General features: G+C 72.0%; 55 protein-coding genes (2 of these 55 cut by a window edge). 28 read left to right on the forward strand and 27 right to left on the reverse strand.

Features of this window, described 5'->3' with window-relative positions; genetic code table 11:
- Positions 1-663, reverse strand: the 5' portion of a protein-coding gene (locus JI751_RS08205) for a tyrosine-type recombinase/integrase (protein ID WP_201935382.1). It extends 438 nt beyond the left edge of the window; the window shows 663 of its 1101 coding nt (coding positions 1-663); its start codon is at positions 661-663; its stop codon lies beyond the left edge, outside the window.
- 315 nt (positions 664-978) lie between these two features.
- Between JI751_RS08205 and JI751_RS08210 the strand changes: the two genes are divergently transcribed.
- Both JI751_RS08210 and JI751_RS08215 read left to right on the forward strand, forming a co-directional pair.
- Positions 979-2088, forward strand: coding sequence for a glycerophosphodiester phosphodiesterase (locus JI751_RS08210; RefSeq protein ID WP_201935383.1), 1110 nt, complete (start codon positions 979-981; stop codon positions 2086-2088).
- 94 nt (positions 2089-2182) lie between these two features.
- A complete protein-coding gene (locus JI751_RS08215) occupies positions 2183-3889 on the forward strand; it encodes a choice-of-anchor I family protein (RefSeq protein WP_201935384.1) in 1707 nt (568 codons plus the stop codon).
- Here the strand turns inward: JI751_RS08215 and JI751_RS08220 are convergent.
- The 17 genes from JI751_RS08220 to JI751_RS08300 all read right to left on the reverse strand — a co-directional run bounded on the left by JI751_RS08220 (position 3873) and on the right by JI751_RS08300 (position 19983).
- Positions 3873-4214, reverse strand: a complete 342-nt coding sequence (locus JI751_RS08220) for a hypothetical protein (RefSeq protein ID WP_201935385.1) — start codon at positions 4212-4214, stop codon at positions 3873-3875. The two genes, JI751_RS08215 and JI751_RS08220, sit on opposite strands and share 17 nt — an antisense overlap.
- Before the next feature lie 101 nt (positions 4215-4315).
- Positions 4316-6451 (reverse strand): SpoIIE family protein phosphatase, encoded by a 2136-nt coding sequence (locus JI751_RS08225; RefSeq protein WP_201935386.1) that lies wholly within the window; start codon positions 6449-6451, stop codon positions 4316-4318.
- A gap of 119 nt (positions 6452-6570) precedes the next feature.
- The gene (gene idi / locus JI751_RS08230; RefSeq protein WP_201935387.1) at positions 6571-7161 is read right to left on the reverse strand and encodes an isopentenyl-diphosphate Delta-isomerase; all 591 of its coding nucleotides are present in this window, start codon (positions 7159-7161) and stop codon (positions 6571-6573) included.
- A complete protein-coding gene (locus JI751_RS08235; protein ID WP_201935389.1) occupies positions 7158-8204 on the reverse strand; it encodes an NAD(P)/FAD-dependent oxidoreductase in 1047 nt (348 codons plus the stop codon). Before JI751_RS08235 ends, idi begins: the two co-directional genes overlap by 4 nt.
- A complete protein-coding gene (locus JI751_RS08240; RefSeq protein WP_201935391.1) occupies positions 8197-8736 on the reverse strand; it encodes an isoprenylcysteine carboxyl methyltransferase family protein in 540 nt (179 codons plus the stop codon). Before JI751_RS08240 ends, JI751_RS08235 begins: the two co-directional genes overlap by 8 nt.
- Positions 8733-9788 (reverse strand): type III polyketide synthase, encoded by a 1056-nt coding sequence (locus JI751_RS08245; RefSeq protein ID WP_201935392.1) that lies wholly within the window; start codon positions 9786-9788, stop codon positions 8733-8735. Before JI751_RS08245 ends, JI751_RS08240 begins: the two co-directional genes overlap by 4 nt.
- Positions 9785-10975 carry a geranylgeranyl reductase family protein gene (locus JI751_RS08250; RefSeq protein WP_201935393.1) on the reverse strand — a complete coding sequence of 397 codons (1191 nt, stop codon included), beginning with the start codon at positions 10973-10975 and terminating at the stop codon, positions 9785-9787. Before JI751_RS08250 ends, JI751_RS08245 begins: the two co-directional genes overlap by 4 nt.
- Positions 10972-11799, reverse strand: coding sequence for a UbiA family prenyltransferase (locus JI751_RS08255; protein WP_201935394.1), 828 nt, complete (start codon positions 11797-11799; stop codon positions 10972-10974). The genes JI751_RS08250 and JI751_RS08255 overlap by 4 nt, the downstream gene beginning before the upstream one ends.
- Entirely contained in the window at positions 11796-12662 is an 867-nt protein-coding gene (locus JI751_RS08260; protein ID WP_201935395.1) for a phosphatase PAP2 family protein, read from the reverse strand. The genes JI751_RS08255 and JI751_RS08260 overlap by 4 nt, the downstream gene beginning before the upstream one ends.
- Entirely contained in the window at positions 12659-13156 is a 498-nt protein-coding gene (locus JI751_RS08265) for a glycosyl-4,4'-diaponeurosporenoate acyltransferase CrtO family protein (protein ID WP_201935396.1), read from the reverse strand. Before JI751_RS08265 ends, JI751_RS08260 begins: the two co-directional genes overlap by 4 nt.
- Positions 13156-14292 (reverse strand): glycosyltransferase family 2 protein, encoded by a 1137-nt coding sequence (locus JI751_RS08270; RefSeq protein WP_201935397.1) that lies wholly within the window; start codon positions 14290-14292, stop codon positions 13156-13158. The genes JI751_RS08265 and JI751_RS08270 overlap by 1 nt, the downstream gene beginning before the upstream one ends.
- Positions 14285-15688: a cytochrome P450 gene (locus JI751_RS08275; RefSeq protein ID WP_201935399.1), complete on the reverse strand. Its 1404-nt coding sequence runs from the start codon at positions 15686-15688 to the stop codon at positions 14285-14287. The genes JI751_RS08270 and JI751_RS08275 overlap by 8 nt, the downstream gene beginning before the upstream one ends.
- The gene (locus tag JI751_RS08280; protein WP_201935400.1) at positions 15685-16041 is read right to left on the reverse strand and encodes a lycopene cyclase domain-containing protein; all 357 of its coding nucleotides are present in this window, start codon (positions 16039-16041) and stop codon (positions 15685-15687) included. The genes JI751_RS08275 and JI751_RS08280 overlap by 4 nt, the downstream gene beginning before the upstream one ends.
- Entirely contained in the window at positions 16038-16364 is a 327-nt protein-coding gene (locus tag JI751_RS08285) for a lycopene cyclase domain-containing protein (protein WP_201935402.1), read from the reverse strand. Before JI751_RS08285 ends, JI751_RS08280 begins: the two co-directional genes overlap by 4 nt.
- A 70-nt stretch (positions 16365-16434) precedes the next feature.
- Positions 16435-18000: a phytoene desaturase family protein gene (gene crtI / locus JI751_RS08290; protein WP_201935403.1), complete on the reverse strand. Its 1566-nt coding sequence runs from the start codon at positions 17998-18000 to the stop codon at positions 16435-16437.
- On the reverse strand, positions 17997-18881 hold the full coding sequence (locus tag JI751_RS08295) for a phytoene/squalene synthase family protein (RefSeq protein WP_201935405.1): 885 nt from the start codon (positions 18879-18881) through the stop codon (positions 17997-17999). Before JI751_RS08295 ends, crtI begins: the two co-directional genes overlap by 4 nt.
- 61 nt (positions 18882-18942) lie before the next feature.
- On the reverse strand, positions 18943-19983 hold the full coding sequence (locus tag JI751_RS08300) for a polyprenyl synthetase family protein (protein WP_201935407.1): 1041 nt from the start codon (positions 19981-19983) through the stop codon (positions 18943-18945).
- Positions 19984-20069: 86 nt separating this feature from the next.
- Here JI751_RS08300 and JI751_RS08305 point away from each other — a divergent pair, with 86 nt between their 5' ends.
- Both JI751_RS08305 and JI751_RS08310 read left to right on the forward strand, forming a co-directional pair.
- The gene (locus JI751_RS08305; RefSeq protein ID WP_201935408.1) at positions 20070-20915 is read left to right on the forward strand and encodes a DICT sensory domain-containing protein; all 846 of its coding nucleotides are present in this window, start codon (positions 20070-20072) and stop codon (positions 20913-20915) included.
- Between the two features lie 35 nt (positions 20916-20950).
- Positions 20951-22744: an ABC transporter ATP-binding protein gene (locus JI751_RS08310; protein ID WP_307814011.1), complete on the forward strand. Its 1794-nt coding sequence runs from the start codon at positions 20951-20953 to the stop codon at positions 22742-22744.
- A gap of 50 nt (positions 22745-22794) precedes the next feature.
- Here JI751_RS08310 and JI751_RS08315 read toward each other — a convergent pair whose 3' ends face one another.
- Genes JI751_RS08315 through JI751_RS08330 form a run of 4 tightly spaced genes read right to left on the reverse strand, consistent with a single transcriptional unit; the run spans position 22795 to position 26781 of the window.
- Entirely contained in the window at positions 22795-23598 is an 804-nt protein-coding gene (locus tag JI751_RS08315; protein WP_201935410.1) for a glycosyltransferase family 2 protein, read from the reverse strand.
- Positions 23595-24593: a glycosyltransferase gene (locus JI751_RS21765; RefSeq protein WP_201935413.1), complete on the reverse strand. Its 999-nt coding sequence runs from the start codon at positions 24591-24593 to the stop codon at positions 23595-23597. Before JI751_RS21765 ends, JI751_RS08315 begins: the two co-directional genes overlap by 4 nt.
- Positions 24590-25681, reverse strand: coding sequence for a glycosyltransferase (locus JI751_RS08325; RefSeq protein ID WP_201935415.1), 1092 nt, complete (start codon positions 25679-25681; stop codon positions 24590-24592). Before JI751_RS08325 ends, JI751_RS21765 begins: the two co-directional genes overlap by 4 nt.
- Positions 25678-26781 carry a glycosyltransferase family protein gene (locus JI751_RS08330; protein WP_201935418.1) on the reverse strand — a complete coding sequence of 368 codons (1104 nt, stop codon included), beginning with the start codon at positions 26779-26781 and terminating at the stop codon, positions 25678-25680. The genes JI751_RS08325 and JI751_RS08330 overlap by 4 nt, the downstream gene beginning before the upstream one ends.
- Before the next feature lie 148 nt (positions 26782-26929).
- Between JI751_RS08330 and thrS the strand changes: the two genes are divergently transcribed.
- Entirely contained in the window at positions 26930-28915 is a 1986-nt protein-coding gene (gene thrS, locus JI751_RS08335; RefSeq protein ID WP_201935420.1) for a threonine--tRNA ligase, read from the forward strand.
- Positions 28916-28922: 7 nt separating this feature from the next.
- Positions 28923-30080, forward strand: a complete 1158-nt coding sequence (locus tag JI751_RS08340; RefSeq protein WP_201935422.1) for a MalY/PatB family protein — start codon at positions 28923-28925, stop codon at positions 30078-30080.
- Positions 30081-30342: 262 nt separating this feature from the next.
- On the opposite strand, the gene JI751_RS08345 is transcribed toward JI751_RS08340, so the two are convergent.
- Positions 30343-30822, reverse strand: a complete 480-nt coding sequence (locus JI751_RS08345; RefSeq protein ID WP_201935424.1) for a GNAT family N-acetyltransferase — start codon at positions 30820-30822, stop codon at positions 30343-30345.
- A gap of 23 nt (positions 30823-30845) precedes the next feature.
- Between JI751_RS08345 and JI751_RS08350 the strand changes: the two genes are divergently transcribed.
- A complete protein-coding gene (locus tag JI751_RS08350; RefSeq protein WP_201935426.1) occupies positions 30846-31367 on the forward strand; it encodes an HIT family protein in 522 nt (173 codons plus the stop codon).
- Here JI751_RS08350 and JI751_RS21770 read toward each other — a convergent pair.
- Positions 31352-32491, reverse strand: a complete 1140-nt coding sequence (locus JI751_RS21770; RefSeq protein ID WP_201935428.1) for a N(5)-(carboxyethyl)ornithine synthase — start codon at positions 32489-32491, stop codon at positions 31352-31354. The two genes, JI751_RS08350 and JI751_RS21770, sit on opposite strands and share 16 nt — an antisense overlap.
- Positions 32488-32625, reverse strand: coding sequence for a hypothetical protein (locus tag JI751_RS08360; RefSeq protein ID WP_165354226.1), 138 nt, complete (start codon positions 32623-32625; stop codon positions 32488-32490). Before JI751_RS08360 ends, JI751_RS21770 begins: the two co-directional genes overlap by 4 nt.
- 70 nt (positions 32626-32695) lie before the next feature.
- Here JI751_RS08360 and JI751_RS08365 point away from each other — a divergent pair, with 70 nt between their 5' ends.
- From JI751_RS08365 to pdxS, 3 genes are read left to right on the forward strand one after another with little or no spacing between them, the layout of a single operon-like run.
- Positions 32696-33469: an inositol monophosphatase family protein gene (locus JI751_RS08365; protein ID WP_307814014.1), complete on the forward strand. Its 774-nt coding sequence runs from the start codon at positions 32696-32698 to the stop codon at positions 33467-33469.
- A 10-nt stretch (positions 33470-33479) separates the two neighbouring features.
- Complete coding sequence (pgsA, locus tag JI751_RS08370; RefSeq protein WP_201935430.1) at positions 33480-34103, forward strand: phosphatidylinositol phosphate synthase; 624 nt, start codon at positions 33480-33482, stop codon at positions 34101-34103.
- A 54-nt stretch (positions 34104-34157) separates the two neighbouring features.
- The gene (pdxS, locus tag JI751_RS08375; protein WP_201935432.1) at positions 34158-35090 is read left to right on the forward strand and encodes a pyridoxal 5'-phosphate synthase lyase subunit PdxS; all 933 of its coding nucleotides are present in this window, start codon (positions 34158-34160) and stop codon (positions 35088-35090) included.
- Here the strand turns inward: pdxS and JI751_RS08380 are convergent, their stop codons facing one another.
- Positions 35091-36206: a serine hydrolase domain-containing protein gene (locus tag JI751_RS08380; RefSeq protein WP_201935433.1), complete on the reverse strand. Its 1116-nt coding sequence runs from the start codon at positions 36204-36206 to the stop codon at positions 35091-35093.
- Positions 36207-36377: 171 nt separating this feature from the next.
- Between JI751_RS08380 and JI751_RS08385 the strand changes: the two genes are divergently transcribed.
- The 11 genes from JI751_RS08385 to JI751_RS08435 all read left to right on the forward strand — a co-directional run bounded on the left by JI751_RS08385 (position 36378) and on the right by JI751_RS08435 (position 46148).
- The gene (locus JI751_RS08385) at positions 36378-36995 is read left to right on the forward strand and encodes a hypothetical protein (RefSeq protein ID WP_201935435.1); all 618 of its coding nucleotides are present in this window, start codon (positions 36378-36380) and stop codon (positions 36993-36995) included.
- A 7-nt stretch (positions 36996-37002) separates the two neighbouring features.
- Positions 37003-37827, forward strand: a complete 825-nt coding sequence (locus tag JI751_RS08390; RefSeq protein WP_201935437.1) for a S26 family signal peptidase — start codon at positions 37003-37005, stop codon at positions 37825-37827.
- Positions 37828-37861: 34 nt separating this feature from the next.
- Positions 37862-38464, forward strand: coding sequence for a pyridoxal 5'-phosphate synthase glutaminase subunit PdxT (pdxT, locus tag JI751_RS08395; protein WP_201935438.1), 603 nt, complete (start codon positions 37862-37864; stop codon positions 38462-38464).
- A gap of 37 nt (positions 38465-38501) precedes the next feature.
- The gene (locus tag JI751_RS08400; RefSeq protein WP_201935439.1) at positions 38502-39287 is read left to right on the forward strand and encodes a YebC/PmpR family DNA-binding transcriptional regulator; all 786 of its coding nucleotides are present in this window, start codon (positions 38502-38504) and stop codon (positions 39285-39287) included.
- Positions 39288-39488: 201 nt separating this feature from the next.
- Positions 39489-40484: a type IV toxin-antitoxin system AbiEi family antitoxin domain-containing protein gene (locus JI751_RS08405; RefSeq protein ID WP_201935440.1), complete on the forward strand. Its 996-nt coding sequence runs from the start codon at positions 39489-39491 to the stop codon at positions 40482-40484.
- A 238-nt stretch (positions 40485-40722) separates the two neighbouring features.
- The gene (gene ruvC, locus JI751_RS08410) at positions 40723-41262 is read left to right on the forward strand and encodes a crossover junction endodeoxyribonuclease RuvC (protein ID WP_201935441.1); all 540 of its coding nucleotides are present in this window, start codon (positions 40723-40725) and stop codon (positions 41260-41262) included.
- Positions 41259-41858: a Holliday junction branch migration protein RuvA gene (gene ruvA / locus JI751_RS08415; RefSeq protein ID WP_201935442.1), complete on the forward strand. Its 600-nt coding sequence runs from the start codon at positions 41259-41261 to the stop codon at positions 41856-41858. The genes ruvC and ruvA overlap by 4 nt, the downstream gene beginning before the upstream one ends.
- Before the next feature lie 6 nt (positions 41859-41864).
- Complete coding sequence (gene ruvB, locus JI751_RS08420; RefSeq protein WP_201935443.1) at positions 41865-42953, forward strand: Holliday junction branch migration DNA helicase RuvB; 1089 nt, start codon at positions 41865-41867, stop codon at positions 42951-42953.
- 48 nt (positions 42954-43001) lie between these two features.
- Positions 43002-43295: a preprotein translocase subunit YajC gene (yajC, locus tag JI751_RS08425; protein ID WP_201935445.1), complete on the forward strand. Its 294-nt coding sequence runs from the start codon at positions 43002-43004 to the stop codon at positions 43293-43295.
- A complete protein-coding gene (locus JI751_RS08430; protein WP_201935447.1) occupies positions 43288-43836 on the forward strand; it encodes an adenine phosphoribosyltransferase in 549 nt (182 codons plus the stop codon). The genes yajC and JI751_RS08430 overlap by 8 nt, the downstream gene beginning before the upstream one ends.
- Positions 43837-43865: 29 nt before the next feature.
- Complete coding sequence (locus JI751_RS08435; protein WP_236665840.1) at positions 43866-46148, forward strand: RelA/SpoT family protein; 2283 nt, start codon at positions 43866-43868, stop codon at positions 46146-46148.
- Positions 46149-46363: 215 nt separating this feature from the next.
- On the opposite strand, the gene JI751_RS08440 is transcribed toward JI751_RS08435, so the two are convergent.
- Positions 46364-47614: a DUF349 domain-containing protein gene (locus JI751_RS08440; protein WP_201935449.1), complete on the reverse strand. Its 1251-nt coding sequence runs from the start codon at positions 47612-47614 to the stop codon at positions 46364-46366.
- 116 nt (positions 47615-47730) lie between these two features.
- Here JI751_RS08440 and JI751_RS08445 point away from each other — a divergent pair, with 116 nt between their 5' ends.
- The 7 genes from JI751_RS08445 to JI751_RS08475 all read left to right on the forward strand — a co-directional run.
- Positions 47731-48411, forward strand: coding sequence for an MBL fold metallo-hydrolase (locus JI751_RS08445; RefSeq protein WP_201935451.1), 681 nt, complete (start codon positions 47731-47733; stop codon positions 48409-48411).
- Complete coding sequence (gene hisS, locus JI751_RS08450; protein ID WP_201935454.1) at positions 48408-49760, forward strand: histidine--tRNA ligase; 1353 nt, start codon at positions 48408-48410, stop codon at positions 49758-49760. The genes JI751_RS08445 and hisS overlap by 4 nt, the downstream gene beginning before the upstream one ends.
- On the forward strand, positions 49757-51562 hold the full coding sequence (gene aspS / locus JI751_RS08455; protein ID WP_201935457.1) for an aspartate--tRNA ligase: 1806 nt from the start codon (positions 49757-49759) through the stop codon (positions 51560-51562). Before hisS ends, aspS begins: the two co-directional genes overlap by 4 nt.
- Before the next feature lie 201 nt (positions 51563-51763).
- A complete protein-coding gene (locus JI751_RS08460) occupies positions 51764-52798 on the forward strand; it encodes an ABC transporter permease (protein ID WP_201935458.1) in 1035 nt (344 codons plus the stop codon).
- Positions 52799-52878: 80 nt separating this feature from the next.
- Entirely contained in the window at positions 52879-54657 is a 1779-nt protein-coding gene (locus JI751_RS08465) for an ABC transporter substrate-binding protein (protein WP_201935459.1), read from the forward strand.
- Positions 54658-54829: 172 nt separating this feature from the next.
- On the forward strand, positions 54830-55840 hold the full coding sequence (locus tag JI751_RS08470; protein ID WP_201935460.1) for an ABC transporter permease: 1011 nt from the start codon (positions 54830-54832) through the stop codon (positions 55838-55840).
- Positions 55841-55851: 11 nt separating this feature from the next.
- Positions 55852-56491 carry the 5' portion of an ABC transporter ATP-binding protein gene (locus tag JI751_RS08475; protein WP_201935461.1) on the forward strand. It continues 458 nt past the right edge of the window, so the window shows 640 of its 1098 coding nt (coding positions 1-640); it begins with the start codon at positions 55852-55854; its stop codon lies off the right edge, out of view.

Genomic DNA, 56491 nt, shown 5'->3' on the forward strand with positions numbered 1-56491 from the left:
CTTCACGACACCTCGGGTGAGGTCTACGTCGTGTCGACGTAGCTCGGTGAGTTCCCCAAACCGGAGGCCGCACCAAGCGGCGAGCAGCACCATCAGCTGGTAGCGCTCCGGCATGGCCTTTGCGAGTGCCTCGATCTCCGGCAGGGTGGCGGGCTCGATCTGTTTGGCGCGTTTGACGTTGCCCGCACCGCGGATATGGCACGGATTGTGGGTGATCAGGCGACGCTGTACGGCGTCGCCGAGGATGGTGCGTAGGAGGCCGTAGGCGTGAGCTCGCGACGTAGGGGCCGCATCGCCGAGTCGGTAGTACCAGTCATCGATGAGGTCGGCGGTGATGTGCTTGAGCGCGATGTTCTCGAACGTAGGCAGCAGCTTGGCGTCGAGCATCTTGCGGTAGTGGTACCGGCTGCGCGGCTTCAGGGTTCGATTCGTCAGCCAGCGTTCTGCGTGCTCACCGAAGGTGATCGGCGGCCTGGTGGTCGGCGGGGTCCAGTCGTCCCTGCTGATCTCGCGGCGCCTGTCGGTGAGCCAACCCTCGGCGTCCTCGGCAGCCTCGAACGTGACGGGTGCCTTGTGCCGCATCGTGTCGGGACCCAGGTATGAGGCTTGCCAGCGGCCCGATGGAAGCTTGCGGATGGTCCCGAAACCGCGTCTGCGCGTCATGCCTCATGTCCCCTCGCGTGCAACAACGTGCAACAAGGATGGCAGGAAGTGTCCGATTCCGTCCACACCGAGAGGCGATACAAGATTACGTTTCCGCAGGTCAGGGGCACAATCGTCCACCTACGTCCAGTATCGCCTCGAGTGCGGCAATAAAATTCGAACCCAGTATCGCCCACCCGAGACACCCAGAGCCGCGCTACACGTAGCGCGGAGCGAGCCCGGACGGCTCCGGCGTCCTCCAGTGGCCCCGGAGACGTCACGCGGCGTTCATCGCGCCGTCGGCGCACCGCCGCCCCGGCGCGGTGGGCTCTCGACATGACCTCTCGGACCTCGTTCGTCGCCTCGAGCGCAACCCTCGCCCTCACCACCGTCCTCACCACCGTCCTCGCCAGCGTCCTCAACACGGCACCGGCCAGCGCCGCTCCTGCGGCCGACACCGTGCCGTCGCTGGTCGAGCCGGTCCTGATCGGCCACCGCGGCGCTTCCGGCTACCGGCCGGAGCACACCCTGGCGGCCTACGAGCTCGCCATCGAGCAGGGGGCCGACTACATCGAGCCCGACCTCGTCTCGACCAGGGACGGCGTGCTGGTCGCCCGCCACGAGAACGAGATCGGCGGCACCACGGACGTCGCCGAGCACCCCGAGTTCGCCGACCGACGCACCACCAGGACCATCGACGGCAGGTCCGTCACCGGCTGGTTCACCGAGGACTTCACCTACCGGGAGCTGCGCACGCTCCGCGCGAACGAGCGGCTGCCGCTGGTGCGCCCGGACAACACGGCGTACGACGGCCAGGAGCGCATCCCCACCCTCGACGAGGTCATCAAGCTGGCCCGCCGCGAGGGCGTGGGCATCTACCCGGAGACCAAGCACCCGACCTACTTCGACTCCATCGGCCTCTCGCTCGAGGAGCCACTGGTCGCCGCACTCGAGAAGCGGCAGTGGGACGACGCGGACGACCCGGTGATCATCCAGTCCTTCGAGACCGCCAACCTCCGCGACCTCGACACCATGGTCGACGTCCCGCTCGCGCAGCTCGTCGACGCGAGCGGAGCGCCGTACGACCTCGTCGCCGCCGGCGACCCGCGCACCTACACCGACCTGCTCACGCCGGCCGGTCTGGCCGCCATCGCGTCCTACGCCGACGGCGTCGGGGTGAACAAGGACCGGGTGCTGCCGCGCACCGGCGGCGCCACGACCGTGCCCAGCGCCGTCGTGCCGGACGCCCACGCCGCGGGCCTGGTCGTGCATGTCTGGACGCTGCGCCGGGAGAACCAGTTCATGGCGACCAACTTCCGGATCGGCACCGACCCGAACGCCCCCGGCGACCTCGCGGCCGAGGCACGCGCGTTCCTCGACGCAGGCGTCGACGGGATCTTCAGCGACAACCCCGACCTCGTGGCCGGGGTGCTCGACGCGCGCTGACCCGCGCCGCCCGGGGACGATCGTCACGCGGGTCCGCGCTGGCGTTCACCGCGACGTCGCCGGTGCGTCACCGCCGCTTCCTAGCGTGCGGCCCATGACATCCACCCCCCGTTCCCGGCGCCTCGCGGCGCTCGCCACCACGACCGCCCTCTGCGCGGCGCTGCCCCTCGGGACCGCCACGGCGGCCCTCGTCACCGACCCCGTGCAGACCTCCGCGCCCGGCGCGGCGATCGCGCTGGCCCCGGTCGGCACCTACGAGACGGGGGTGTTCGACGAGTCGGCAGCGGAGATCGTCGAGTACTACGCGGCCGGCGAGCGACTCCTGGTCGTCAACGCCGCCCAGGCCAAGGTCGAGGTGCTGGACGCCTCGGACGCCACCGCGCCCACGAAGCTGTTCGACCTCCAGACCACCGGCGTCGCAGCGTCCGACGGCACCACGGTCGACGCCGGGGCGGTGGCCAACTCGGTGGCGGTCCGCGAGGACGGGCTCGGCGTGATCGCCGTCGAGGCCGACGACAAGACCGACAACGGCTGGCTCGTCTTCTTCGACGCTGCCGGTGACGGCGCCGCGCTCGGTGCGGTCCGGGTCGGCGCGCTGCCCGACATGGTCACCATCACCCCCGACGGCTCCCGCGCCGTCGTCGCCAACGAGGGCGAGCCTGCCGAGGACTACTCGGTCGACCCGGAGGGCACGGTCTCGGTCGTCGACCTTCCCGCGTCGGTCTCGGCACCCGCGCAGTCGGCGGTCCGCTCCGCGGGCTTCCACGCCTTCGAGGGCGCCGCGCTGCCCGGTGGCATCCGCGTCTACGGCGGTCGCGTCGACGCGGGCACCGGCACGCCGACGTACCCGGTCTCGGAGAACCTCGAGCCGGAGTACGTCGCGGTCGACCAGCAGTCGAGGACGGCGTACGTCACCCTCCAGGAGGCGAACGGTGTCGCCGTCGTCGACCTCCGCTCGGCCTCGGTCCGGGACGTCTGGTCGCTCGGCACGGTCGACCGCTCCAAGGTCCCCTTCGACGCGAGCGACCGGGACGGCGTGGCCATCCGCACCTACGCCAACGTGCGGACCTTCCGCCAGCCCGACGCGATCGTGGCGTACCAGGTCAGGGGCGCGACCTACCTGGTCACGGCCAACGAGGGTGACACCCGCGACTGGGACGGCTACTCCGAGGAGGTCCGGGTCGGTGACCTGGGCAAGAACGGACTCAAGCCCGCCTGCGACGCGGTCAGGGCGGGCGACGGGTTCGCGAACGTGGGCCGGCTGAAGATCACCAAGGCCGACGGCCTCAACGCCGCTGGCACCTGCTACGACACGCTCTACGGCTTCGGCGGCCGCGACATCTCGGTCTTCACCAGCGACGGCACGCTCGTGTCGGACACTGGCGACCAGCTCGAGCGCATCACCTCCGGCACTGCAGGTGTCCTGTTCAACTCCGACCACGGCACCTCGTCGGCCGACAACCGCAGCGACGACAAGGGACCCGAGCCCGAGGGCGTCGCGATCGGCAAGGTCAACGGGCGCACCTACGCCTTCGTCGGCCTCGAGCGCGTCGGCGGCGTGATGGTCCACGACGTCACCGACCCGGCCCGTCCCCAGTTCGTCACCTGGGTGAACAACCGGAGCTTCGCGGCCAACGGGTCGAGCGACCTCGCCGCGGCCGGCGACCTGGGTCCGGAGGGGATCACCTTCATCGCCGGCGACGACTCACCGACGGGGCGACCGCTCGTGGCGGTCGGCAACGAGGTCTCCGGCAGCACCACGCTGTTCGACGTCACGAAGGCCGTCAGGCGCGGCCGCTGATCCCGCGCTGTGCCGGCACGCGGGGGCGGGAGTCCGCCTCCGCGTGCACCGCGCCCGCCTCGGCGGCGGGGTCGGCGGAGAGCAGGGCGTGGGTGCGGTCGTCGTTGGCCCACGCCGCGTGCGAACGGTGGCAGCGACGGTCCGGGTGCGGGCACCGGGTGCTGCAGGCGGTCCGCCACGTCACCGTACGGCTCCCGGGGAGCGCGGCGAGCGTGCCCGGCACGTAGAGCTCCGGGTCGTGGTCGAGCGAGGCGATGACGTCGTGCGCGACCGCCGTGGCGACGGCGCTCGTTCCGACCTCGGTGTGGTGTGGTGTGCGGGGCACTGTTTCCTCTCGTGGGTGGTGGCGCCGACCCGAGTCAGCACCATGTCCACTACCCACCACCACCGCGTGGTAAACGCCTGTTCACCCAAGAAGTGAAGATTTCAAGCAGCTGTGCTGGGATCCCACCGCACGACGAGGAGCGCCACGTCGTCCTCCGGCTGGTCGCCGATCATCCGGCTGAGCAGCCGGTCGCACATCGCGTCGAGGTCGGCGGTGCGGGGATCCAGCTCGCGGAGCAGCTCCTCGAGGTCGGCGATGCCCTGCTCGACGTCTCGGCCACGCCGCTCGACCAGTCCGTCGGTGTAGAAGAGCAGCGTCGAGCCCGGCTCGAGGAACGCCGCCCGCTCGGCACGCTTCGTGTCCGGGTCGAGCCCCAGCAGGAGGTCGTTGTCCTCCACGTCGGCCAGCCTGATGACCACGCCGTCCGGGCCCACGAGCATGGCGGGCGGGTGACCCGCGTGCGCCCAGCGCAGCACGACCTCCTCGCCGGCTGCGGCACCGGGCCGCGGGTGGTGCTCGAGCCGCGCCACGACAGCGGTCGCGGTGGTCTCGAGGTGCAGGGAGTCCATCACCTGGTCGACCCCCGAGAGCACCGCCGCAGGGGAGTAGCCGCTGTGCACGGCGATGCCGCGCAGCAGTCCACGCACCTGTCCCATGGCGGCCGCGGCCTCGACGTCGTGGCCCACGACGTCGCCGACGACGACCACGACGTCGTTGTTGCCCGGGCCCCGGTTCTGCTGGAGGAACGCGTCGTACCAGTCTCCGCCGATGCGGGCCGCGTCGCTCGCGGGGGAGTAGCGGGTGACGACCTGCAGGTGCGGCGTGTGGGGCGGGTCGGTGAGCATGCTGCGCTGCAGGGCCTCGGCGACGTCACGCTGCTCCTCGTAGAGCCGCGCGTTGTCGAGGGCCAGTCCGGCGCGGGCGGCGATGTCCTCCAGCAGGGACGCGTCGTCCTCGGTGAACGCGGGGCGCTCGTCCCCGCGGAACACGGTCACGACGCCCACGGTCCGACCGCGCGCCCGCAGCGGCACGGCCACCGCGGACTCCGGCGCCAGTTCGTGCAGGCGGTCCCGGGCGGTCCCCTCGCGGAGCACGGCCGCGACCTTGTCGGTGGCGTCGGACGTCATCAGGACGGTGGCCATGTCCCGGATCGCCCGGGCGAGGTAGGACTCGTCGGTCATCGCGCGCAGCCGGAGCGAGGCGTACTCGCGCAGCGTGTCGTGCATCCTCGGGTCGGCGTGGGTCCACCCGGCGTCCGTGAGCCCGCGTCGCCAGTCCGCGGCATGGGGGTCGTCGACCAGCGTGACCAGGCACCAGTCGGCCAGGGCCGGGACCAGGAGGGTCGAGAGCAGGGTCACGCCCTCGACGGGGTCGAGGGTGCCGGTGAGCCCCTCGGAGACCGACGCGAGCAGTGCCAGGCGTTGGGCAGAGCGGGCCAGCGCGTCCTGGGCCTCGCGACGCTCGGTGATGTCGACGAAGTAGACCGCGAGGCCCTCGGGCGAGGGCCAGGCCCGCACCTCGTACCACCCGTCGAGCGGTGGTGGGTAGTAGGCCTCGAACGACACCGGCCGACCGGTGGCGACGGCCTCGCGGTAGTTGGTCTCGAAGGCGCTGCCGACCGCTGCCGGGAACTCCTCCCAGACCGATCGGCCCACCAGGTGGGTGCGACCGGCGCCGAGCAGGCGCTCGGCCTCGGAGTTGACGTAGGCGAAGCGCCACTCGTCGTCGAGCTGGTAGAACGCGGAGGACATCGACTCGAGGACCCGGCCGATGCGGGCCTCGCCCTCACGGACCTGGGTCGTGTCGTAGGCCGCGCCCACCAGGCGTACGGCGGGTCCGCCCTCGGTCTCGGCGAAGGCGCGGCCGCGGGCCGCGATCCATCGCACCGCGCCGCCGGGCATCACCACGCGGTACTCCGCGTCGTAGTCACCACAGGTCGCGATCGCGCGCTCGAGGGCAGCGCTCACGCGGGGGAGGTCGTCGGGGTGGACGCACTCGTTGAAGGCCTCGATGCTGCCGCCGAACGTCGTCTCGTCGAGGCCGAAGAGCTCGAGCAGCCGCTCGTCCCAGCGCAGGCGTCCGCTGACCAGGTCCCAGACGAAGGCGCCGACCCCCGCCGCGTCGATGGCGAGGCGCAGTGCGACGTGGTCGCTCTCCTCGTCCAGCGCGGCGCTCATCTCGACGGGCTCCCTCTGGGCGGGCACACCGATGGCGGGCGGGGCCCCGATGTCCGGCACGCGTGCTCCTCTGCACTGGTCAGGCCCGTCCGTGGTCTCCAGACGTGCCCTTGGCGGCAGGGTGTCACAGGTCGGCGCCCGGCGCTCATAGAACGCGGGTGGAACGGGGAAAGGTCCAGTCAGGTGCTCCACCCCGAGGGCTGGGCGGCCGGGGGCAGGTCCGCGACTGCTCCGTCCGGCGCGCCGAGCGGGTCCTCCGGCAGCTGGGCCACCTGCTCGCGGCACCACACCGACACGGTGCGGCTCCCGTCGAGCACACCGGTCCGGAAGTCTCTCCACGGCACCCAGGCGACCGAGTCCACCTCGGAGGGGTCCGGATCGACCGGATCCCGCACCAGACCGGCGTAGACCGGGCACATCTCGTTCTCGACGACGCCGTCCTGCTCGGCGCGGTAGCGGAACGTCGGCAGCACCAGCCGCAGGTCGGCGACGTCCACACCGAGCTCCTGCCGCACCCGGCGTCGGGCGGCGTCGCCGAGGTCCTCTCCGGGCGCGGGGTGCCCGCAGCAGCTGTTGGTCCAGACCCCCGGAAAGGTCTGCTTCGTGAGCGCGCGCCGGGTCACCAGCACCCGACCGGCTGCGTCGAAGAGGTAGGTGGAGAACGCGAGGTGCAGCGGGGTCTCCGCGTGGTGGACGCCTGACTTGTCGGCGGTGCCGACCGCCCGACCGTCCTCGTCGAGCAGCACGACGAGCTCCCGGGGCGGGTTCATGCGACACCTCCCGCGGGTCGGGCCAGCTGGTTGACGGCCGCGCCGAAGAGGCCGGGGAAGCGAGTCGCGGCCGGCACCAGCCGGCGACGGACGGCCGGGTGCGCGGTGGTCCGCACGAGGGCACGGGTGAGGAGCTCGTGGCGCATCGCCAGGCGACGCGCCCGTCGCTCGTAGAGGTCGGGTCGGTCCGAGGCCAGGCACGCAACGGCGGCCCGCGCCTGGGCGAGACCCAGCGCGATGCCCTCGCCGGTGAGTGCGTCGACGTAGCCGCCGGCATCGCCGACCAGCAGCACGCGCCCGGCCGAGCGCGACCGGGCGCGCTGGCGCAGGGGCCCGGCACCCATCACCCGGCTGCGGGGTCCGGTGAGCCGGTCGGCGAGGGCGGGGAAGTCGTCGAGCAGGTCGTCGAAGCGCGCGCCCGCGTCACCGAGGACCGCGATCCCCACGAGGTCGTCGTCGACGGGTGTCACGTAGGCCTCCGCCCGCGGCGACCAGTGCACCTCGACGTACGACGTCCAGGGTGCCTGCTCGACGTGGCAGCGCTGGCCGAACCGCCGGCGTGCCCCCTTCGCGGCCGGCACGTCGAGGCCGAGCAGGCGGCGCACCGGGGAGTGCAGGCCGTCCGCCGCGAGGAGGTGGCGCGCCGGCTCGCCGTCGACCAGCACGTGGTCCCCGGCGTCGCGTACGTCGTCGACGGCACGCCGCTCGACCGGGATGCCGGCCTCGGCGACCGCCGCCGCGAGGGCGTCGTGCAGCACCGTGCGTCGTACGCCCCGACCGGGGCCGGCCGCGAAGCGGGCAGTGGCGCCCGCGCCGGGGGCGTCGGCGGCGAGGTAGTGGATGCCGGAGAGCGGGCGTCCGTGGGGGTGCACGCCGAGGCCGGCCAGTTCGGCGACCGCGCCGGGCATCAGCCCCTCGCCGCACGCCTTGTCGATCGGACCGGTGCGCGGCTCGCGCACGACGACCGACAGGCCGGCGCGGTGTGCGTGGAGGGCCGCGGCCAGCCCGACCGGGCCGCCTCCCGCGACGACGACGTCACGCATCGGCGGACACCTCCTGGGGGAGTGTGGCGAGGGCGGCGTCCTCGGCCCGGATCCGTACGGCGAGCAGGCCGGCGTTGAGCACCGTGAAGACGACCGCGGTGATCCACGCGGCGTGCACGAGCGGGAGGGCGATGCCCTCGACGACGACCGCGACGTAGTTGGGGTGGCGCAGGAAGCGGTAGGGCCCGGAGGTCACCGGCGCCAGGCCGGGCACGACGATCACGCGGGTGTTCCACCGCCGTCCGAGGGTGCCGATGCACCACCAGCGCAGCGCCTGCGAGGCCACGACCAGCGCCAGCATCGACCAGGCGAGCAGCGACGGGACGTCGGGCCGGCGCACCCACGCCTCGACGAACGCGCCGACCAGCAGCGCGGTGTGCAGGACGACCATGAAGGGGAAGTGGCCGAGGCCGCTCTCCACGCCTCCGCGCTCGCGGCTCCACGCCGCGTTGCGGACGGACACGACCAGCTCGGCGACGCGCTCGAGCCCGACGAGCAGGACCAGGACGGTGAAGGCCAGCAGCGTGGTCATGCGTCCGCCCGCAGCAGCACGATCTCGGAGCAGAAGCCCGGTCCCATCGCGAGGAGCACGCCGTGGCTCCCGGGCTCGGGCGGGCGTTGGTCGAGGGTGTCCTCGAGCACGTGGAGGACCGACACGGACGACAGGTTGCCGACCCGGGCGAGCGACTCCCACGTCAGCTGCACCGCCTCGCGGGGCACCTCGAGAGCAGCCTGCAGCGCCTCGATCACCTTCGGCCCGCCGGGGTGGCAGACCCACCAGCCGATGTCGTCGCGGGTCAGGTCGTGGTCGGCGAGGAAGGCGTCCACGTCGTCGCGGATGAACCGCTCGACGAGGTGGGGCACCTCGGCGTCGAGCACGATCCGCAGCCCGGACCCCGCCACGTCGAAGCCCATCGTGCGCTCGCTGTCGGGGTAGAGCCGGCTCCGGGAGTCGAGCACGCGCACCGCGCCGCCGTCCCGGGCGTCGCCGACCGCCACGACCGCCGAGGCGCCGTCGCCGAAGAGACCGCTCGCCACGAGGTTGGGCACCGAGGTGTCGTCGCGCTGCACCGTCAGCGAGCACAGCTCGACCGCGACGAGCACGGCGACGTGGTCGGGGTGGCCGAGCAGGTAGTCGTGCACCCGCGCGATGCCGGCGGCACCCGCCACGCACCCGAGGCCGACCAGTGGCATCCGGCGTACGTCCTGGCGCAGCCCGACCACGCCCGCGATCCGGGCGTCCAGGGACGGCACGGCCAGCCCGGTGACCGTCGCCGTGACGACGAGGTCGACGTCGGACGGCGTGAGGTCGGCGGCCTTCAACGCGTCGACCAGCGCCTGCGCGCCGAGCTCGACGGCGTGCTCGATGAAGAGGTCGTTGGCGTGGCCGAAGTCGCCGAGGGTCGCGTAGTCCGCGAGGGGCAGCACGAGGTGCCGGCGCTCGACGCCCGCGTTGCGGTGGAACCTGCGCAGGAGGGCGTGGTCGACGCTGCGCTCGGAGATCACCTCGGCGAACGCCTCGGTGATCTCCGCCTGGGGGTAGGAGTGCGGCGGCAGTGCGCTGCGGGTGGCCAGGATCCTCATGCGGTGTTCCTTGCGGGTCGACGTCGGTTCAGGAGGTGTGCGTGGGGCAGGAGGTCGCGCGCCAGTCCGGCGGCGAGGCGGCGGTCGATTCGGCCGTCGCCGAGGCCGATCTCGACGAGCGTGTCGAAGACGTGGCGGTCCCGGGCGGCCGCGCGGATGCCGGCGTCGACGACCCGCGGCGACTGCGCCAGTCGCGAGGCGACCCAGGTGTGGCGCAGGTGGGTGCCCAGCATCGTGCGTACGACGGTGCGGTGGCGGGCCCCGGCCGCCTCCGGACGTCCGAGCGCGACCGCCCGAGCGGCGGTGCGGCCGGCGGCGATCCCGGTCGCGACGGCGTAGTAGATGCCTTCGCCGGTCATCGGGTTCACCAGGCCGGCGGCGTCGCCGACGAGGAGCACGGGGCCGTCGGGCTGGTCCCAGCGCCAGGTGCTCAGCGGGAGGTGGTGGCCGCGCCAGTCGTCGCCGGTGCTCGCGGCGCCCGGGACGAGCGCCTCCAGCTGGTCGAGCAGCAGCCGTCGGCTCGGCGGCGTGCCGGAGGCCTCACCGGGCAGCAGCTCGCCGTAGCCGACGTTGGCCAGCCCGTCGCCGCGGTCGAAGGCCCACGCGTAGGACGGCTGCCGCCGGTCGCCGTAGCGGATCACCTGGCGGCCCCGGACTGCGTCGGTGACGGGCGCGTAGCCGCGGATCGCGATGGCGCGGGGCTCGCGCCGCTTCCCGAGCAGCAGCTGCCGGACGAGCGAGTGGGCACCGTCGGCGCCGACCACGACGGAGCCGCGGACCTCGCCGGACACCAGAGGGCCGGTCCGGTCGACCTCGACGGAGGAGACGCGGTGCCGCCGGAGCACGGCGCCCGCGGCCACCGCGCGCGCGACCAGTCGGGCGTCGAAGACCTGGCGGGGGATCACGTGCACCTCGCGGCGCATCGGTCCGGACACGACCACGTCGCCGTGGGCGAGCTCGAGGTCGCGCAGGGGAGCCCACCCGTCGACGACGTCGGCCGCGCCGACCTCGGCGAGGGCGTCGACGACGTGGGGTGCGATGCCGTCGCCGCACGACTTGTCGCGCGGGAAGTCGCTGCGGTCGAGGAGCAGGACGCGCAGGCCGGGGTCGGCCGTCAGCGCGCCGAGGGCGGTGGCGGCTCCTGCCGGGCCGGCTCCGACGACGACGAGGTCCCAGGACTCGCTCATCGCGCCACCACCAGCAGCAGCGCGTCGAGCAGGGCGATGGCCACCGCGGCCGCGAACGGCAGGCGCCCGGAGCCGCGGACCACGACGCCTGCGAGGACCAGGGTCACCGCCGCGGCCACGACCACCACGGCGAGCGGGGGCGCGGCACCCACGAGCACGACCAGTGTCGCGGTGGCGAGGACCGTCGCCGCCACCGGTGCGATCCAGCGGGGACCGAGCCGGTGCGGCAGCCCGCGCACCCCGGTCGCGGCGTCGTCGTCGAGGTCGGGCAGCACGTTGAGCAGGTGCGCACCCACGCCGAGGAGCGCGGCACCGACCGGCCACCACCACGGCGGGGCCGCGGCGTCGGCGTACGACACCACGGCCGTCAGGCCGCCGAAGCTCATCGAGTAGGGGAGCCACGACCACACCGTGGCCTTGAGCCCGAGGTTGTAGGCCCACGCCGACGCGACGCAGCCGAGGTGGACGAGCCCGGGGAGCAGACCGAGGGCGAGGGAGAGGGCGACGCAGGCCACGAGGGCAGCCGCGCACGCGGCGCGGACCGTCCCGACCGACGCGTCGCCCGTCGCCAGTGGCTTGTCGTCACGGCCGGACCGTCGATCGCGGCCGACGTCGACGAGGTCGTTGCTCCAGCCGACGGACAGCTGGCCGGCGAGCACCGCGGCCACGACGAGCCCGGCGCGTGGTGCGTCGAGTCCCTGGGCCGCCGCCAGCAGCCCGGCGAGGGCGGTGACCGCGAGCGCCGGTCCGGCGTGCGCGGCAGCGACCAGTCCGCGCACGGTCGACCCGGCGGCTCCACGCCTCGACGACAGGTCGGTGCTCATGTGCCCACCTCCCGGACCGGGGCCCGGTCGAGTCCCTTCCTGCGACGGTACCGATCGGTCCGAGCCAGCGTCGCGCACAGGACCGCCAGGACCGCGACCGCCCAGCCCACGAGGACGTCGACCACGTAGTGCTCGCCGGTGTAGACGAGCGTCAGCCCCATCGCGAGGGCGTACGCCGACAGCGCGACGCGGGCCGCCCGGGAGACGGACGGCCAGAGGAAGAGCGCGACCAGGAGGGCGGCGCCGGCGTGGAGCGACGGCATCGCGGCCACCGGGTTGCTGCCCGACTGCCCGGCCTCGGTGAGGCGACCGACGACGTCGAGGTGGAGCACGTCCCACCCGACGTGGGAGATCCGCTCGACGTCGCCGATGTCGCCGCGCTCGGCGGCGAGCCACGGCGGGGCAGCGGGATAGGCGACGTAGCCCGCGATCCCGACGAGCGACATCGTCAGCGCGGCGACGACCCACTCGCGGAACCGGTCGCGCAGCGCGAACCAGACGACGGCCGTGACCAGCGGGATCGCGACGAAGTGGGTGACGTAGACGAGTGCGGCGACCGCGTCCCACCACCGCGGCGTGCCGCCCACGAGGTGCTCCTGCAGCCAGACCGTGGGCACGACCCCGAACACGGCCTCGTCGGCCCGGGCCGGACCGCGCACGTGCAGCACCGCGCCGACCCGGTTGGCGTCGTCGCCGTCGCCGGTGCCGAGGGGCGCGGTGACCCACTGGGCGAGCCAGTAGGCGACGAGGATCGCGCTCAGGGGCGACCACGCGATCAGCAGCTGGGCGACGGGGCCGTGCCGCGACCCGTCGTCGGCCGGCGCGGGCGTCGCGGCGCGGACGCGCGTGGTCTCGGTGGTCACGCGAGGCTCCCGCGCCGCTCGAGCCGCCGCAGGAGCGGCAGCGTGCGGTACCGGTTGTAGCGCTGGATGGCGATGAAGGGCACGTTGACCAGTACCCCGTAGGCGATGAGGAGTGCGGCGGCGACCGGCGGGTTCCAGAGGACGAAGAGAGGGGAGCACGCCATCGCCCACCAGTGGGCGAGCTCGGCGCGCCGCGTCTCGCGCACGAAGGTCCGCAGGCCCTCGACGTCGCGGCCCGGCAGCTCCCGCTTGCTGATCCCGCCGTCGAAGAGGGCGCCGGCCTCGGGCATCCGGTCCTTCCACCGGTGGATCCGGAGGTGGCGGCGGTACCACGCGCCTCCCGCCTCGAAGCCACGCCCGCGCAGCAGCGGGCCGTCGCGGTCCAGGCGGCGCTCGCCGAGGCGGTGCGCGGCGTAACCGGTCGCGGCGTGGAAGAAGCCCCAGGCGAGGACGTCCACGACGACGGTCAGCCACTGCGGCAGTACGTAGCCCATCAGGCCGTCTCCCGGGTCGTGCGGTCGCGCCGGAGGTCGACGGGCCGGCCGCGCCAGCGCACCGAACGTCGGACGACCGTCAGCATCGCGGAGCGCGCGAACACCAGGTCGAAGGCGAGCAGCGGCACCGGGAAGAGCGCCCAGGTCCACCACCGGAAGGACCCCGCCGTGCGCAGCACCGCGCGCAGCTGCACGGCGGCCACCGGCCACGCCGCCACCCACAGCAGCGTCGACGGCCCGGCCCCGCCGCGGAACGCGTCGATGAGGCCACCCGCAGCCCCGAGCGCCACGACGTGGTGCGCGCAGATCCACAGGACGGTCGCGAGCGAGGCGAGCGGGCTCGCGGCACCCGCGCCCGACGCGATGTTCTTGGACCAGCCCGCGACCAGCTGCCCGGGGCCGCCGGGATAGCTGCGCATGGAGACCGCGTCGCCGCCGGTGAAGGACGTGACCGGCAGCCCGGCCGCGTCGTACGCCCTGGCGAGGGACACGTCGTCGAGGATCGCGCCTCGCACCGCCCGGTGGCCGCCGGCCAGCTCGTAGTCGGCGCGCGAGGTCAGCAGGCACGGCCCGAACGCCATGGGGCGGGAGGTGCGCCGGCCGGTGAAGGCGGCGCTGGCCATCAGCGCGACGGCGTTGAAGTAGGCCGAGGCCTGCTCGTAGGCCCGGACGGTGCGGTGGTGGGGCTGCACCGAGACCAGCCCGCCGTGCAGCTCGTGCGCGGCCACCAGGCGCGCCACGGCGTCGGGCGCGAGCGCGGTGTCGGCGTCGAGGAAGAGCAGCAGGTCGCCGGTCGTGGCCTCGGCACCGGTGTGGCACGCCCAGGCCTTGCCGGTCCAGCCCTCCGGTCGCGAGCACGCGGCGACCACGACGCGCGCACCCGCAGCGGCCGCCACGGTCGACGTCCGGTCGGACGAGTCGTCGTCGACCACGACGAGCTCGTCCACCCAGGGCGAACCCTCCAGTGAGGCGAGCAGCACGGGCAGCGTCTGCTCCTCGTCGCGGGCGGGCACCACCACCGAGAGACTCGGTCGGGCGCCTCGGCCCGCGCCGGGGAGCACACGGACGTCGCGCAGCAGCCACAGCGGGACGCAGGCGGCGACGAGCAGGACCACGGCGATCCCGAGGTCAGCCACGGCGACCACCGGCCACGCCGGAGAGCGGCGTGAGCGTGAGCGGCATCCCGCCTCGCGGGTGGACGGCGACCTGGGCCTCGGGGGCGGGTCGTCTCCACCCCGACGGGCCCGACGGGAGCCCGACGTGGTGCGTGGCGAGGAGGCGGCCGAGCACGACCGCCATCTCGCCGAGCGCGAGCTCGCGCCCGATGCAGAGCCGCGGACCCTGGCCGAAGGGGAGGTACGCCGTGCGGCCGGCGCCGCTCTCCAGGAAGCGCTGCGGCCGGAACTCGTCCGGGTCCGCCCACACGTCAGGACGGCGGTGGACGAGCCACGGGCTGATGATCGCCAGCGTCCCGGCCGGCACGTCGACCCCGCCGACGACGTCGTCACGGTCCGAGCGCCGGGAGATCACCCACGCCGGTGGGAACAGGCGGAGCGCCTCGTCGATGACCGCCCGGGTCCATGGGATGCGGTCGCGGTGGTCGAGCAGGGAAACCGGTCCGGGCAGTGCGGCCAGCTCCGCGCGGAGGCGATCCTGTGCGGCCTGGTCCTCCGCGAGGAGCATGAGGGTCCAGGTGAGCGAGGCCGCGACGGTCTCGTGGCCGGCGATGACCATGGTGACGAGCTCGTCACGGATCTCGGGGTCGGTGAGACCGCTGTCGAGCAGCAGCCCGAGGAGGTCGTCGCCGTGCGGGACGTCACCGGGCGCACACGGTCGGGCGCGACGGTCCGCCATCAGCTGGGCGGTGACGGTGTCGAGGCGTCGGCGCGCCGCGCGCAGCCGGAGGTTGGTCCGGGTCGGGGCCCACTCGGCCGTCGGCAGGATCGAGCGGCCCAGCTTGACGACGATCTCGGCCGCCGCGCTGCTGGCGCGCAGCAGGTCGTCGGCGTGGCCGCCGAGGTCCGCGGAGAACAGGGCCCGCCCGACGGCGTCGAGCCCGATCCGGTGCATGAGGGACGCGACGTCGACGACGGCGGGGCCGGAGGACGTCAACGCCTCGCGCACCCCGTCGTCGGCCGCCGAGCGGACGCGGTCGCTCACCGCCGCGAGGCGCTCGTGGTGGAAGGCGGGCGCGGCCAGGCGGCGGTGCTCGATCCAGTTGGGCTCGGCGGAGGCGAGCAGTCCGGGGCCGGTCACCCGCCCAAGGGCGGCGTACTGCACCGTCTGCTTGCCCCAGTGGCGAGCCCCGGTCTGCAGGACGTGGCGCACGTCGTCGGGGTCGTTGACGAGGAGGGCCGGTGCGCCGGGCACGGGGAACGAGACCAGGTCGCCGTAGCGCTGCTGCACCTGCCCGAGGAACGTGAGCGGGTCGCGGCGCACCGACCGGAAGGCGCGGGCCATGTCGGTCGAGGTCGGACCGGGTACGCCGATCTCGGTGGGCTGCAGCGCCTGGAGCCGCTCGCTGACGGTCATGCGGCCCGCCCTGTCCCGTCCGGGGAGGGCTGGGGGCGGCGTCGGCCGAGCCACGTCCACGCGACGCACGACAGCAGGACCAGCCCGAAGCCGAAGAGGAGGTCCTCGACCGGCGCGTAAAGCAACCGCCAGCCACCGACGGCGACGACGCGGTCGTCGCCGAGGATCGTCGCGGGGTCGTACTGCACGATGCGCCGACCCGTCAGCCAGCCGTTGGTGAGCAGCTGGAAGAACACGATGATCGCGTAGGCGGACCACCAGTCGCGGGTGCTGGTGATCCGGGTGCGGGCGACCCACCGGTCCACCGCGACGGCGACCAGGACGCCCAGGACGGCGAGCGAGGTGTAGGTCATCGCTCCGCCCACCGCCGGCGGGCGACCTTGACGGCCTCGAACGTCAGCACCGACACGAGGGGGATGACCACGAAGAAGGCGACCTCCTCGAGCGGCAGCCCGGCGATGCGCGGGGGGAGCGTCTGGTCGGCGTCGAACCTCCAGTGCCCGGCATGGGTGGCGTAGAGGTCCCACAGCAGGAACGGCACCCCGGCCAGCAGGACGGTGAGGGCGAGCCGGCGCGGTTGGCGCAGCACGTCGAGCCGGAAGGCGGGCACGAGCGGGAGCGTGCCGGCCAGGCAGAACGCCAGCATCGCGACGTACGACCACTGGAGGACGCTCATGCGGGGTCCCCGCGGCGTTGTTCGGCGGAGGAGCGAAGCGGGGGAGTCGAAGAACGTCGTGGCGTGTTGCTCATGCGTGCTCGGTCTCGGCGAGGGGCAGGGTCGAGCGGTCGCCGGAGAGGCGCTTGAGCACCAGCTCGGCGCTGATCAGGCACATCGGAAGGCCGACGCCGGGGATCGTCGTCGAGCCGGCGTAGAGGAGGCCGTCGACCTTGCGCGAGGCGTTGCCGGGGCGCAGGAACGCGCTCTGCCGCAGGGTGTGCTCGAGGCCGAGCGCACCGCCGCGCCACGAGTGGTAGCGGGTGGCGAAGTCCTCGGGTCCGACGGTGTGGCGCACCCGGATCCGCTCGCGCAGGTCGGGCACGCCCGCCCAGTCGGCGACGAGGTCGATGGCCGCGTCGGCGGTGCGCTCGACCGTGTCCGAGCCACCTCCGTCGTCGCCGCCGGCGCCGATCGCGGTGTCCGCGGGGACGGGGACGAGGACGAAGAGGTTCTCGGAGCCGGCGGGTGCGACGGACGGGTCGGTCGCGGACGGCTTGCAGACGTAGATCGACGCGGGGTCCGGCACCCGGGCGTCGCGACCGAAGATGTCGCCGAAGTTCTGCTTCCAGTCCTCGGTGAAGAAGAGGGTGTGGTGCGCCAGCTGCGGCAGCTCGCCGTCGACCCCGAGCATCGCCAGCACGGCGCCGGGGCCGGGGGAGCGTCGGCGCCACGCGGACTCGGGGTGGGTCTGCAGGTGCGCGGGCAGCAGCGCGGTCTCGAGGTGGTGGAGGTCGGCGGCGCCCACCACGACGTCGGCCCGGATCGTCCCGGCGGCGCCGTGCCGGTCGACGTACGCCACCCCGGTCGCCTCGGCGCGCCGCCGCGGGCCGGGGCGGGTGGTGATGCCGCTGACCTGCGTGCCGGTGTGCAGGCGGGCCCCGTGCCGCTCGGCGAGCGAGGCGATCACGTCGATCAGCTTGGTGAAGCCACCCTGCGGGTAGAGCACGCGGTCGCCGAGGTCGAGCCGGCTCATCAGGTGGTAGATGCTCGGCGCGCGGTCGGGCGAAGAGCCCAGGAAGACCGCGGGGTAGCCGAGCACCTGCTGGATCCGCCGGTCGGAGAATGACGCGGACACGTGGCGCTCGAGGGAGCGGGTGAGCAGCCGGCCGAGGGTCGGCACCCGGCGTACGACGTCACCCGTCAGCAGTGACGTGGGGGAGTCGAAGCTGCTGTAGAGGAACCGCCGCAGCGCCATGTCGTAGGTGTCCTCCGCCGAGCTGAGGTAGGCGTCGAAGCGGTCACCGGCGCCGGGCTCGAGGGACTCGAACAGCGCCCGGTTGTGGTCGCGGTCCGGTCGCAGCTCGACGGGGTCGGGGTGGCCCTCGAAGAAGACGCGATAGCTGGGGTCGAGGACCTTCAGGTCGAGCTCGGCCGCGGCGGTGGTGCCGAGGAGGGAGAAGAAGTGCTCGAAGACCTCGGGCATGAGGTACCAGGACGCACCGGTGTCGAAGCGGAACCCGTCCCGCTCGACGCTGCCGACGCGGCCGCCGAGCTCGTCGTTCTTCTCCAGCAGGTCGACGTCGTGGCCGCGCGAGGCGAGCAGCGCGGCCGTGGCGAGGCCGGCGATGCCACCGCCGACGACGACGACCTTCACGAGCGGCCCCCGCGCAGTGCGCCGGCCGCGATCCGCAGCTTGACCGCGGTCGGCACCCGCACCCGGGTGCGCCTGATCTCGTCGGCCGGGGTCCGGCGGAGCCGGCACGAGAGCTCGGCGAACGTCGCGTGGGCGGCGTGCACCGCGCGGCGGCTGCTGGTCGGCAGCTGCGGGACGACGGCGGCCGCGGCGGCCAGGTCGGCATCGATGTCGTCGAGGACCCGGTCGCGGTCGGCGTCGCAGAACCGGTCCACGTCGAGGCCGGGGAAGTAGTCGCGGCGCAGGACGTCGTGGTCGTCGGCCAGGTCGCGCACGAAGTTGAGCTTCTGGAAGGCTGCGCCGAGCCGTCGGGCGCCGGGCGCGAGCCGGTCGTAGGCGCCCGCGCGCTCGGCCGGTCCGTCGGGAGCCGCGACGAACGCCCTGAGGCACATCAGTCCGACCACCTCGGCCGACCCGTAGACGTACGTCTCGAAGCTGGCCGGGGTGTGGACCGTCGTGTCGAGGTCGGTCCGCATGGAGGTGAAGAACGGCGCGACGATCTCGTCGGTGATGCCCACGGCCTGCGCCGTGCGGGCGAAGGCGTGGACGACCAGGTTGCCGCTGTAGCCGGTGCGGATCGCGTGCCGCACGTCGTCCTCGAGCCAGTCGAGCATGGTCGCCCGGGCCGAGCGGGGGAGCGCGGGGTCGGGGTTGTCGACGATCTCGTCGGCGACGCGCACCAGGGCGTAGATGTTGCGCACCTGGGTGCGCACCGGCTCGCCGAGCAGGCGGGACGCGAGCCCGAAGGAGCTGGAGTACTCCCGGATGACGACGGCGGAGCTGGCCTCCGACACCGTGTCGTAGAGGGTGCGGGCGCCGGCCCGGGCGAGGTGCAGGTTCATGCGGGGTCCCCGGGGCGTTGTCCGGGGGAGCGGAGCGGAGGAGAAGAACGTCGTGGGGTGCTCACGCCGCCACCTCGCTGCCGTCGACGACCGTCGGGGGGCGCACCGTCACGGCGTCGACGACGTCGAGGGCGATCCCGAGGTCGGCGAGGACCGAGCGGGCCTCGGCGAGGTGCTGCTCCGCGAGCTCCTCCACGAACGTCCGCGATCCCGACGAGGAGAGCAGGGCGCGGACCTCGTCGAGCTCGGCGTCGTCGAGGTCGCGGCCGACGTAGCCGCGGATCGCGTCCCACTGGTCGCTCGACCGGGCGTGGACGAGGAGCGGCGTCTGCTTGCGGGTGCGCAGGTCGCAGGTCGCGCTCTTGCCGGTGCGGTCCGGGTCCCCGAAGACCCCGATGAGGTCGTCGACGAGCTGGAAGGCCACGCCCAGGGCGCGTCCGGCCTCGCCGAGGCGCGCCGTCGTCGTGGCGTCGGCGCCGGCCAGCACCGCGCCCGCCTGCAGCGGGAGGGCGAAGGAGTAGGCGCTGGTCTTCTGCTCCTCCATCCTCAGGCTCTCGTCCAGCGTGACCGTCCCGGGCTCGAGCGTGAGGCGTACGTCGGAGAGCTCGCCGGCCGCGGTGGTGTGCAGGGCGACGTCGAAGAGGTCGAGCAGGTGTCGTACGACGAGGGGCTCGGCGCCGCACAGCGCGACCGCACGGACGGCGGCGGAGAGCGCGAGGTCGCCGGCGAGGATGGCGGCCGTCAGGCCGTAGCCCGCTCCGCCGTCCTCCGCGCCGAGGTCCTGCCCGCGGGCGCGGAACGTGCCGCTGACGTTGGGCCGACCGCGCCGCACGTGGTCGTCGTCGATGACGTCGTCGTGGATGACGAACGCCGTGTGGAGCAGCTCCACCGCGGCGCCGACCTCGGCAGCCGCGTCGGGGTGCGTGCCGCCCAGGGCCTCGTGGGTGGCGGTGACCATCGCCGGACGGAAGCGCTTGCCGCCCTCGGTGGCCGCGACCAGCGCGTCCCAGAGGTGGACGTGGTGGGGGTCGACCGTCGCCGCGCGGGCGCGACCGTCGTCGAGGAGGCGCTGCAGCGCCGTGTCCGTGGCTGTCGAGATCATCCGTCTCCCTGTTCCGGGACCCCTGTCCGCCCTCAATCTATGCAAGACTCACAACTATATCCAGGCATCTTGCATAGGAGTCATCGGTGTCCACGTCGCGCGCCCCCCTCACCATCGGCGAGCTCGCCCGTCGTACTGGGGTACCCACCGGGACGCTGCGCAGCTGGGAATCGCGCCACGGATTTCCACGGTCCGTGCGCCTGGCCGACGGCGGCCACCGACGCTACGAGGAGTCGGAGGTCCGCGCCGTGCTCGACGTGCTGGAGCGTCGCAGCTCCGGGGTCTCGCTCCACACGGCCGTGCAGCGCGTCACCGAGGTGCCGGCCCCGACCGGTTCGGTGTTCGCCGAGATCCGGCTGCAGCACCCCGCCCTGGCGGCGCAGGTGCTCTCGCGCCCGACCCTGGTGGCGATGAGCCGGGCGATCGAGGACGAGTGCTGCGCGCGTGCGGTGGAGCCGGTTCTCTTCGGGGGCTTCCAGCGCGAGACCTACCTCCGCGGCTCGATCCGCCGGTGGCGTGAGCTGGCGCGCACGGCTCGCCACACGGTCGTGTTCGCCGACTTCGCCGACCCGGCACCCCTCGCCCCCGGGGAACCGGTCGAGGTGGCGCTGCCCCGCACCGCCCAGCTCAACCGCGAGTGGCTCGTGGTCTGCGACTCGCCCGACCTCCCCGCGTTCCTCACCGCCGTCGAGCGTCCCGGCCAGGACGCGGCCTCCGAGGACCGCCTCTTCGAGGCTGTCTGGTCGGTCGACCCGCGCGTGGTGCGCGACGCCGCCCGGGTGGCCGCCGCTCTGGCGGACCGCTACCGGCCGGGCTGGCGGGAGGGCGACGTCGTCCTGCCCGACGCCGACCCCGGCGCCGGGTCACCCGACCTGCACCGGGCCTCCGCGCTCTTCGACCGGATGGTGGGCTACCTCGACGCAGCCCGGTGACCGTGCGGGCGTCGACCCCGGCCTAGCCTTCACTGGTGCCCGAGCCTGCCGAGCCCACCACCGTCCAGCCGCTGCGTGAGCTCTGGCGGCGCTACGACGCCTACCGCGCCCGCTTCGTCGGAGCCGTCGTGGCCTCGACCGTCAACAAGGTCGCCGACGTGGTGCCGGAGCTGCTCATCGGTGCCGCCGTCGACGTCGTCGTACGCGGTGACGGGTCGTTCGTCGGCGAGGTGCTCGGCGTGGAGTCCCGGTTCGCCCAGCTGGGCTGGCTGGCCGTCATCAACGCGGTGGTGTGGGTCGTGGAGTCCCTCAGCCAGTACGTCGCCAGCGTGCTGTGGCGCGGCCTGGCCCAGGGAGTCGAGCACGACCTGCGCGTCGAGGCCTACGACCACGTCCAGCACCTCGACCTCGGGTGGCACGAGAGCCGCCCCGCCGGGTCGACGCTCGCGACCCTCAACGACGACGTCAACCAGCTCGAGCGCTTCCTCGACGTCGGCGCCCCGGCGATCCTCCAGACCGCCCTCAATGTGCTGCTGGTCGGTGCCGTCTTCGCCGCGGCGTCGGGTCAGCTGCTGGTGCTGGCGTTCCTGCCGATCCCGCTGATCGTGATCGGCTCGCTCGTCTTCCAGCGCCGGCTCGAGCCGTTGTACGACCGGGTGCGGGTGGCGGTCGCCGACCTGTCGAGCACCCTGTCGGCCAACATCTCCGGCATCGCGACGATCAAGGCGTTCACCGCCGAGGACCGCGAGCGCGACCGGGTGGCCGCGGTGTCCCAGGCCTACCGCGAGGCCAACACCGAGGCGATCCGCTCGTCGGCCGCCTTCGTCCCGCTGGTGCGGATGGCGATCCTCGCCGGCTTCACCTGCACGCTCCTGCTCGGCGGCTGGGCGACCCTGCGCGGCGACCTCCAGGTCGGCCTCTACTCCGTGCTGGTCTTCATGACGCAGCGCCTGCTGTGGCCGCTCACCGAGGTCGCCGAGGTGCTCGACCTCTACCAGCGCGGCCGCGCCTCCGCCGCGCGCATCCTCGCCCTCCTCGACGTCCCGGTCACCGTCCCGGCCGGTGCCACCGCCCTCGAGCGACCGGTCACCGGCCGCGTCGAGCTGCGCGGCGTACGCGCCGGGTATGCCGACGGGCCCGACGTGCTGCACGACATCGACCTCGTCGTCCCGGCGGGGGAGACGCACGCGATCGTCGGCTCGACCGGCTCCGGCAAGTCGTCGCTGCTCCGGCTGGTGCTGCGCTTCGACGACCCGCGGTCGGGGCACGTGCTCTTCGACGGCCAGGACGTCCGCGACCTCGACTGGGACTCGCTGCGCGGCTCGATGGGCTACGTCGCCCAGGACGTCTTCATGTTCGCGGGCTCCGTGGCCGACAACATCGCCTACGGGCGCCCCGGCGCGACCCGCGACGAGGTGCGGGCAGCGGCGGAGGCGGCTGCCGCGATCGACTTCATCGACGCGATGCCCGCCGGCCTCGACACCTGGGTCGGCGAGCGCGGCGTGACCCTGTCGGGCGGCCAGCGGCAGCGGCTCGCGCTGGCCCGCGCGCTGCTCCGCGACCCTGCCGTCCTCGTCCTCGACGAGGCGACCAGCGCGGTCGACAACGAGACCGAGGCCGCCATCCAGCGCTCGCTGCGCCGCGCCACCGCGCAGCGCACCGCGATCGTCGTCGCCCACCGGCTCTCGACCGTGCGGCACGCGCACCGGATCTGGGTGCTCGACGCCGGCCGCGTCATCGAGGCCGGGACCCACGACGAGCTGATCGCCGGCGACGGTGCGTACGCCGCCCTCTGGCGGGTGCAGACCGGCGAGGCCGTCGCCCACTGATCGACGGCTCCCTCCGCGGGGGCCGTGACCCGGCCGGACGGCGTGCGGGATCAGCCCGTGACGAGCCAGCGCTCGTCGTCGCGGCGCACCAGGCCGCTGGCCTCGAAGGCCTCGAGCCAGCCCAGCATCGGGGTCGTCCCCCAGCGGCGGCGGTAGATCTCGGCGTTGCGCACGATGTCGTCGACGTGCTCGACCGGTGGCCGCGACACCGGGTGCCACTGGTGGAAGGCGCGGGCGTCCCCGAGCCAACCGAGGTCGAGGCCGGACCCGGCGACCACCCGCGCGAAGTCCGTGTCCTCGCCGCCGTAGCCGACGTAGTCCTCGCAGAAGCCGCCCGTGCGGTGCCACGCCTCGACCGAGCAGGCGAACGACAGCGACCAGAACAGGTCCGGGTCGGCGCCGCTGAGGCGGACACCCGGGCCGGGCGCCGGGCGGGCCGGGTGCGGCGAGTCGAGGGCGGCGAGCGTCGCGAGGTCGTAGCCGTCAGGAGGTGGCGGCTCGAGGTAGGTGACCGGTCCCGACCAGACGATCCGGGGCTCGTCGTGCACCGCGTCGGCGTACGCCGCGACGAGGCCGGGGTCCACGAGGCAGTCCACGTCGAGGAAGACCAGGACGTCGGCACCGCGGGCGATCGCCACCTCGGCGCCACGGTTGCGGGCAGCGGCGATCGGCAGGCCGAGCGGGTCTCCGGGCAACGAGGCCGCGCACCAGCTGGCAGCCGCCACGACCGGGTCGTCGACCGCGACGACGACGTGGTGGTCGGGCGCGGAGGTCGAGAGGGCGAGCGAGGCGCGCTGCCGGGACAGGTGGTCGCCCCGCTCGTGGACGACGGTCACCACCGCGGTGCCCGTCATGCGGCGCGGTCGCCGTCGACGACGCCACGCACCACCCCGGCGAGCCGGGTCGGGGCGCCACCGTCGCACCAGTCGGCCCAGCCCTCGCCGTCGAGGTAGAGCGCTTGGTCGAGCAGGTCGGCCCAGCCGGTCGCGGGGACCGCGTCGACGACGACGGCGGGCCACCCGTCGGCCAGGACCGAGGCGGTGACGCGCTGCTCGTCGAAGGGTCGGTCGGCCGGCACCACGACGGCCGGCACCCGGAGCGCGGCCACCTCCGCGAGCGAGTTCTGGCCCGGGTGCAGCACGGCGACGTCCGCGGTCGCCAGCACTGCTGCGGGGTCCGCGTGCCAGGTGCCCAGCGTGCGGCTCAGGATCGTCCAGTCCCAGCCGGGCGTCTGCTCCTGCGCCCGCGCCACGGACGCCCGCGTGAAGCCGTCACCCCCGGTGCCGGCGAGGAGCACGGCGTGGGGTCGGCGACCCGTCGGACGGGTGCGACCGCTCGACACGGCGAACCGGGAGACCGCGCCGATCGCGTGCACCGCTCGCTCGGTGCCGGACAGCATCCGGTGCGTCCAGCCGTCCGGCCACGCACCCACGACGGCCGACGCGACGCCGAAGCCGAGCGCGTGCGTTGTGTCCGTACGCCGACCCGGTGCCGTCATCGCCACCACCGGCACGCCGTGGAGACGGGCGAGCAGGCAGACCTCGACGGACTGGTCGACCACCATCGCGGTCGGGGCGTGCTGCTCGATCCACGACGAGATGGTCGCCATCCGTCCGCTGAGCCCGGCGTCCCCGAGGGGCACCCAGTGCAGGTGGCCCTGCGCGGTGACGTCGGCGCCGGCGTAGGACGGAGCGCTGTCGTCACGCGGGAGCTGGATCCAGGGACCCGTCCAGGACGCGGGCCGGGGCAGCGAGGAGATGCCGGCCACCGGCTCGGGCAGGTGGGGCGCGACGGTCATCGCCCGGTGCAGGTGCCCGTTGCCCTGGTGGTGGACGTAGTAGCCGATCACGCGGCGAGCCGCCGACCGAGGACGTCGAGGTAGAGCTCCTCGTAGCGGTCGACCATCCGGGTGAGGGAGAGCTCGGCCTCCGCGCGCTCGCGGCAGAGGGCGCGGTCCAGCGTCACCGCCTCGCCGATGGCGTTCGCCAGCATGGGGACATCACCCGGCGCGGCGAGCCGTCCGGTGTCGGTCGACAGCACCTCGGGCAGGCCGCCGCGCGCGTAGGACGCGACAGGTGTCCCGCAGGCCAGTGCCTCCGCTGCGACCAGTCCGTAGGGCTCGTCCCAGGCAGGCGTCACGACCGCGACCGCCGAGCCACCGACGAGCGCGGCGAGGTCCGCCTGCGCGAGGTGGCCGGCGTACGTCGCGTCGGGGCCGAGCAGCGGCTCGAGCACGGTGCGGAAGTAGTCGCGGTCCAGGATCGGGCCGGCCAGCACGATCGGGACGCCCGCCCGACGGGCCGCGAGGACGGCGTCGTGCGGCGCCTTCTCCTCGACGATCCGTCCGGACCAGACGGCCGTGGTGCCGCCGGGACCGGCCGGCCACTGGGACACGTCCACCCCGTTGAGGACGCAGGTGCTCGGCGTGATCGAGGCCCATGCTGCGGCGGTGTGACGGGAGACGGCGGCGAAGGAGCTGCTGCCCCCGTCGATGCGGACGGCCGACTCCAGCCACCACAGCGGCGGCGTGTGCAGCGTGGTGAGGACCGGCATCGGGAGCGAGCGGGCCATCGCGACCGGCAGGTAGTGGAGGCTGTTGTTGTGGAGCACGTCGAACTCGGCGCCCTCGTGCCCCGACAGCTGGAGCATCAGGGAGAGGTAGGCGTGGTGCTCGGCCACCTCGACGTACGGCGGCGCACCGACGTCGTGGCGCCCCGCGTGGTCGGGCAGCACGTCGACGGGCAGCTCGGTCGCGCCGAGACCGGGGTCGGAGCCGGGCGCGGCGAAGACGGCGACCTCGTGCCCACGGCGTACGAGCTCGCTGGCGAGGTGCCAGGTCATCGACTCCAGACCACCGGTGAAGGGCTCCGCGATCGGGAAGCGGCAGTTGGCGACCAGGCAGATGCGCAACCGGTCGCCGGGTGGGGCAAGCGTCACCGGCACACCTCGCGGTAGAGGTCCTCGTGGGTCCGGGCGACGAGCGCCCGTTGCTCGGTGCGCTCGTCGACCGTCGCTCCGTAGCGCGGTCGCTCGGTGTACGCCCGGACCACCGCGTCCCGCAGCGAGCCTGCGTCGAAGTCGTCCCCGTCGTTGGTGTAGCTCAGGATCGGGCCCTGGTCGGCGTAGTAGCCGCAGCTCGGGGCGAGCACCGTCGTCTGGAGGTCGCGGCAGGCCTCGAGCCAGCCGGAGTGGGTGCCGAACGTGTAGGGCAGCACCGAGAGGTCCAGCGAGGACAGGTAGGCCCAGAGGTCGTCGTCGGAGAAGTAGTCGTGCACCGCGAGCTCGAGCCGCCCCCGGTTCGCCTCGCGGCGCAGCCAGTCGGCCAGCTCGTCGTCGCGACGGGCGCCGTCGGCCTCGAGGATGTCGCGGTGGCAGTTCACCTGCAGCACCGCGTCGTCGAGGTCGGCCACCGTGTCGACCAGCGTGGGCAGGATCCGCATCGGGTCCATGTTGGCCCGGAGGCTCTTGAGGTGCAGGCCCACCCGGAACGGCCGGTTGCGCCAGCGCGGCCGTACGTCGAGCGCGCGGGCGATGGTCGGCAGGTCCACGACGTGCGGGTGCGGGACGACCACCGGCCGCCGTCCCCAGCGCGTCTCGATCTCGTCGGCCGCGCCCGGGGTGAGCGTCACCAGCGCGTCGGCCGCGGGGACCAGCACGTCGAGGTGCGCGTCGTGCAGCGCGCGGTCGTGGTGGTGGGGGTTTCGCAGGTCGTGGACGGTGAACACGAAGGGTGTGCCGCGACCGCGCAGGACGCGGGTGAGCTTGTCCAGGTCCTCGGGGCGCACGGCATCGAAGCCGAAGTGCAGGTGGAACACGTCGAAGTCGGCCGTGCGCGCCCACTCGGGGTCGAGCATCACCGGGGGCCACCAGGTGGCGCCGGCCGGCCTGTCGGGTCGGCTCGGGTCGGGATCGGGGAGCCGTACGGCACCGCGACCGCCGATCGGCGCGAGGTGGCGGACGTACACGTGGCCGGAGGGCACCGACGCGACGGTCAGGGCAGGAGCAGCGACCTGCGTCCGGATCGGGGCGAGGGACATGCCGGGTGGGTACCCCGCCCGTCCGTGGTTCACCGCGGCGTCCACCCGGTGGGGTGGGACAAACCGGGGTGAAGGCCCCGACGTCCGGCCGATAGGCTCGCCGCGACATCCGTCCCACCCCGTGCACCACCACCAGAGGAGCTCTCCCGTGTCTGACATCAAGGTCGTCCGCGTCCACGCAGATCAGCGTGCGGAGACCTCGGTGACGACGGGCACCAAGGCCTGGGAGCTCTTCCGCGACGACGCCGACGTGGTCGCCGCCCGGGTCGCGGGCCAGCTCAAGGACCTGGCCTACGAGCTCGCCGACGGCGACGAGGTCGAGGCCGTGGCCATCGACAGTGCCGACGGTCGCGACATCCTGCGCCACTCGACCGCCCACGTGATGGCGCAGGCCGTCCAACAGATCTGGCCCGAGGCCAGGCTCGGCATCGGCCCGCCGATCGAGAACGGCTTCTACTACGACTTCGACGTCGAGACCCCCTTCGTCCCCGAGGACCTGGTCAAGATCGAGTCCGCGATGCGCAAGATCATCAAGGAGAACCAGCGCTTCGAGCGCCGGGTCACCACCGATGCCGACGCGCTGACCGAGCTCAAGGACGAGCCCTACAAGATCGAGCTGATCGGGCTCAAGGGCGGCGCGGGTGCCGAGGGCACCGAGGGCGCCTCGGTCGAGGTGGGCGCCGGCGAGCTCACCGTCTACGACAACATCGGCCGCAGCGGCGAGGCCAAGTGGTCCGACCTGTGCCGCGGCCCGCACCTTCCCACCACGAAGCGGATCCCGGCGTTCAAGCTGATGCGCAGCGCGGCGGCCTACTGGCGCGGCGACGAGAAGAACAAGCAGCTGCAGCGCATCTACGGCACCGCGTGGGAGTCGAAGGAGGCGCTCGAGGCGCACCTCGAGCGCATCGCCGAGGCCGAGAAGCGTGACCACCGCAAGCTGGGCCGCGACCTCGACCTGTTCAGCTTCCCCGACGAGATCGGCTCCGGCCTGCCGGTGTTCCACCCCAAGGGTGGCGTGATCAAGCGGGAGATGGAGGACTACGTCCGCCGCCGGCACATCGAGGAGGGCTTCGACTACGTCGGGACCCCGCACATCTCCAAGGAGGGGACCTTCCACCTCTCGGGACACCTGCCCTACTACAAGGACACGATGTTCCCGCCGATGGAGTTCGAGGGCGCGGACTACTACCTCAAGGCCATGAACTGCCCGATGCACAACCTGATCTACCGCTCGCGCGGACGGTCCTACCGCGAGCTGCCGCTGCGGCTCTTCGAGTTCGGGCACGTCTACCGCTACGAGAAGTCCGGTGTCATCCACGGCCTGACCCGCGTGCGTGGCTTCGCGCAGGACGACTCGCACTCCTACGTCACCGAGGAGCAGGCGCCCGGCGAGATCAAGCACCTGCTCGACTTCGTGCTCGGCCTGCTGCGCGACTTCGGGCTCGACGACTTCTACCTCGAGCTCTCGACCCGCGACGACTCCAAGCCCGACAAGTTCGTGGGCTCCGAGGAGCAGTGGACCAACGCGACCGACGTGCTGCGCACGGCCTGCGAGGAGTCCGGCCTCGAGCTCGTGCCGGACCCGGGCGGTGCGGCGTTCTACGGCCCCAAGGTGTCGGTGCAGGCCAAGGACGCCATCGGCCGCACCTGGCAGATGTCGACCATCCAGTACGACTTCAACCAGCCGCAGGGCTTCGACCTGACCTACCAGGCTGCCGACGGCACCCGGAAGCAGCCGGTGATGATCCACTCGGCGAAGTTCGGCTCCATCGAGCGCTTCCTCGGTGTGCTCGTCGAGCACTACGCCGGCGCCTTTCCTCCGTGGCTCGCCCCGGTCCAGGTCCAGGCGATCCCGGTCGCCGAGTTCGCTGCCGACTACCTCCACGACGTGGCACGGCAGATGAAGGCCCAGGGGCTGCGCGTCGAGGTCGACGACTCCGACGACCGGATGCAGAAGAAGATCCGCAACGCGCAGCTCCAGAAGGTCCCGTTCATGGTCATCGCCGGCAACGACGACATCGAGGCCGGTGCGGTGTCCTTCCGCTACCGCGACGGGCGCCAGGACAACGGCGTGCCCGTCGCGGAGGCGATCGAGCGGGTCGCGGCCGCGGTCGCGTCGCGCGAGCAGGTCTGACGTCGCGGTGGTCATCGCCGATCGCCGCCCGATCGTCGACCTCACCGAGGAGCAGGCGCGCCGCGCGCTTCCCCTGAAGTGGGGGCTGATGCCCGCCGGCGTGATCCCCGCGTGGGTCGCGGAGATGGACTACGCCGTCGACCCCGTGGTGATGGAGGCGGTGCAGCGCGCGCTCGCCGACGGCATCACGGGCTACCCGCTCGAGCGCGAGCCGGCGCTGGGGGAGGCCTACGCCGGGTGGGCGGCACGCCACTTCGGCTGGGCGCCGTCGCCCGAGGCCGTACGTCCCGTCGTCGACGTGACCGCCGGCGTCCGCCTGGCCATCGACGTCCTCAGTGGTCCGGGGGGCGTGGTCTTCCCGACGCCCGGCTACAACGCGCAGCACGGCCTGGCCGGCATCACCGGCCGCACCGAGCACCTGCTCGAGGTGCCGCTGTCGGCCGAGCGCGCCGGGATCGACCTCGACCGGCTCGACCGGCTCTTCGCCGAGGGTGCGCGGACGCTGATCCTCACGCAGCCGCACAACCCGTGGGGCCGCGTCTTCACGCGGGCCGAGCTCGAGGGGATCCGTGACGTCGTCGTACGCCACGGGGCGCGGGTCGTCAGCGACGAGATCCACGCGCCGCTGGTCCTGCCGGGTGCCGAGCACGTGTCCTACCTCGCGATCGACGGCACCCACGACCACGCGGTCGCCGTGGTCGCCGCGTCCAAGGCCTTCAACACCGCCGGCCTCAAGTGCGCGCAGCTCGTCGTGCCGTCGGCGGCCGACCGCGCCCGGCTCGACGCCGAGCCGATGTCCCGCAACGACTCGTGGTCGCCCCTCGGCGTCATCGCCGCGCGGACGGCGTACGACGACGGCGACCCGTGGCTGGCGTCGCTGGTCGAGCGACTCGACCAGCAGCGCGCACTGCTCGGGTCGCTGCTCGCGGACCACCTGCCCGAGGTGCGGATGCGCCCCGTCGAGGCGACCTACCTCGCCTGGCTCGACGCGTCCGCCTACGGCCACGACGCCGCCGCCGCGGTCGCCCTCGAGCGCGGCCGGGTCCAGCTGAGCGACGGCGCGTCCTACGCCCCCGGCTCCACCGGCCACGTCCGCCTCAACTTCGCCACCTCGCCCGAGCGCCTCACCGAGATCGTCGAGCGGCTGGCGAAGGCCTGGACCTGACGCCACTGGCCCGTGAGTCGCCCAGAGACTCAACGTCCAGTGACCCGTGAGTCGCCCAGAGACTCAACGTCCAGTGGCCCGTGAGTCGCCCAGAGACTCAACGTCCAGTGGCCCGTGAGTCGCCCAGAGACTCAACGTCCAGTGGCCCGTGAGTCGCCCAGAGACTCAACGTGCATCCCGGCCGTGTCACGGCACGAACGGCCGTAAGTGGAGCCAGCGGCCCGACCTAGCGGCACCTGGCTCCACTGTCGCCGGGCGGCGGCTACGCCAGCGGCTTCACGTACCTCCGGCACGGCGACACGAACGTCTGACCGAGCGCGGTGACCTCGTAGGGCAGGTCGCCCTCGTCGACCCAGCCCTGCCTCTCGTAGAAGCGGCGGGCCCGGGCGTTGCCGGCGACCACCGCGAGCCAGGCCGAGGAGTGTCCACCGGCGGCGACCGCGCGCTCGGCCTCGTCGAGCAGGCGGGCGGCCAGGTCGGTCCCCCGAGCGGCTCGGGCGACGAAGACCTGCTCGACCTCGTCGCCGACCACCATCACGAAGCCGAGCAGCTCACCGGCGTCCGAGACGGCCACGGCGGTGTCCGCCACCCGCGTCGGGGTGCGCTCGTGGAAGGCAGCCAGGGTGCGAGCCGCGGTGAGTCCGTCGGGCACGTGGCCGGCGTGGCCGTCGTGCCAGCCCTCGTGCCAGAGGTCCGCCACCGCGGCCATGTCGGCGGCACCGGCCGGCCGGATCGTGGTCATGTGCCCACCCTAGGATCGTCGGCATGCCACACGACGGTCTCGAGCGGATCTGGACGCCCCACCGGATGGCCTACGTCCGCACGGCCGTCGACGACGAGGGCTGCCCCTTCTGCGCGATCCCGGGTCACCCCGACGAGGAGTCGCTCATCGTCGCGCGGGGCGGGTCGACGTACGCCGTCCTCAACCTGCACCCCTACAACCCCGGGCACCTGATGGTGCTGCCCTACCGCCACGTCGCCGACCTCACCGACCTCACCGAGGCGGAGTCGGCCGAGCTGATGACGATGACCCAGCACGCCCTCCGGACCATCCGCGCCGTCAGCAGCCCCCACTCCTTCAACGTCGGGCTCAACCTCGGCCGCTCCGCGGGCGGCTCGCTCGCCGACCACCTGCACCAGCACGTCGTGCCGCGGTGGACCGGCGACGCCAACTTCATCACCGTCGTCGGCGGCACCAAGACGCTCCCGCAGCTGCTCGAGGACACCCGCCGGCTGCTCGCGGACGCCTGGGCGGACGCCGGCCCGGACGGTCAGCCGACGGGGTAGGGGTGCTCCGCCGACCGACCCTGGAACTCCAGGATCGCGGGGTTGCACACGCGTCCGTCGCGGATCTCGATCGCCCGGCTCAACACCTCCGAGGCGTCCCAGCTCGCCGGTCCGGCGAGGACGAGGTCGACGAAGGGCAGGAGCGCCTCGCTGTTCTCCCAGGTGGCCGAGTTCCAGAGGTACGACGGGCTGTGGTCGACCGCGTAGTAGTGGACCCGGTCGCCGACGGTGAACATCGGCTCGTCGAAGGTGGTCGGCACGGCCCACGAGAAGCCCATGCCCTCGTCGCACGACACGTCGACGACCAGGCTGCCGTGGCGGAACCCGCCCAGGTCCTCGGTCCTGAGGTAGGTCAGCGGTGCCGCCGTGTCCTGCAGCGTGCAGTTGACGACGATGTCGTTCTCCGCGAGGTAGGGCGCCAGCGGCTCCCGACCGCGGTCGGTCACGACGCTGATGCCCTCGCCGTCGGGGTCGTGGTCCCACTGCCGGATCCGTACCGAGTGGATCGGTGACCCGACGGCGGCCACCCCGCGCGTGGTGAGGACGGCGACGTCGCCGACACCGTGCGCCTTGAGCGCCGTCACCGCCCCGCGCGCCGTCGCACCGAACCCGATCACGACGGCGCTGAGCCGGCGGCCGTAGTCGCCGGTGATCCCGACGAGCTCCATCGCGTGGAGCACCGAGCAGTAGCCGGCCAGCTCGTTGTTCTTGTGGAAGACGTGGAGCCCGACGTGACCGTCGGAGGTCCAGTGGTTCATCGCCTCGAAGGCGATCAGCGTCAGCTCGCGGTCGATGGCCAGCTGGGTCATCTCGGCGTCCTGCACGCAGTGGGGCCAGCCCCAGAGGACCTGCCCGGCGTGCATCCGGGCGACGTCCTCGTGCTGCGGCTTGGGCAGCACGACGACATCGGACTCCTCGAGGATCTCCCCGCGCGTCGCGAAGCCCGCGACGTACGGCGCCAGCTCCTCGTCGGAGATGCCGAACCGGGCGGCGTACCCGTGCTCGAGCGTGGTGCGTGCCGCGACCTCAGGCCCCAAGCGCGCGAGGTGGTCGGGATGGAGGGGTAGCCGGTGCTCGTTCTCCTTGGCCGACGTGCCGATCACACCGAGGCCGAGGAGACTCACTTCTTCTTCGGCGGGAGGAACGTCTCGTCGGCGCCGCTCTTCCCGGCCGCCTTGGCGTGCTTGTCGGCACGCTTCTCCTTGATGGACTTGCCGGACTTCTTGGACATGCCTTGCCGTGGCGACTTGTCGCTCATCGGGGCTCCCTTGTCGGAAGCCTGGATGGCTCCGTCCGGCCACAGTACGCCCTCGGGCTAGCGTTGCCCCGTGGATGATTCGCGCCTGCTCGCCGACGCCGCTCTCGCCACCGAGCTGGTCCGCGACGCCGCGGCCCTCGCCGCGCGGATCCGCGAGGCCGGGCTCGACGTCGAGCGGAAGACCAGCGGCTCCGACATCGTCACCCAGGCCGACACCGCCGCCGAGCGGCTGATCGTCGAGCGGCTGAGAGCCGAGCGGCCCGACGACGCGATCGTGGGGGAGGAGGGCACGTCGCAGCCCGGGACCTCGGGTCGCACCTGGGTGATCGACCCGGTCGACGGCACCTACAACTTCGCCCGCGGCAGCGACTGGTGGTGCTCCGCACTGGCGCTGGACGGCGCCGACGACGTGCTCCTCGGGGCCGTGCACCACGCCGCGAGCGGGCGCACGTGGGTCGGTGGCCCCGACCTCCGGAGCACCCGCGACGGCGCCCCTCTCGCGCCGCTGCCCGAGACCGCCCGCGAGGCGCGCTGCGCGACGACCTACCTCCACCCGCCGTTCTACGGCAGCGAGGTCGGCGAGGCGTTCACCCGCGCGCTCGGCCAGGTCGGGACCCTGCGGATGCTCGGCTCCGGGACGATGGACTGCATGGCCATCGCCGGCGGCCAGTGGGACGTGCTCTTCCAGCACAGCGTCGCCGACTGGGACCGGCTCCCGGGCGCGGCGATCGTGCGCGGCGCGGGCGGCGACTCGGTCGTCGTACGGACTGCGGGGGTCGACTGGACGGTCACCGGGGCGCCCGCCGCGGTGGCTGACGTCCGCGCAGCCCTGCTCGACGGGTAGCCTGCGGCCCGTGCTCGACAGGTTCAAGCAGTTCTGGCAGGGCGTCATGCTCGCGCCGTTCATCAACCTCTTCATCCGTCTCGGCGTGAGCCCCGACGCGGTGACGCTCGTCGGCACGCTGGGGGTGAGCTTCGGCGCGATCTTCTTCTTCGCCCAGGGCTGGGTGTGGCAGGGCGTCCTCTTCATCACCGCCTTCGTCTTCAGCGACCTCGTCGACGGTGCGATGGCGCGCAAGATGGGGCGCAAGGACGACTTCGGCGCGTTCCTCGACTCGACCCTCGACCGGGTGGCCGACGGAGCGCTCTTCGGCGGCCTGGCCCTCTTCTTCGCCTGGCACCACGAGAGCCGCCTCTACCTCGCGCTGTGCCTGGTCATCCTGGTCATGGGCGCCGTGACGTCGTACGCCCGCGCGAAGGCGGACGTCCTCGGCTACGACGCCAAGGTCGGCATCGCGGAGCGTCCGGACCGGCTCGTCGGGATGCTCGTGCCGGCCTTCTTCGCCGACGTCCTCGACCTCTGGTGGCTGCTCTACATCGCCCTCTGGGCGCTCGCGATCGCGGCCACCGTGACCGTCGCGCAGCGCATCTGGGTGGTCCGCCGTCAGGCGCTGGAGCGGGCGGCCTCGCAGCCCTGATCCACCCCCCGTCCCGATGCATCCTTTCGGATGAGCCAGCACTACGATCGGGGCATGGCTGAGCACACCCCGTCGACCTCCACCGAGACCCCCGCCGAGACCCCCATCGAGCACGGCACCAGCCGCGTCAAGCGCGGCATGGCCGAAATGCTCAAGGGTGGCGTGATCATGGACGTCGTCACCGCCGACCAGGCCAGGATCGCCGAGGACGCCGGCGCCGTCGCGGTGATGGCGCTCGAGCGCGTGCCGGCCGACATCCGCGCCCAGGGCGGCGTCTCCCGGATGAGCGACCCCGACATGATCGACTCGATCATCGAGGCCGTGTCGATCCCGGTGATGGCCAAGGCCCGCATCGGCCACTTCGCCGAGGCGCAGGTGCTCCAGTCGCTCGGTGTCGACTACATCGACGAGTCCGAGGTGCTGACCCCGGCCGACTACGCCAACCACATCGACAAGTGGAACTTCACCGTGCCGTTCGTGTGCGGGGCCACCAACCTCGGCGAGGCGCTGCGCCGCATCACCGAGGGCGCGGCGATGATCCGCTCCAAGGGCGAGGCCGGCACCGGCGACGTGTCCAACGCGGTGATGCACATGCGCACGATCGGTGGCGAGCTGCGCCGCCTGCACGGCATGGCCGACGACGAGCTCTACGTGGCGGCCAAGGAGCTCCAGGCGCCCTACGAGCTGGTCAAGGAGGTCGCGGCCGCGGGCAAGCTGCCGGTCGTCCTCTTCACCGCCGGCGGGATCGCCACCCCGGCCGACGCCGCGATGATGATGCAGCTCGGCGCCGAGGGCGTCTTCGTCGGCTCGGGCATCTTCAAGTCCGGCAACCCGGCCCAGCGCGCCGAGGCGATCGTCAAGGCGACGACGTTCTTCGACGACCCCGACGTGGTCGCGAAGGTGTCGCGCGGCCTCGGCGAGGCCATGGTCGGCCTCAACGTCGACGAGATCCCGCAGCCGCACCGCCTCTCCGAGCGCGGCTGGTAGTCACCGGCGCAGCGCCTCGGTCAGCACCGTCGCGGCGCTGCCGAAGCCGTACGACTCCGCGCCCGCCGGCGCGGGCAGCCCGAGCCGGACGACCATGGTCTTCGTGGTCGGGTCGACGAGGAGCACCTGCCCGCCGAACCCGAGCGCCGCGAACACGTCCTCCGGGGCGTATGACGCCAGCTGGCCGGTGACGCTGCGGACGGGCTGGCCCTGCGCGTCGACCGCATCGGTCGCGCCGCGGACCCGGCCGGGGCGGTTGAGCCACCAGAGGTAGCCGTAGGCCGCGTTGTGCACGGTGGACGACCGGCCGACGGCGCGCCTCACGTAGTCCCGGTCGAGGATCCGGTGCCCGTCGACCTTCCCCCGCCCCAGGTAGAGCTCGCCGAACCGCGCCAGGTCGAGGCAGGTGGTCTGCAGGCCGTAGAACATCACCGCAGCGTTGTCCGCGCGGTCGGTGATGAAGTTCGTATGCGTCATGCCGAGCGGCTCGAAGAGCCGCTCGCGGGCGAACCTCGCGACGCGCATCCCGGTCGCCCCCTCCAGCACGGGCTCGAGCACCTGGATGGCCGCGTTGTTGTAGGCCCACGCGCTGCCCGGGGCGTACTGCTGCGGCAGGCCGACGGCGTACCTCGTGCGGCTCCGCGCGCGCAGCAGGTCGGTGTAGTCGCTCTGCAGGGACCAGAAGCGGCCGCTGTCGTTGGAGAGCAGGTTGCGCACCGTCACCGCCTCCGACGGCGTGCCGCGCCACTGCGGGACGTAGCGCGAGACCCGGTCGTCGAGGCGCAGGTCGCCGTCGCGGATCGCGATGCCGACGAGCGTGCTGGTGACCGACTTGGTGATCGAGAAGACCTCGCGCGGGGTGTCGCGCTCCAGCTGCTGCCAGTTCCACTCGCCGGCCAGCCTGCCGTTGCGGACGACCGCGAAGCAGGTCGAGCCGAGGCGGCGGGCCTCCGCCGCGCCGCGCTCGATCGCGCTGCCGCGCAGGCCGAGGCTCGACGGCGACGCGATCGTCCAGCCGTCGACCGTCCGCTCGCGCTCCGGCGCAGGTGCGGCGCCGACCGGCGCGGCCGTCCCGGCGATCACGAGAGCAGCGGCCAGGAGTGCAGGGAGTCTCATGGCACGAGCCTAGGGCGACGACGTCATGCCGACCTGGCCGACCGGCCGCCCCGACCGGCCCGTCCGCACCAGGCCGATGTCACCCGACCGGGCCATTTGTGGCAGTTCTGTTACCCACCGGAGGGGCTCGTGTTCGCATGGGCGGCGACATCCACTCGAGGAGAAGCCATCATGTCCCCAGCCTCCGAGGCGCCCCGACGCTCCAGCTCGCTCGTCTGGCTCAGTGCCGCCGTCGCCAGCGTGCTGCTCACCCTCAGCGTGTCCGGCACGCTCGGCAGCTGGACCGAGGCGGTGCTCCGCCAGAACGGCAACACCGCCGGGACCGCCGGCGCGCTGCTGCTGAGCATCTCGGGTCCCGACGCCACCGGTGCCGCATCCACCTGCACGTCGTCCTCTTCGGTGACTAACGACGCGACCTGCAGCATCAACCTCCTCGGCGCCAACGGCGTGGCGAAGACGGCGATGCGTCCGGGTGACACCCAGACCACCCTGTTCAACGTCACCACCGGCGGCGAGCTGACCGGCAACACCCTCAACATCGCGCCCGGGGCCTGCACCGGCTCGACCGACCTGTGCGGAGCGCTGCTCGTCACGCTCACCTGCGTCGGCGGTCAGACCACCGTCATCGGGCCGATGAGCCTCACGGCGTTCGCGAGCGCCGATCGCGACCTGCTCGGGCTGCCGGCGACCACCACGGCCTGCACGGCCGTGACGTTGCTGCCCCTCACGGCGCCACTGGCCACGCGCAACAAGACGGTCAGCCAGGACGTCGTCTGGACGTTGAGCTGACGGAGCGATGAGTCCCCGCTCTGCGGCGACGCCGAGGACGGTCCCCGTCGTGCTCGGCGTCGTCGTGCTGCTCATCGGGGTCGGCGTCGCCACGTCGTGGCTGCTCGCCGGCGGACGGTGGCTGCGGATGGACACGCCGTCCATGGGCACAGCCGCGCCGGTCGGGAGCCTGCTGTGGGTCCGCCCCGTCGAGCTCGAGGACGTCGCGGTGGGGGACCTGGTCACGGTCCGGCCGGCGGACGCCGGAGGGCGGACGTACACCCACCGTGTCGTCTCCACGACGCCACGCGGCCTCCGCACCGGTGGGGTGCTCTCCGGCGAGGATCCCTGGGTGATCGACCAGGCACGGCTGGTGGGTCGGGTGGACCACGTGTGGCCCGTGCTCGGGCTCGTGCTGCGGCTCGCGCCGCTGCTCCTCGCGCTGCTGCTGGCGGCGTTCCTCGCGCCGGCGCGCCTGCCCGAGCGCTGGCGGCTGCCCGTGCGCATCGTCGGGGTGTCGCTGGCCCTCTCGGTGGTGCTGGTGGTGCACCAGCCGCTCACCGACGCGCGGATGCTCGCCTTCGACACGGGCGCCGAGGGCGCGCGCACGACGTGGGTCAACGCCGGTCAGGTGCCGTTGCGCCTGCGCGCGCCGTCCACCGGGGCGAGCGCGACCATGGGTCCGGGGGAGACCGCGACCGTCGCGGTGGCCCGCACGGACGCTCGCGGGAGGTACGTCGTCTCGGTGCGCCCGGACCTGCCCGGATGGACCTGGTGGCTGGTAGGCGGTCCGTGGGTGCTGCTCGCACTCGGCCACACCCTCCGCGAGCGGCGTACGCTCCACCCCGCCTGAGCGTCGCCCCGCCCGCAGGTCCTACCCTCCGACTGTGGCTGTCCCTCCCGTCATCGGCGTGCTGGCCCTGCAGGGCGACGTGCGCGAGCACCTGGCGGCCCTGCGGTCGCTGGGCGCCGACCCGATCTCCGTACGACGTCCCGGCGAGCTCGCAGCCTGCGACGGCCTCGTCATCCCGGGCGGGGAGTCCACGACGATGGTCAAGCTGGCCAGGATCTTCGACATGCTCGAGCCGCTGCGCGACGCCGTGCGCGGTGGCCTGCCGGCCTTCGGGACGTGCGCCGGGATGATCATGCTCGCCGACCGGATCGAGGACGGCGCCGTCGGGCAGGAGACGATCGGCGGCCTCCACATCACCGTGCGGCGCAACGCCTTCGGGCGCCAGGTCGACTCCTTCGAGGAGGACCTGCACGTCGACGGACTGACCGACCCGGTGCGGGCGGTCTTCATCCGGGCGCCGTGGGTCGAGGCCGTCGACGACGACGTCGAGGTGCTGGCTCGGGTCGGGGACGGGCCCGCCGCGGGTAGGATCGTCGCGGTCCGTCAGGGCCCCCTGATGGCGACCTCGTTCCACCCGGAGGTCGGCAGCGACGATCGCGTCCACGGCATGTTCGTGGACCTGGTCCGCTCGGCCTGACCGACGTACACGACGCAAGCGACAGATAGAGGGACTGATGTCCGGCCACTCCAAGTGGGCAACGACCAAGCACAAGAAGGCCGCGATCGATGCCAAGCGCGGCAAGCTCTTCGCCAAGCTGATCAAGAACATCGAGGTCGCGGCGAAGCAGGGCGGCGGCGACCCCGCCGGCAACCCGACGCTCTACGACGCCATCCAGAAGGCGAAGAAGAGCTCGGTCCCCAACAAGAACATCGACTCCGCGCTCAAGCGCGGCTCCGGCGCCGAGTCCGGCGGGGTCGACTACAAGAACATCTCCTACGAGGTCTACGGCCCCCAGGGCGTCGCGATCCTCGTCGAGTGCCTCACCGACAACACCAACCGGGCCGCGATGGAGGTCCGCACGGCGGTCACCCGCAACGGCGGCACCATGGCCGACCCCGGCTCCGTCTCGCGCCTCTTCACCCGCAAGGGCATCGTGGTCGTGCCGAAGTCGCAGGACCACGACGGCTCCACCCGTGAGGTGTCCGAGGACGACGTCCTCGAGGCCACCCTCGACGCCGGCGCCGAGGAGGTCAGCGACCTCGACGACGTGTTCCAGGTGCAGAGCGAGGCCACCGACCTCGTCGCCGTCCGTACCGCCCTCCAGGACGCCGGCATCGACTACGACTCCGCCGACGTCGAGTTCGTGCCCAGCATGGAGATCCCCGTCGACGCCGCCGGCGCCGGCAAGGTGATGCACCTCGTCGACGCCCTCGAGGACCTCGACGACGTCCAGGACGTCTTCACCAACGTCGACGTCCCCGCCGACGTCCTCGCCGAGCTCGAGGCCGCCGACGCCTGACCCGGCCCGCTCTTCCCGCTGTAACGCCGGGTTAGCAGCTGTACCCACTACCTTGCTAGACGGTGGGTACACCACCTAACCCGGCGTTACAGCGCTGGACGGGGCCTGCAACCATCCACAACCACGCGTTGTACGCCGCTCTCCACAGCTGGTGCGCTGGCGGTCCGCCGGGCGTCGGTCGTCCTGCCGATCGTCGTGGGCATGTATCTCCCTGTCATCGTCCAGCTTCATTCGCAGCACGGCCTCATCACGACGGGGCAGCTCGTGGCGGCCGGGCTGGATCACTACGACATCGATCGCCTCGGCTCCAACGGTCGACTCCTGCGCCTCCGGCGGGGTGTGTACGTCGACCCGGACGCGTGGGCGGACCTCGATCCCTTCCGACAGCAGCCACTGCTCCGCATCCGCGCGGCGAGCATGAGCCTGACATCGACGGCCTACGTCTTCAGCCACGACTCGTCCGCGATCGCCCTCGAGATGGGTGCGCCGGACCCTCGCACGGCCCTGGTCCACGTGACTCGCAGGAAGGTGCACGGCGACGCGGTCCGCGCCGGCGTGAAGCACCACCTGGCTCCGTACCTCCCCGACGACGTCGTCGAGGTCGACGGCCTGCGCATGCTCGGTCCTGCGCGCACCGCTCTTGACATGGTGCGCGAGCACGGCCGTGCCCACGGCCTTGCGGCGTGCGACGCGGCAATGCGTCAGGGCGTCACCCCAGCGCAGCTCCGCGAGGTCCTGGCCCGGATGAAGGACTGGCCGCACAGCCGGTGCATGAGGTGGTGCATCGAGCATGCTGATCCGCTGGCCGAGACCTATCTCGAGTCGCTCCTCCGCGACTTCGTCCTCGAGCTCGGCATCGGCCGTCCCGACCTCCAGTTCGGCCTGACCGACGGTCGCACCACCGCGTTCGCCGACGTCGCCGTGCACCGGCATCTCTTCGAAGCCGACGGTGGACTCAAGTACGAGCCCGACAACCCGGCCGCGATGGCCCCGACCGGCGTCCTGCTCAAGGAGAAGCACCGGCAGGACTTCCTGGCCGGGTTCAAGCTCGGGATGAGCCGGCTGACCTACGTCGACATGTTCTCGGGTCGCCGCGGCGCCCTTGCTCGGGCCGCTCGCGAGTACGCCGACACATGTGCGCGCTTCGGCAAGAACACCGACGACCTCGCCCCGTACCGCGTGTCGCGCCGTCCCTGACGTCGCCCTCGCCTCACGCTGTAACGCCGGGTTAGCCCTTGTACCCACCCCCTTGCAAGATGGTGGGCACAGCACCTAACCCGGCGTTACAGCGGGCGGCGGGGTGTACGGCCGCCACGGGGGAGACGCACGAGCCCCGCGTGTCGTACGCCCCCCAGCGGGCGGGTCCGGTTAGCGTTTGCCGGACGAACATGTGTTCGGACGACGGTGACGACGGCCAGGCGAGAGGGTGAGGCGCGTGCGGGTGCTCGGCATCGACCCCGGCCTCACCCGGTGTGGCGTGGGAGTCGTCGACGGCAGCGTCGGGCGCCCGCTGACGATGGTCGACGTGGGCGTGATCCGGACGAGCGCCGACCTGCCGATCGCCCAGCGTCTGGTCAGCATCGAGAAGGGCCTCGACGCCTGGATCGAGGAGCACCGGCCCGATGCGGTGGCCGTCGAGCGGGTGTTCGCCCGCTCCGACTCCAGCACGATCATGGGCACCGCGCAGGCCAGCGGCATCGCGCTCGTCGTGGCCGCACGACGCGGCCTCCCGATCGCGATGCACACCCCCAGCGAGGTCAAGGCCGCCGTCTCCGGCAACGGTCGCGCCGACAAGGCCCAGGTCGGGGCGATGGTGGTCCGGATCCTGCGGCTGGCCGAGATGCCCAAGCCGGCCGACGCCGCCGACGCGCTCGCCCTGGCCATCACCCACGTCTGGCGGGGCTCGGCCAACACCCGCATCGAGGAAGCCGTCGCCCGGGCCAGGGCAGCGCAGCGAACAGTGAGGACCCGATGATCGCCTTCGTCCGCGGCGAGGTCGCCGCCGTCACGCTCACCAGCGCCGTCCTCGAGGTCGGTGGTGTCGGCCTCGAGCTGATGTGCACGCCCGGCACCCTCGCCACCCTGCGGGTCGGCCGGTCGGCCACCCTGCCCACGAGCATGGTGGTGCGTGAGGACAGCCTGACGATCTTCGGCTTCCTCGACGACGACGAGAAGCAGGTCTTCGAGATCGCCCAGACCGCGTCGGGCGTCGGTCCCAAGGTCGCCCAGGCGATCGTCGCGGTGATGAGCCCCGACGACGTGCGCCGAGCGATCATGACCGAGGACGTCAAGGCGCTCACCCGCGTGCCGGGCATCGGGCAGAAGGGCGCCCAGCGGATCATCCTCGAGCTCAAGGACCGCATCGGCCCGCCCACCGGCGGCCACCACGCGACCAGCGAGGTGAAGCCGCAGGAGGCGTGGCGCGACCAGGTGCAGCAGGGCCTCGTGGGCCTCGGCTGGTCGGCCAAGGAGTCGGAGAAGGCGGTCGAGGCCGTCGCCCCCGACGCCGGCGAGATGCCCGACGTCGGCGCCCTGATGCGCGCCGCCCTCCGCACGCTGAGCAAGGCATAGGCACCGATGAACTGGGACGACGTCGACGACGAGACCGACCTCACCGAGGCCGAGCTCACCCACCTCCAGCGGCTCACCGACGCCGAGGCCGACGGCGACGAGCGCGCGGTCGAGGCGGCGCTGCGCCCGAAGACCCTCGACGAGGTCGTCGGGCAGGCACGGGTCCGTGACCAGCTCGGCCTCGTCCTGGAGGCGGCCCGCCGGCGCGGCCGAGCGCCCGACCACGTCCTGCTCTCCGGCCCGCCCGGGCTCGGCAAGACCACGCTCGCGATGATCATCGCCGCCGAGATGAGCACCCCGCTCCGGCTCACCAGCGGCCCGGCGATCACCCACGCCGGCGACCTCGCCGCGATCCTCTCCGGGCTCAACGAGGGCGACGTGCTCTTCGTCGACGAGATCCACCGGATGTCGCGGCCGGCCGAGGAGCTGCTCTACATGGCGATGGAGGACTTCCGGGTCGACGTCGTCATCGGCAAGGGCCCCGGCGCCACGGCGATCCCGATCGACATCCCGCCGTTCACCCTCGTCGGCGCCACCACCCGCGCCGGCCTGCTGCCGGGCCCGCTGCGCGACCGCTTCGGGTTCACCGCGCACCTCGAGTTCTACGAGCCCCACGAGCTCGACCAGATCGTCCACCGCTCCTCCGGCCTCCTCGGCGTCCACCTCACCGCGGAGGGCTCCAGCGAGATCGCCGGTCGCTCGCGCGGCACGCCCCGGATCGCCAACCGGCTGCTGCGCCGGGTCCGCGACTACGCCCAGGTGCGCGCCGACGGCGTGCTGACGCTGCCGGTCGCGCAGTCCGCGCTCGAGCTCTTCGAGGTCGACGAGTCCGGCCTCGACCGCCTCGACCGCGCGGTCCTCGACGTGCTGTGCCGCCGCTTCGGCGGGGGACCGGTCGGCATCTCGACGCTGGCCGTCGCGGTCGGCGAGGAGCGTGAGACCGTCGAGGAGGTGGCCGAGCCGTTCCTGGTCCGGACCGGCCTGCTCGCCCGTACGCCGCGGGGCCGCGTCGCGACGCCCGCCGCGTGGCACCACCTCGGCCTCACCCCGCCGCCGCTCCCCACGGTCGACTCCACCCTCTTCGACGAGGTGTAGGGAGAAGTTAGACTCCGGGCGCTCACGCACCCCTACGTCTGGAGACCCGTGAACGACCTCGCCGCCCTTCTTCCCCTGGTCGCCATCCTGGCCCTGTTCTGGTTCATGGTGGTCCGCCCGCAGCAGCGCCGGCAGCGTGAGGTGACTGCGCTGCAGAACAGCATCGAGGTCGGCCAGCGCGTGATGATGTCGTCCGGCATCTACGGCACGATCCGTTCGGTCACCGACGACACCGCGCGCCTCGAGATCGCCCCCGGTACCGAGATCGAGATCGCCCGCGCCGCGATCGCCCGCGTGGACAGCCCGACCGCGGAGACCGACGGACCGGTCGACGATGCCTGACCGTCGTACGGCCCAGGAGGCGCTGAGCCGCCTCACGGTCGACGTCGCCGACTGGCCGCAGGAGGGCGTGACGTTCAAGGACATCACCCCCGTCCTCGCCGACCACCAGGCCTTCTCCGCGATCATCACCGCGCTCGCCGCGGCCGGGCGCGACGACCACGGCAACGTCGTGGTCGACAAGGTCGTCGGCATGGAGGCACGCGGCTTCATCCTCGCCGCGCCCGTCGCCCTGGCCCTCGGCATCGGCTTCGTCCCGGTCCGGAAGGCCGGCAAGCTCCCGCGCGAGACCCACGCCGTGTCCTACGCGCTGGAGTACGGCGAGGCGACGCTCGAGGTGCACCGCGACGCGATCGCCGCCGGCGACCGGGTGCTGATGGTCGACGATGTCCTCGCCACGGGAGGCACCGTCGTCGCGACCCGGCAGCTCATCGAGGCGTGCGGTGGCACGGCCACCGGGGTGGCGGTGTTGATGGAGCTCGGCTTCCTCGACCCGCGCTCGAAGACGGGCGACCTGCCCGTCAGCACCCTGCTGACGCTCTGACCCCTGCGCGCGGTCACTAGACTTGGTGCATGGCAGAGGAGCAGGTACCGACGCAGGAGGTCAGGGCCCCTCTGACCGCGCGCGGCATGCGTGCGCGCCTCGCCCGCGTCGGGACCAAGGCACCGTCGTCCAACCCGGTCCTCGAGCCGCTCTTCCGCGCCGTCAAGGCCAACCACCCCAAGGCCGACCTCGCCCTCCTCGAGCGCGCCTACGCCGAGGCCGACAAGTGGCACACCGGCCAGATGCGCAAGAGCGGCGACCCCTACATCACGCACCCGCTCGCGGTGACCACGATCCTCGCCGACATCGGCATGACCGAGCCGACGCTCGTCGCGGCCCTGCTCCACGACACCGTCGAGGACACGCCCTACACGCTGGAGGCGCTGCGCGCCGACTTCGGTGACGAGGTCGCCCTGCTGGTCGACGGCGTCACCAAGCTCGACAAGGTGCAGTACGGCGCCTCGGCGCAGGCCGAGACCATCCGCAAGATGATCGTCGCGATGTCGCGCGACATCCGGGTGCTGGTGATCAAGCTCGCCGACCGGCTCCACAACATGCGGACGCTGCGCTACGTCCCGGCCGCGTCGCAGGAGCGCTCGTCGCGCGAGACCCTCGACATCTACGCCCCGCTGGCGCACCGGCTCGGGATGAACACCCTCAAGTGGGAGCTCGAGGACCTCGCGTTCGCCACGCTCCACCCCAAGATCTACGACGAGATCGTGCGGATGGTCGCCGAGCGGGCGCCGTCGCGCGACTCGTTCCTGGCCGAGGTGGTCACCGAGATCGAGCAGGACCTCAAGGCGTCGAAGATCAACGCCAAGGTCACCGGCCGGCCCAAGCACTACTACTCGATCTACCAGAAAATGATCGTCGGCGGCCGCGACTTCTCCGACATCTACGACCTGGTCGGCATCCGGATCCTCGTCGACGAGGACCGCGACTGCTACAGCGCCCTCGGCGTCATCCACTCGCGGTGGAACCCGGTCCTGGGGCGGTTCAAGGACTACGTCGCGATGCCGAAGTTCAACATGTACCAGTCGCTGCACACGACGGTCATCGGCCCGGCCGGCAAGCCCGTCGAGGTGCAGATCCGGACGTTCTCCCAGCACCGCCGCGCGGAGTACGGCGTCGCGGCCCACTGGAAGTACAAGGAGAACAGCAAGGCCGGCGTCGACACCGACCGTCTCGGCGACAAGGACGACCTCACCTGGCTGCGCCAGCTGCTCGACTGGCAGAGCGAGGTCGAGGACCCGGGCGAGTTCCTCGAGTCGCTGCGCTTCGAGATGAACCAGCAGCAGGTCTACGTCTTCACGCCCCGTGGCGACGTCATCCCGCTGCCGATGGGCGCGACCCCCGTCGACTTCGCGTACGCCGTCCACACGGAGGTCGGCCACCACACGATCGGGTCGCGGGTCAACGGTCGCCTCGTGCCGCTGGAGTCGACGCTCGACAACGGCGACGTGGTCGAGGTCTTCACCTCGAAGTCGCCGAACTCCGGCCCGTCGCGCGACTGGCTGAACTTCGTCCAGTCGCCGCGGGCTCGCAACAAGATCCGCCAGTGGTTCACCAAGGAGCGGCGCGAGGAGGCGATCGAGCGCGGCAAGGACCAGATCGCCAAGCTCATGCGCAAGGAGGGCCTGCCCCTCACCCGCCTGATGACCCACGACGTGCTGGCGCTCGTCGCCGAGCACTTCCACCACGCCGACGTCTCCGCGCTCTACGCCGCGGTCGGCGAGGGCAACCTCAGCGCCCAGGCGGTCGTGCGTCGCGTCATCGACCTCCACGGCGGCGACGACGGGGCGCAGGAGGACCTCTCCGAGGGCGTCACGATCACCGGTCGCTCGCACGCGAAGCGGAGCCCCACCGACTCCGGCGTCATCGTGCCGGGCGTCGACGACCTCTGGGTCAAGCTCGCCAAGTGCTGCACGCCGGTGCCGCCCGACCCGATCCTCGGCTTCGTCACCAAGGGCGGGGGAGTCTCGGTGCACCGCCGCGACTGCACCAACGCCTCCAGCCTGCTCGGCCAGCCCGAGCGGGTGCTCGAGGTCGAGTGGGCGCCGACCTCGCAGTCGACCTTCCTGGTCAACATCCAGGTCGAGGCCCTCGACCGCGCGCGCCTGCTCTCCGACATCACGATGGCGCTCTCCGACGCCCACGTGAACATCCTCAGCGCCACCCTCTCCACCACGCGCGACCGCGTCGCGAAGAGTCGCTTCTCCTTCGAGATGGCCGACGCGGCCCACCTCGACGGCGTGCTCCGCGCCGTACGCGCCGTGCCGGGCGTCTTCGACGCCTACCGCGTCACCGCCTGACGGATCCCGCCGAGTCGGCGCATCTGTTCGCGCGAGAGGTCTCGAGTGGGCGCATCTGTTCGCGCGAGGAGGCTCGAGTCGGCGCATCTGCTCGCGCGAGGAGGCTCGAGTCGGCGCATCTGTTCGCCCGTCGCCGTACAGACGCGCCGACTCAGCGCGCTGCAGACGTACAGACGCGCCAACTCGGCGCCTCCCTGACGTACAGACGAGCCGACTCAGCTGAAGTCGGCTGCCGCCTTCTTCGCCATGTCGAGGAAGGCCTGCTTGTTGGCGAGCTCGGACTCGAGGTCCTGGGTGCGCTTGGCGTCGCCGGCGGCGGTGGCCTTGTCGAGCTTGGCCTGCGTCTCGGCGATGCCGGCCTCGAGCTTGCCGATCATGTCGTCGGCGCGGGCCGACTTCTCCGGGTCGCTGCGGCTCCACTGCTCGTCCTCGACCGCGCGGATGGCCTGCTCCACCTTCCGCATCCGTGCCTCGAGCTCCTTCATCCGGTCGCGCGGCACCTTGCCTGCGGCGTCCCAGCGGTCGGCGAGGTCGCGGAAGGCCTTCTTGGCGGCGTCGACATCGGTCACCGGCACCAGCTTCTCGGCCTCGACCAGGATCTCGTCCTTGACGACCGCGTTGGCCGCGAACTCCTCGTCGAGGGCCGCGTTGGTGGCGTCGCGGGCACCGAAGAACGTGTCCTGGGCGCCGCGGAAGCGCTGCCAGAGCTGGTCGTCGACCTCGCGCGGCGCAGGACCGGCGGCCTTCCACTCGCGCATCAGGTCGCGGTACTTGCCGGCCGTCGGACCCCACTCGGTCGACGTCGACAGCGCCTCGGCCTCCTTGACCAGCCGCTCCTTGATGACGCGGGCGCCGTCACGGCGCTCGTGCTCCTCGGCGAAGTGCGCCTTGCGGTGGCGGGTGTACGTCGTCCGCGCGGTGGAGAAGCGTCGCCACAGCGCGTCGTCGGTGGCCCGGTCGAGGCGCGGCAGCTCCTTCCACGTCGCGAGGAGGTCGCGCAGCCGGTTGGCCCCGTTGCGCCAGTCGGTGCCCTCGGCCAGCTTCTCGGCCTCGGCGACGAGCTTCTCCTTCTCCGCCTTGGACTCCGCGGTCTTCTGCGCGCGCTCCTCCTTGCGGGCGCTGCGCTGGACCGCGATCACCGGGCCGAGCGCGTCGAGCCGCGCCGCCAGCGACACGAGGTCGCCGACTGCGTGGGCGTCGACGACCTGCTCGCGCAGGGCCTTCGTCGAGGAGGTCGCCTCCTCGGGTGCCAGCCGTCCCGACGCGACGCGCTGCTCGAGCAGGTGGACCTTGCCCTCCAGCTCCTCGAAGCGCTTGGTGAAGAACTCCAGGGCCTCCTCCGGCGTACCGGCCTCGTAGGACCCGACGGAACGCTCCCCGTCTGCGGTGCGGACAAAGACTGTGCCGTCATCGGCGACGCGACCCCACGGGGTCGCGTCGTCCTGAGACTGCGTGTCGGCGCTCATGGTCGCCCATCGTAGTCATGGCCCGGACGGCCCTCGGTAGGCTTCCCACCTGAGCGGATGGGACGATCGTCCGTCCCGCTCCACCACGTCGTACGAACTAGCAAGGACTGACGCCTGTGTTCATCGCTGGCTTCCCCGCCGGACCCTGGGGGACCAACTGCTACGTCGTGGCCACGGGTCCCGGTGCCGAGTGCGTAGTGATCGATCCCGGCAAGGACTCGGCCGAGGGCGTCGCCCAGGTCGTGCGCGAGCACCACCTCAAGCCCGTGTCGGTGCTCGTCACCCACGGCCACGTGGACCACATGTGGTGCGTCGCCCCGGTCGCCGGCACCTACGACGCCACGGCGTGGATCCACCCCGCAGACCGCCACCTGCTGAGCGACCCGATGGCGGGGATGAGCCGCGAGACCACCCAGATGCTGCTCGGCGGCGACCACACGTGGGCCGAGCCCGACGACGTGCGCGAGCTCTCCGACCTCGCCGAGCTCGAGCTCGCCGGCCTCAGGTTCGTCGTCGACCACACGCCCGGGCACACCGAGGGCTCCGTGACCTTCCGTACGCCGTACGCGGAGCAGGACGTCTCCGAGGTGATGTTCTCCGGCGACCTGCTCTTCGCGGGCTCCATCGGTCGCACCGACCTGCCCGGCGGCGACCACGCCACGATGCTGCGCAGCCTCGCCGGCAAGGTGCTGCCGCTGGCCGACGACATCGTCGTGCTGCCCGGCCATGGCGAGCAGACCTCGATCGGGCGCGAGCGCGCCACCAACCCCTACCTCCAGGACCTCGAAGAAGCATGAGCAAGATCGCCCCGCTGAGCGGTTTCCCCGAGCTGCTGCCCGCGCAGCGCGCCGTCGAGCGCGAGGTGATCGCGTCGCTCTCGCGCACCTTCGAGCTGCACGGCTTCGCCAACATCGAGACCCGCGTCGTCGAGCCGATCGAGCGCCTGGCCAAGGGCGGCGAGGTCGACAAGGAGATCTACGTCCTCCAGCGCCTCGCCGCGGAGCCGGACGCCAAGGCCGAGCTCGGCATGCACTTCGACCTCACCGTGCCCTTCGCGCGCTACGTCCTCGAGCACGCCGGACACCTCGAGTTCCCGTTCCGTCGCTTCCAGGTCCAGCCGGCCTGGCGCGGGGAGCGCCCGCAGGAGGGTCGGTTCCGGCAGTTCACCCAGGCCGACGTCGACATCGTCGGGCGCGACGAGCTGCCCTTCCACCACGACGTCGAGGTGATGTCGGTGATGGTCGACGCGCTGAGCCGCCTCCCGATCCCGCGCCTGTCCTTCCAGTTCAACAACCGCAAGCTGATCCAGGGCTTCTACCGGGGCCTGGGCATCGACGACGTCACCGACGCGATCCGGGTGATCGACAAGCTCGACAAGCTCCCCGCCGACGAGGTCGCCCGGATGCTGGTCGAGCGCGTCGGCACGACCCCGGAGCAGGCGCAGCGCTGCCTCGAGCTGGCCACGATCCGGGTCTCCGACGGCTCCTTCGTGGAGCAGGTCCGCGCCCTGGGCGTCACCGACGAGCTGCTCGACCAGGGCCTCGACGAGCTCGCCGCCGTCGTCGAGGGCTGCCGGGCCGTCGCCGGCGACCGTGTCGACGTCGAGGCCAACCTGCGCATCGCGCGCGGCCTCGACTACTACACCGGCACCGTCGTCGAGGTCTTCATGGCCGGCTACGAGCGCCTCAAGTCGGTCGGCGGGGGAGGGCGCTACGACGCGCTCGCCAGCGACGGGCGTACGACCTATCCGGGCGTCGGCGTGTCCTTCGGCGTCTCCCGCACCCTCGTCCCGCTCATCTCCGACGGCGTCCTGTCCGGCAGCCGGCCGGTGCCGAGCGCCGTGCTCGTCGCCCTCAACACCGAGGACGACCGTGCCGCGAGCACGCAGGTCGCGGCGGCCCTCCGGTCCCGCGACGTCGCCTGCGAGGTCGCACCCTCGCCGGCGAAGTTCGGCAAGCAGATCCGCTTCGCCGAGCGCCGAGGCATCCCGTTCGTCTGGTTCGTCCTGGCCGACGGGACGAGCCAGGTGAAGGACATCCGGACCGGTGAGCAGGTCGATGCCGACCCCGCCACCTGGACCCCGCCGGAGCAGGACCTCCGGCCCACCATCGTCAGCACAGCCAGCACATCTGAGGAGAACCAGTGATCCGCACCCATGACGCCGGCGCCCTGCGCGCCGACCACGTCGGCCAGACCGTCACGCTCGCCGGATGGGTGGCGCGCCGACGCGATCACGGCGGTGTGGCGTTCCTCGACCTGCGTGAGGCCAGCGGCGTGGTGCAGGTCGTCGTCCGCGACGAGGACGTGGCGCACAGCCTCCGCAGCGAGTTCTGCATCAAGGTCACCGGGGAGGTCGTCGCCCGCAAGGAGGGCAACCAGAACCCCAACCTCGCCACCGGCGACATCGAGGTCGTCGCCACCGACCTCGAGGTGCTCTCCAGCTCCGACCCGCTGCCGTTCCCGATCGACGACGCGTCCGGCCACAAGGGCGGCGAGGTCGGCGAGGAGGCACGCCTCAAGCACCGATACCTCGACCTGCGTCGCTCCGGTCCCGCCGCCGCGCTGCGGCTGCGCTCGAAGATCAACAAGGCCGCCCGCGACGTGCTCGACGCCCGTGACTTCGTCGAGGTCGAGACGCCGACGCTCACCCGCTCGACGCCCGAGGGCGCCCGTGACTTCCTGGTGCCTGCCCGCCTGGCGCCCGGCAGCTGGTACGCCCTGCCGCAGAGCCCTCAGCTGTTCAAGCAGCTGCTGATGGTCGGCGGCATGGAGCGCTACTACCAGATCGCGCGCTGCTACCGCGACGAGGACTTCCGCGCCGACCGGCAGCCGGAGTTCACCCAGCTCGACATCGAGATGAGCTTCGTCGACCAGGAGGACGTCCTCACGCTGATGGAGGACGTGCTCGAGGCGATGTGGGCCCAGGCCGGTCACACCATCGAGCGCCCGATCGCCCGGATGACGTACGCCGACGCGATGGCGCGGTTCGGCTCCGACAAGCCCGACCTGCGGATGGGCCTCGAGCTCGTCGACTGCACCGAGTACTTCGCGGACACCACGTTCCGGGTCTTCCAGGCCGACTACGTCGGCGCCGTCGTCATGCCGGGTGGCGGCAGCCAGCCGCGTCGCCAGTTCGACGCCTGGCAGGACTGGGCCAAGCAGCGCGGGGCCAAGGGCCTGGCCTACGTCACGATCGCCGAGGACGGCGAGCTCGGGGGACCGGTCGCCAAGAACCTCACCGACGCCGAGCGCGACGGCCTGGCAGCCCACGTGGGCGCGGCGCCGGGGGACTGCATCTTCTTCGCTGCCGGACCCGTCAAGAGCAGCCGTGCGCTGCTCGGGGCCGCCCGCCTGGAGATCGGTCGTCGCGGCGGCATGCTCGACGAGTCGACGTTCGCGTTCACGTGGGTCGTGGACGCGCCGCTCTTCGAGCCGAGCTCCGAGGCCGTGGCCAGCGGTGACGTCGCGGTCGGCGCGGGCGCCTGGACGGCCGTGCACCACGCCTTCACCAGCCCGAAGGAGGAGTTCATGGACTCCTTCGACACCGACCCCGGCAGCGCCCTGGCGTACGCCTACGACATCGTCTGCAACGGCAACGAGCTCGGTGGCGGGTCCATCCGTATCCACCGCGGCGACGTGCAGAAGCGCGTCTTCTCGGTGATGGGTCTCGGCGAGGACGAGGCCCAGGAGAAGTTCGGCTTCCTGCTCGACGCCTTCAAGTTCGGTGCGCCCCCGCACGGCGGCATCGCGGTGGGCATGGACCGGATCGTGGCGCTGCTCGCGGGCAGCGACTCGATCCGCGACGTCATCGCGTTCCCCAAGTCCGGTGGCGGCTACGACCCGCTGACGGCCGCACCGGCACCGATCACGCCCGAGCAGCGCAAGGAGGCAGGCGTTGACGCCCCTCCTGCGACCGCAGAGGATGCTCCGGACGCCACGCGTCAGTAGGTCAAGGAAGTCCCGTCGCACGGGTGATCACGCGAAGCATTTGCCGGGCTCGGAGAAGTCAACTGGTTAATGCGTCGTAACGGGATCGTTACGCGTCAGTGATCGTCCGTGCGGCGCGGGTCACATACAGTCCTGTCTCGGCGCCGGCCCCGGGTGATCCCCGATCGGTGTCAAGACAGTCCCGAACCAGATGGGGAGAGCATGTCGGCAGACACCGCAGGACCGGAGACGCTGGGCTCGTTGAGCTCGGAGCCCGAGCAGCAGGATCCCAACAGCCAGCAGGCCAAGGAGATCTCCGGCAAGTCGCCGATGCGGATCGCGCTGGGCCGTCTCGCCAAGGACAAGATCGCGGTCGTCTGCGCGGTCGTCGTGCTGTTCTTCATCATCTGCGCCGTCTTCGCCGGCCCCATCTCGAGCGCCTTCGGCGTGAGCCTCGAGACCCCGCTCGCCAGCGAGCGCGTCGACGGCCTCAACCAGGGCCTCCCGCTGCCGGAGATGGGCCCGCCCAACGGACCGTTCACGATGGAGCACCCGATGGGTGTCGCGCCGCGCACGGGTGAGGACAACCTCGCCTACTGGCTCTACGGTTGCCGCGTCTCGCTCACCATCGCCACGACCGCGACCATCTTCGCCAGCCTCGTGGGCGTGATCGTCGGACTCCTCTCCGGCTTCCTCGGCGGCGCCGTCGACAAGGTGCTGTCGTTCTTCATCGACATGTTCCTCACGATCCCGTTCCTCCTCGCCGCGCTCACGATCGCGCCGATCATCAACGACCGGTTCAACCTGTCCGAGAACTACTCGACCATCCAGAAGACCGCACTGATCGTGGTGCTCTCGATCTTCGGCTGGATGGGCACGGCGCGCCTGATCCGCGGCGAGGTGCTGGCCCTCCGCGAGCGCGAGTTCGTCCAGGCGGCCCGGGTGATGGGCATGCCGACCGCGCGCATCCTCTTCAAGGAGCTGCTGCCCAACCTCGCCGCTCCGATCATCATCAGCATCTCGCTGATGCTGCCGACGTTCGTCGCGCTCGAGGCCGGCCTGGCCTTCCTCGGCATCGGCGTCACCGACGGCGTCTCGTGGGGCCAGATGATCCTCAAGGGCACCAACCTGACGTTCTTCCGCGAGTACCCGCAATACCTGTGGCAGCCCCTGCTGGGCATTGTCGCGCTGGTGCTCTCGCTCAACCTGCTGGGTGACGCGGTCCGCGACGCCCTCGACCCCAAGACCCGCCGCTGAGCCACCCGGCTCGGCCCAGGGTCCCTGCACGCGCCGAAGACGCCGTCCTCGGTGAGAACAAAAATGAAAGGCTGGACAGCATGAAGCGGAACAAGCCGCTCGCGCTCGTCGCTGGCGCCGCTCTTCTGACTCTCGCTGCCTGTGGCGGCGGCTCGTCGGACGATGGCGACAACGGCAGCGGAGGCGAGAAGAGGGAATTCGGCGGCCAGGAAGGCGGAACCAAGGACGCAGAGCGTCAGGGTCCCGCCGCCGAGGTCGAAGGCGCGACCGCCGGTGGGACCGTCACGGTCTACCTGCCGGGCGACCCGGGCCCCGACACCCTTGACCCGACCGCTGGTTGGTCCGTCACGGGCAACTCCATCCAGCAGGCGCTCACGAGCCGCTCGCTGACCCAGTACGTCCGCGACGAGGAAGGCCAGCCCGTGCTGGTCCCCGACCTCGCGACTGACCTCGGTACGCCCAACGAGGACTTCACCGAGTGGACGTTCACCATCCGTGACGACGCCACGTGGGAGGACGGCCAGCCCGTCACCGCCGACGAGGTCGCGTTCGGCATCTGCCGCTCGCTCGACTCCGAGGCGTTCCCCTCCGGCGCCGGCACCGAGTACTCCAAGACGTACTTCGACGGTGCGGCCGACTACGAGGGTCCCTACACCGCCAAGGACCCCAAGTGCGAGAAGTGGTCCGGCATCTCGGTCGACGGCCAGGACGTGACCATCAAGATGGCCAAGCCGTTCCCGGACATGGACTACTGGGGCGCCTTCATGGCGATGGGCCCGGCCCCGCTCGGCAACGCGTCCAAGCCGCCGAACTACGGCAACAAGCCGCTCTCGAACGGCCCCTACAAGGTCGACAGCTACAAGCCCAACGAGGAGCTGGTCCTGGTCAAGAACGACCAGTGGTCCGCTGACTCCGACCCGGGCCGTCACCAGTACGCCGACGAGTTCATCTTCAAGTTCAACCAGGACCAGGCCAAGGTCGACGAGATCATGCTGTCGGACAACTCCGACAGCCAGACCGCGATCTCGACCTCGCTCGGTTCGGACAAGTACAACGACGCGAACGGCCAGCTCGGCGACCGCCTCGTGCAGCAGACGTCGCAGTGTGTCTCCACGCTGACGCCGGACTACACCAAGATCACCGACATCAACGTCCGCAAGGCGCTCGCCTACGCGTACCCCTACCAGGACGTGTGGATCGCCGGCGGCGAGGTTCCGGGCGTGACCCGTATCCCCGCCAACTCGGTCATGCCTCCCGGCATGGCGGGCAAGAAGGACTTCCAGGTCGACGGTGAGCAGATCACCTACGACCCGGAGAAGGCCAAGGAGCTGCTGGCCGAGGCCGGCTACACCGAGGACAAGCCCTACGAGATCACCATGGTCTACTACGAGGTCGACCCGCTGGCCGTTGCCGGCCAGGAGCAGATCACCAAGGGCTTCGAGGCCAGCGGCTTCAAGGTCAAGGCCATCCCGGTCCAGGACTCGCCCTACAACATCTGGCTCGACCCGGACAACAAGGTCAACAAGACCCTCAACCTCCGTGGCGTCAACTGGTGCTCGGACTGGCCCGCCGGTTCGACCATGCTCCCGCCGCTGCTCAAGGGTGGTGCCGTCTACAACACCGCTCAGTTCGACGAGCCCTCGGTCAACGACGAGATGGACAACATCGCGACCCTCCCGCTCGAGGACCAGGCCGACGCCTGGGGTGCCCTCGACGAGAAGATCATGACGGAGTACTTCCCGATCATCCCGACCGCATTCCGCAACGACCTGTTCGTCTTCGGCAGCAAGATCGGCAACCCGACGGGCGATGGCTCGATCGGCGCCCCGAACTACAAGGACGTCTTCGTCATGGAGTGATCCCGGTGCTCTCGCTGGATCCTGAGAGCACCACGTAGTTCGACCAGCTCCACGTAGCAACACTGACGTGTGGGGGTTCCCTGACCGGGAGCCCCCACACGGCAGCCCGGGCCCGGTAGGCTGTCTGCCTCGGGGGCCCGACTCATCCACCATCCCCGGAGAGTGACCTGCGATGTTCGCGTATGTCGTGAAGCGGCTGATCTCGGGAGTCCTCGTCGTGACGTTGGTCTCGATGGCGATCTTCCTGCTGTTCTGGTTCGGCCCCTCGAGTCCCGCCCAACCCATCTGTGACCGCGAGACCCAGAACCGCTGTACGGCGGCGAAGCTCGACATCTACGAGAAGACGCTGGGCTACAAGAACCCCGTCTACGAGGAGTACGGCAAGTACGTCAAGGGCATCTTCGTCGACCGCACCCTCACCATCGCCTCCAACGACTACGAGTGCAGCGCGCCCTGCATGGGCGTCAGCTTCCGCACCAAGCAGCCGGTGAAGGAGGAGCTGGTCTCGCGCATCCCCGCGACCTTCTCCATCGCCATCGGCGGTGCGTTCCTCTACCTCCTCTTCGGCGTCCCCATCGGGGTCGCGGCCGCGCGAAGGCGCGGCAGTGTTGCCGACAAGGCCCTGGTCTCGAGCTTCCTGTTCATCAGCTCGGTGCCCTACTACCTCTTCGCCCTGCTGACCTGGCTCTACCTCACGATCACGTTCGAGGTGCCGTTCTTCAGCGACACGGGCTACTTCCCGATCACCCAGGACGGCCCCTTCAAGTGGTTCAGCGGGCTGTTCCTCGCGTGGGTCGCGCTCGGCATCTTCGGCTGCACGCAATACACGCGATTCACGCGTGGCGCGATGGTCGAGGCGCTGAGCGAGGACTACATCCGTACGGCCAAGGCCAAGGGCCTGCCGACGCGGACCATCGTCTACAAGCACGGGCTCCGCGCTGCCCTGGTGCCGGTCGTGACCATCTTCGGCATCGACTTCGGCACCCTGCTCGCCGGCACGATCTTCACCGAGCGGATCTTCGAGATCCAGGGCATCGGCTGGTGGAGCCTCGAGGCCGTGCAGGGCCGTGACCTGCCCGTCGTGCAGGCCACGGCGCTCTTCAGCGCCGTCGTCCTGATCATCTCCAACCTGCTCGTCGACGTTGTCTACAGCGTCCTCGACCCGAGGGTGAGGCTTTCGTGACCAGCGTTCCCATGACCCAGTCGTCCGCCACGGAGTCCCCGGACGACCGCGGCTCCGACGGGCCCTACCTCCAGGTCGAGGACCTGAAGGTCACCTTCCCCACGCAGGACGGTCCGGTCACCGCAGTGTCGGGCCTGACCTACTCGGTCGAGAAGGGCAAGACCCTCGGCATCGTGGGCGAGTCCGGCTCGGGCAAGTCCGTCTCGAGCATGGCCGTGATGGGTCTGCACGACACGAAGTCGGCGCAGATCTCCGGCTCGATCCGGGTCGGCGGCACCGAGGTCGTCGGGCTGAGCGAGGCGAAGATGCGCGGCCTGCGCGGCAACTCGATGGCGATGATCTTCCAGGACGCCCTGGCCGCACTGCACCCGTTCTACAAGATCGGCGGGCAGCTCGAGGAGGCCTACCTGGTGCACCACTCGAGCGCCTCGAAGCGCGACGCGCGCCGCAAGGCGATCGAGATGCTCGACCGGGTCGGGATCCCGCAGCCGGACCGACGCGTGGACGACTTCCCGCACCAGTTCTCCGGCGGCATGCGGCAGCGCGCGATGATCGCGATGGGCCTGATCAACGACCCGTCGCTGCTGATCGCCGACGAGCCCACGACCGCGCTCGACGTGACCGTGCAGGCGCAGATCCTCGACCTGCTCC

Origin of the sequence: Nocardioides baculatus (assembly GCF_016735675.1) — a bacterium.
Classification (GTDB): domain Bacteria; phylum Actinomycetota; class Actinomycetes; order Propionibacteriales; family Nocardioidaceae; genus Nocardioides; species Nocardioides baculatus.

What these genes read in the sequence shown, in the direction of transcription:
- JI751_RS08210 (WP_201935383.1), top strand. Translation starts at nt 979, where the DNA reads ATGACCTCTCGGACCTCGTTCGTCGCCTCGAGCGCAACCCTCGCCCTC.
- JI751_RS08215 (WP_201935384.1), top strand. Translation starts at nt 2,183, where the DNA reads ATGACATCCACCCCCCGTTCCCGGCGCCTCGCGGCGCTCGCCACCACG.
- idi (WP_201935387.1), bottom strand. Translation starts at nt 7,161, where the DNA reads ATGAACCCGCCCCGGGAGCTCGTCGTGCTGCTCGACGAGGACGGTCGG.
- JI751_RS08235 (WP_201935389.1), bottom strand. Translation starts at nt 8,204, where the DNA reads ATGCGTGACGTCGTCGTCGCGGGAGGCGGCCCGGTCGGGCTGGCCGCG.
- JI751_RS08240 (WP_201935391.1), bottom strand. Translation starts at nt 8,736, where the DNA reads ATGACCACGCTGCTGGCCTTCACCGTCCTGGTCCTGCTCGTCGGGCTC.
- JI751_RS08245 (WP_201935392.1), bottom strand. Translation starts at nt 9,788, where the DNA reads ATGAGGATCCTGGCCACCCGCAGCGCACTGCCGCCGCACTCCTACCCC.
- JI751_RS08250 (WP_201935393.1), bottom strand. Translation starts at nt 10,975, where the DNA reads ATGAGCGAGTCCTGGGACCTCGTCGTCGTCGGAGCCGGCCCGGCAGGA.
- JI751_RS08255 (WP_201935394.1), bottom strand. Translation starts at nt 11,799, where the DNA reads ATGAGCACCGACCTGTCGTCGAGGCGTGGAGCCGCCGGGTCGACCGTG.
- JI751_RS08265 (WP_201935396.1), bottom strand. Translation starts at nt 13,156, where the DNA reads ATGGGCTACGTACTGCCGCAGTGGCTGACCGTCGTCGTGGACGTCCTC.
- JI751_RS08275 (WP_201935399.1), bottom strand. Translation starts at nt 15,688, where the DNA reads ATGACCGTCAGCGAGCGGCTCCAGGCGCTGCAGCCCACCGAGATCGGC.
- JI751_RS08280 (WP_201935400.1), bottom strand. Translation starts at nt 16,041, where the DNA reads ATGACCTACACCTCGCTCGCCGTCCTGGGCGTCCTGGTCGCCGTCGCG.
- JI751_RS08285 (WP_201935402.1), bottom strand. Translation starts at nt 16,364, where the DNA reads ATGAGCGTCCTCCAGTGGTCGTACGTCGCGATGCTGGCGTTCTGCCTG.
- JI751_RS08295 (WP_201935405.1), bottom strand. Translation starts at nt 18,881, where the DNA reads ATGAACCTGCACCTCGCCCGGGCCGGCGCCCGCACCCTCTACGACACG.
- JI751_RS08300 (WP_201935407.1), bottom strand. Translation starts at nt 19,983, where the DNA reads ATGATCTCGACAGCCACGGACACGGCGCTGCAGCGCCTCCTCGACGAC.
- JI751_RS08315 (WP_201935410.1), bottom strand. Translation starts at nt 23,598, where the DNA reads ATGACGGGCACCGCGGTGGTGACCGTCGTCCACGAGCGGGGCGACCAC.
- JI751_RS08330 (WP_201935418.1), bottom strand. Translation starts at nt 26,781, where the DNA reads ATGTCCCTCGCCCCGATCCGGACGCAGGTCGCTGCTCCTGCCCTGACC.
- JI751_RS08345 (WP_201935424.1), bottom strand. Translation starts at nt 30,822, where the DNA reads ATGACCACGATCCGGCCGGCCGGTGCCGCCGACATGGCCGCGGTGGCG.
- JI751_RS08350 (WP_201935426.1), top strand. Translation starts at nt 30,846, where the DNA reads ATGCCACACGACGGTCTCGAGCGGATCTGGACGCCCCACCGGATGGCC.
- JI751_RS08360 (WP_165354226.1), bottom strand. Translation starts at nt 32,625, where the DNA reads ATGAGCGACAAGTCGCCACGGCAAGGCATGTCCAAGAAGTCCGGCAAG.
- pdxS (WP_201935432.1), top strand. Translation starts at nt 34,158, where the DNA reads ATGGCTGAGCACACCCCGTCGACCTCCACCGAGACCCCCGCCGAGACC.
- JI751_RS08380 (WP_201935433.1), bottom strand. Translation starts at nt 36,206, where the DNA reads ATGAGACTCCCTGCACTCCTGGCCGCTGCTCTCGTGATCGCCGGGACG.
- JI751_RS08385 (WP_201935435.1), top strand. Translation starts at nt 36,378, where the DNA reads ATGTCCCCAGCCTCCGAGGCGCCCCGACGCTCCAGCTCGCTCGTCTGG.
- JI751_RS08390 (WP_201935437.1), top strand. Translation starts at nt 37,003, where the DNA reads ATGAGTCCCCGCTCTGCGGCGACGCCGAGGACGGTCCCCGTCGTGCTC.
- JI751_RS08400 (WP_201935439.1), top strand. Translation starts at nt 38,502, where the DNA reads ATGTCCGGCCACTCCAAGTGGGCAACGACCAAGCACAAGAAGGCCGCG.
- JI751_RS08405 (WP_201935440.1), top strand. Translation starts at nt 39,489, where the DNA reads ATGTATCTCCCTGTCATCGTCCAGCTTCATTCGCAGCACGGCCTCATC.
- ruvA (WP_201935442.1), top strand. Translation starts at nt 41,259, where the DNA reads ATGATCGCCTTCGTCCGCGGCGAGGTCGCCGCCGTCACGCTCACCAGC.
- ruvB (WP_201935443.1), top strand. Translation starts at nt 41,865, where the DNA reads ATGAACTGGGACGACGTCGACGACGAGACCGACCTCACCGAGGCCGAG.
- JI751_RS08430 (WP_201935447.1), top strand. Translation starts at nt 43,288, where the DNA reads ATGCCTGACCGTCGTACGGCCCAGGAGGCGCTGAGCCGCCTCACGGTC.
- JI751_RS08435 (WP_236665840.1), top strand. Translation starts at nt 43,866, where the DNA reads ATGGCAGAGGAGCAGGTACCGACGCAGGAGGTCAGGGCCCCTCTGACC.
- JI751_RS08440 (WP_201935449.1), bottom strand. Translation starts at nt 47,614, where the DNA reads ATGAGCGCCGACACGCAGTCTCAGGACGACGCGACCCCGTGGGGTCGC.
- hisS (WP_201935454.1), top strand. Translation starts at nt 48,408, where the DNA reads ATGAGCAAGATCGCCCCGCTGAGCGGTTTCCCCGAGCTGCTGCCCGCG.
- JI751_RS08460 (WP_201935458.1), top strand. Translation starts at nt 51,764, where the DNA reads ATGTCGGCAGACACCGCAGGACCGGAGACGCTGGGCTCGTTGAGCTCG.
- JI751_RS08465 (WP_201935459.1), top strand. Translation starts at nt 52,879, where the DNA reads ATGAAGCGGAACAAGCCGCTCGCGCTCGTCGCTGGCGCCGCTCTTCTG.
- JI751_RS08470 (WP_201935460.1), top strand. Translation starts at nt 54,830, where the DNA reads ATGTTCGCGTATGTCGTGAAGCGGCTGATCTCGGGAGTCCTCGTCGTG.